The sequence below is a fragment of the Kibdelosporangium aridum genome, from assembly GCF_900176515.1.
Classification (GTDB): domain Bacteria; phylum Actinomycetota; class Actinomycetes; order Mycobacteriales; family Pseudonocardiaceae; genus Kibdelosporangium; species Kibdelosporangium aridum.
This window is the reverse complement of sequence record NZ_FWXV01000014.1, coordinates 1-57,671: the sequence shown is the minus strand read 5'-3', so window position 1 is coordinate 57,671 and position 57,671 is coordinate 1. Positions and strand designations below refer to the sequence as shown.

The following is a 57,671-nucleotide window of genomic DNA, read 5'->3' as shown; positions in this document are numbered from 1 at the left end:
CTTCCGTCGCCCGTCCTGTTCGCTCAGCGGCAGCCAGTAGTCCGCGACGCCCATGAGCCAGCCGATGTAGCGCCACAGGTGCATCACGGCGTCCCCCTGGGCGCGGGTAACGGGCATGCCAAGCATCCGCGCGCCGAGCAGGTAGTACGTACAGTGCAAGCCCAGCGTCGCGCCCTGGTCTGCCTGGTTGATCGGCAGACCATGCACGTCCTCGTCCCAGCCGCCGCGCGTACGGAAGCGGTGGTTGACCAACGCGTGCATGGCGCGCACGTGAACCGTGAGCTGCCAGCCCTGCCGGTCACGGTCAAGGCCGCCGTCCCGTACGCACTCGATGACCCACTTCATGGTCTCACCCAGCCGCCGCACGGGATCCTTGGTGAGACGCCCCGTGCGCGCGAGCAATTCGGCATCAGCGGAACTGCGGTACCCGCTGAGCAGGGCACCGTTGAGCACATCGACCAGGTTGGGGCCGAACTGGCGCATCACCCGCGCGCCCTCCTGTAGTCGCGCGTCGTCGACCCAGTCCGGCCGCTGCTCGACATGGCGGAAGAACTCCGCGAGCGGCGTGGGGATGTCCTCGTCGCTGTGCTGCTGAGCCAAAACCTGCCAAAACTGCGCGAAGGTGACCTCACCACGGCGTATCGCTTCGGCCAGGACTCGTCCTTGTTCGTCCTCGGCCCGCAGTCCCCGTGCGATTACCTCGAGTTCATCGCGAGTGGGCTCGCTCGTACCCCGGATGAACGGGGCAAGCGGTGCGGCCGCGGCCCGTGCCCACTTGGGGTCCGCGAGAAACCGCGACGGGGCCCCGGCAGCCGGACCAAAGGCAGAGCCGACGATCATGCCGTTCCTCTCGACGAATTTCTGAAGGTGACGTCATATTAGTACACATCTCCTCAGATCACCCGCCGAAGCCCGCTCATGTCATGCAGTCTCGCAGGTCAGAGCGGGCTTTTGGGCGCGCTTTAGGCGCGCGGCCGGAGGCCTTGGCGGCCGCTTCTTCGCGCCATCACTCGGCCGTCAGCTCCATGAGGGAGTAGCCACCACCCACCGGGTACGTCTTCGTCCGGCGCCATCCCGATGCCGCGAACAAGGCGTCGTACTCGTCGAGATCCCGCTCCATACCTTGCGTCACGGCCAGCATGTTCATGTCCACGCGGGTGGCGAAGTCCGGTTTGCCGATCTCCCCGATGACCATCTCGACAACCAGTGCGCGGCCGCCGTCTTGCACCGCCGCCCGGCAGTTACGCAGGATCGTGACGCACTGCTCGTCTGGCCAGTCATGCATGATCATCTTCAGCAGGTACAGGTCGGCGCTCGGTACCGCGACGAAGAAATCCCCTGCCACAGCGGTGAAGCGATCGGCCAGGCCGCGTCGTTCGGCTTCGTGCCGTGCACCGTCGATCGCGTGCGGCAGTTCGAGGACGACTCCCTTCATGCCGGAGTTCGCCGCCATCAGCCCGAGCACGAAGTCACCGTCCGCGCCACCGACATCGACCACTGTGGACACATCGGAGCTGTCGACCGCGGCGACCGCACCGTGGGTCACCAATCTGGACAAGTCGCCCATCGCTCGGGCGAACAACGCCGCCTCCGCTGCGTTCTCCGGCCGTGCGAAGTAATCGAACAGCCCGGCACCCAATGCCTGCACGCTCTGCGAACGGCCCTGCCGTACGGCCTCGGGAAAGAGTCCCCATGATTGCCAGTGCGCACGCTCGTTCTGGATCATGACAAGCGAACGCATTGAACCCGGGGTATCGCTGCGCAGCAACGTGCCGAGCTCAGTCAAGCCGAAGCGGTGCTCTCCCTCGTAACTGAGCACACCGAGCGACGATGCCGCGCGCATCAACCGGTACGTGGCCCGTGGATCGCTGCCAACACGCTCGGCGACATCCTCGGCGGTCACGGGACCGTCAGCGAGGTGATCAGGAATGTTCAACTCCGCCAACGCCCGGAGTGTCTGAGCCACCCATCCGCCAGTGAGCAGATGCAACATCGTGTCGGCGGCGTCGGTCATAGCGCGTCCTCTCGTCTCAACTTGGTCGGGCGTCAACGTATGAGGCGAATGCACGCCATTGCTTGAGCGAAAGCGCCACGTTGATTGGACTTCAGTGCCACCAGTGGGCCCACAATGGCGCATGGGTGATGGACCGCTTAGAAGACTGGTCGTGGACGTCACGGTGCCAGGTACTGCCCGTGACGGATTCGACATTCTTCGCAACGAATGGTGGACACAGGTCGGCACGGCGATTCCGCTGCCCCCATCCACCCCGGTTGGTTCCGGCGACTACCGGATCGCCATCGAGCACGCCAAAGTGGACGACACAGTCATCGAGAACATCTACAGCGGCTCGATCGTGGGCGGCACGGGCGGCGAGTTCAACCACCTCAACGACCGCGTCGTGATGCACGTGGTCGATCACGGCGAATGGTGTTTCACCGGCCAGCGCAGCCAGACCAAGGTACCGGGCGGCTGGTTCGTCGTGCGGCACAACGACCCCTCCTGGCAGTTCGAGATCGGTCCGCGGACCACGGCCAAGGTCCTGATCCTGCCGTCGGCGCCGTTGCGGCCATTGCTCAAAGACCGGCATGTGACTGGACCGTCCGATTCAGCCGAAGTCCGGCTGCTCATGGCCCACGCCCGGATGACCGAGGCGACGCTGGAGGACCTCACGCAGGCCGGTGCACACGCCGCCCGCTCCGCGTTGATCGAACTGGTCAAGGGCGTGCTGACGCAGGAAACCGACGGCAGTGAACCGTTGCTGGCCCCAGCGCTGGCACAGGCGGCACGCGACCTGGTGGACAGTCGCCTTGCCGAAAGCGACCTGGCGCCAGGCATGCTGGCGCGGGAACTGAACGTCTCGGTCCGGACACTGCACCGAGCGTTCGCCGCCACCGGCCAGCCGGTGATGGGATACATCCGCCGCAAGCGGTTGGAACACGCACGGCAGGAGCTCGCCGTACGCAGCGTCTCGGAAGTCGCGGCGCACTGGCAGTTCGCCGACAGCAGCCACTTCATCCGCGCGTTCAAGAAGGAATACGGCCAAACGCCCACGGAGTACATCCGCGCAACACGACCGACCCGGAGCTGACGAGGCGGCGAGACGGTCGTGTACGGCTCTTATTCGAACATCCGTCCTTCGGCCTTCTCATTTGCGCGAGGTTGTGACCATGCCTCTAGGCGGGAACATGCAGTGTCGTCGCGCCGGCCGAGAAGCCCATCCCGAATGTCACCAGTAGACTCTCGCCGGGAGGGAGTCCTCCCTGTGCGCCAACCATCAAAGGTACTGAGCTGCTCAAGGTGTTGCCGTAGTGCCGCAACACTTGGTACGCAATTGCGGTCTGCTCGCCATCAGTGGGAACCCCGAGCTCATCACACAGGACGTCAAGGATCCGCCTACTTCCCGTGTGCATTAGCAGTCGGGCAGCGTCCTGTGGACTGCTCAACGCACAGTCTTCACGCGCCAGCAGGTCGCGTACTGCCTTGGTGGCGTAATACAGTCCGCGAGCGGGGACGTCCCGAGTGCGCGTGACAGTCTTGCGCCCGTGAACGATCGGCGCGTCCGATCCTCCGTCCGGGATGGTGCCGAGTTCAGCGTCCTCTGGGCGCACGTTCGTCAAATGCGTGACTGGCCCGAACTGGGATCCATCGCCTTCTGCGGTCATCAGCATGGCCACCGCAGCGTCCCCGAACAGGAAGGCGTTGACGGCATCAACCGTGTCCTGTTGCGGGCCACCTTCGGAGAAATGCAGGCACATGGCCTCGAACGGCCGGTTGAGCGGCGTGTTCGAGTCCATGAACGACATCAGGACAGTCCTGTCCGGATTGCTTGTCAGGTACCAGCGAGCCGTCTCAACTGCTTTGGGCAGGGCAGAACAGCCCATATAGGCCAGATTCAAGGGAACTGCAGACCGTGGAATCTCGGGTAACGCCGTGAACAGGTCGTTTGCCAGTCCAGGCAGTAGGCGGCCGGGACTGGTCGACACACCCAGCACCAGTCCGATCGACCGCGTGGGCAGGTCCGACTTCTCAAGACACCCGCGGACCGCCTGTGCGGCAAGTCGAGTCCCGGTCACGGTGACTTCGGGATCGCTTCCTTTAGCCAGCACATCGGGAAAGTTGGCCAGCACCGAATGTCTGTTCTCGACCCCGAGGTTCGCGACCGATGTCGCGAAACGGTCCGACATTCGGTGCCGAGTCGCATCGAGGAGTTCCGCTGTGCTCCAACGATCTGTGGGGAAGGCGGACGCGATGGACGCGATATAGGGAGACAAGCAAATCCTTCAGTCGTAGAAGAGACGGCCAGCGCAGGGGCCTCGATACAGGCAGCCATAACGAAGACCGGCCAGATCCAGCGCGGAGATCCGAGCTGCGCCGTTGACCCCGCCCGTCACGGCGTCACCTGAAGCATGACCCGGCACCCGTACCGTTCGAACCTGGGAAACCCCGGGACCATCGGAACGGTCGCGCGTCTGATGGTCAGCTAATGACAACGGGAACTGCATCAGGCGCCACTCGTGTTGCTGCAGCACGGCGGTGGGTTTACTCCTCTGGACGGCGCGCCACAACAGGCCCTACGACGCCTCGGATTGTCGCTGCGGCGAACCAGAACCGCTGGCCGGCTCATGCACAGCGACCAGCAAATCGCGCGGCGAGGGTACTGAAGGTGCTGAGATTGGGCGGTCCGGGCTGACGGGTCGAACCGCCCAATCTCACAGGAGGCACGGAGTGCCCCGGATTTCCAGCTTTGAGGTCTGTGTCGCCGATGAGTGCGGGTGCACACTTACTAACGACTCGCGATACTGGGAAGTTGTGGAAGCAGCCCGCGGCGACGTCCTTCGACATCCAGTATCCAGCGTCGTCGGGTGGTGAGGTCGACCAAGTGCCGGAAGACCTCAGCGGTATACCGCTCAGCAGACGCCGCTGATGCCGCCCGGAGATCCAACGTCACTTCGATGTCGTCGACGTACGAGGCAACGTCATGCCGATGTCCTTGTGGCGACATGGCCACCTGCTCTACAGAACCCGAAGCATCAGGCGACTCTTCGTCGGGGCGCCGGTCTTGGCTGATCAGGTCCAGTGTCTTCTTCCACCGTATAGCCTCCTCGGCCAAGATCGGCACAAGCGAGAGCAGTGTGGCGTCGTCGAGTTCTTGGTACGTAGTTGTCCAGTCATTGCTGCTCGATCTGGCGTTGTCCATCCAGGAAGTACCCTCCGGGGCAATACGACTAGGTACGATGCGCGAGCGACTTGGCCGGGTGCGGGCCCGTCGATGGAAACAGACCTTTACTGTCAGTAAAATAGACTACAACCGGATTAGTGTAGGGCGTAAGAAGGTTGGCACGGTGCGGTCGTCGACCGGTAGAGATGGCGACAAGGCTGGCGCTGGTGTTGGTGGCCTCTCGCGAACTGGGGTTGTGGCCGCCGACTGACAACTGGCAATCATCTGCCAAGTCGATCATGATCCGGTGGCGTGCCGCTGGCGTAAGTCTCACTGGGTCGATCAGTGCCCAGTTCCTTTCTCCCAATGGAATGGAGTCAGCATGAGACTCTCGAGACTATGGCGGGCGGCCAGCATCGCCGTCACTCTGTTGCTAGTGGTGGCCGTACCTGCCGTTGCCGCGCCTCGGCTGTCGTGTCCTTCGCTGTGTGTCAGCGGGTGGCGACCGGGATGGAGCATGGGTACGGAGTTGCGGAGTATGCCGGTAAGGCCTATGTCGGTTATGGGAATGGCGAGCTGCGTAAGGTTGACCTCGCGACCGGATCGACCGCCGTACTGGCCAGTGGATTAGGGAATCTGCGTGGTGTAGCGGCCGATGCCACTGGCGTGTACGTCGCCGACTGGAACGGTCGGGTACTGCGGGTCGACGCTGCCAGCGGCGTCGCGCATGTCATCGCCTCTGGGTTGACCCATTTGCAGGGTATGACGAGACACAATGGTGTGACGTACACGGTTGGTGTGAACACACTGTGGCGTATCGATTCGAGTGCCCATGTTGTGGCTACCGGGTTTTGGTTGGCCATGGACGTGGTCATCGACGGCGGCCGCGCGTTGGTCGCGGACGTCAGTGGTCCGATCCGCCAGGTCGACCTCGCAACCGGTGCGGTGTCCACTCTGGTGTCTGGGTTTTATGAACCGACACACGTTGGTGTCACCGACAACGGCACGGTGTACTTCATGGAAGCCGCATCCATCTTGCACCGGATGGAGCCTGGTAGCACGCAGGAGCGCACAGTCGGGCAGCTGAGTGGCGTTTCGGCTACGGACTTCAGTCTCGATCGGTCCGGTCGGGCGCTGATTACTGACCACAGCGGTGGTGGCAATCTCTGGCAGATGACGGTGTCATAGCCGCCTGTGCGTAGGTATCGCCGACGGGCGATGTTGCCGCTCCCACCAGTTGGAGGTGACGACATCCGGCTGGCGGGAACGGCGCGCCGGATGCTGTGCTGACCGCTGCGGGCCCTCCTGCTCAGGGCTGACCATTCGACATTCTGGTTCCTCGCCGTGCGAACGTTGTGACCGACCGCCCACCGCGTGGTCCTGGGTTGTTCCACGTATCGAGCAGTGCGGCGGTCTCGTTCACCGGATCGACGGGCCGCCCGTCACGAATGGCGGTGAACGCGCGCCGGATGGCCTGAATGGTCACTTCCGTGAAACCGTGGCGGGTCATGCCTCGCCGGTTGATCTGGATGTGCCGGGCGGGGGATCCACTAACCACGCAGAACGGCAGCACGTCGTGCAGGACCGCAGTCATGCCACCGATTGCGGCGAGCTCGCCGATCCGCACCCACTGGTGAACCCCTGCCATACCGCCCACCGTGGCGCGGTTACCGATCCGCACATGACCTGCGATTCCGGAGCCATTACCGATCACCACGCCGTCGCCGATACGGCAGTCGTGCGCTACGTGCACCGAGCTCATCAGCATGCAGTCCGCGCCGATGCGAGTCGGGGTCGGACCGGTGGCGCGGTGCACCGTGGCGTGCTCGTGGATTACAGTGCCACGACCGATCTCGACCCGAGTCGGGGTCCGGCGGTCGAAACCAAGGTGCTGAGGATCACCGCCCAGGATCGTGTAAGCGCCGATCCGCGCTTCTCGTGCGATGGTTACGCCTCCGTGCACGACCGCGCCGATACCGACCACGACATCGTCGCCGATCTGTGCACCCGCCTCGACGACAGCAAAAGGTCCGATTTGGACACCGGATGCCAGATTCGCGCCGGGCGAGACCACTGCGGTGGGATGCACGATCGTCACGACAAACCTTCCATTAACGCGTAGGTGGCCCTTGATGTTCATGCGGCACGGAACACGACGCCGACGAGGTGACGGCCGCCGGTTCGACGAAGCGTAGACCGGAACCTCTACTACATCGAATGTGCGGCAGGCAAACGAAATTGACTCCGAGTAGGCAATCTGTATCCGAGGTCAGAAGCGACTGACCTATCGGGCACCGATCCTGAGCGGCCATTGACCACCCTCCGGCAGACCGAGTACCTCTTCTTTCGGTCCGACGGACCGTCCGGCATCGCGGGGGAGACGCCGCCAACCATCCACCTTGGTCTGGTGCCTGGCCCCTGCTGCCTGTTCCAAGCCTTCACCGAGGAGATCATTCATGACGCTGCAAAGCGCCGCCCTCCCAACGGCTCTGCTGACAACAGCGGCGGCCTCCCCGGCGCAGGCTGTGAACTTCTCGCTGGCTGCGATCACTGGTGTCGGTGTGCACAACGCATACCAAAAGGACACGTTTTCGTGGATGATCGATGCACTCGAATCCGGTGCTTCGATGTTGGAAATCGACCTGTGGCAGAACTTCCTCGGCATTGGCCGCTACTCGGTGAGCCACTGGCCCCTCTTCGGCTCGGGAAACAACTGCTCGTCGTCGACTACGTTCGACGGCTTGCGGTCCGGCGAGCGCAACCAGAACCTCGCCACCTGCCTGCGCAACATGCGGCTGTGGCACGACCGCACTCCGGAACACCCACCACTGGTCATCAAACTGGAAGCCAAGAATGGCTTCGACGGCACGGCCGGATTCGGCCCGGCGCAGTTGGACACCATCATCGCTGACGCGCTGGGAGCGGACAATGTCCTCAAACCCGCGGACGTCAAGGGCACGCACCCGACTCTCGATGCCGCTGTCCGAGCGGGCAACTGGCCGGACCGTGACAGCTTGCGCGGCAAGTTCGTGTTCCTGTTGCTTACTGGCGTCTTCGAGGAAAGCAACCCGCTCGACAGATATGACGCCCACCACGAGTACGCCGACCATCTGACAACGCTCGACACCAACCTGCACTCAGCGATGATGTTCCCCACGATCAACGGCGCTTCCGCCGCAGATCCCCGCATCGGTGATAACGGTGGCACGAGGGCGCAGTGGTACGTGACGTTCGACGGCGCGGCCAAAGACTGGTTCAGCATCGACAACCGGTTCTATGTGGACAACCATTACCTGGTCGTGATGTCCGCGATTCATGAGGTTCCACCGGCCATCGACGGGCGTGATCCAGCTGTGCCGGACGCGCACGCGAGGATACGGCAGGCTGCGGCCAAAGGCGCCACGATCGTGTCCAGCGACTGGTCGGCCCGCGAGGTCGTGAGCTTCACCATTCCGCGTGGACAGTCCTTGAGGGACCAAGGAAGCTTTTAACGACAGGAGATATCAGTGACCGTTTCCCACACGCAGGACTCCGTCGATCAGCGTGACGCCGAAGTCGGAGCAGCGCTACGCGCTCCTGCGGGGCGGCCAATCCTGCTCGCCGGTGGCACTGTGCTCACACTCGATCCGGCGGTCGGAAACCTGCTCGGCGACGTGTTGATCGACGACGGGAGGATCGCGGCCGTCGGCGTGGACCTGAAGGCACAGGCAGGTGAGCACGCCATCGTTGTCGATGCGCGCCACGCGATCGTCATGCCCGGTCTGATCGACTCTCACCTGCACGCCTGGCTTGGACAGTTGCGGGGCATCAGCCAGGGACTCGATTTTCCCGGCTACATGCAGCTGGTACACGGAGAAGTCGCCGCACACTACCGCCCGGAGGACATGTACATCGGCAACTTGATCGCAGCGCTGGTGGCGCTCGACGGGGGCGTCACTACCATTCTGGACAACTCGCACAACGCGCGATCATGGGACCACATGTCCGCCGCGGTGCAGGGCCTGGCTGACACCAAGATCCGAGCCGTGCACGCCACCGCCCCTCCAGTCGACGGATCGGTGCCTGTACCGGAGTGGCTGACCACTGTGGAGCGTCTACGGGAACGCCACTTCTCGTCCGAAGGCCAACTGCTCACGGTGCGGCTCATGGACCTCGCACCAACCGAACAGGTCTGGCGGTACGCGCGCGACCACGATCTATGGGTCACCACGGAGATGGGGGCGCACGTCACCAACCTCGGCGATCTCGCGGACGCCGGTCTGTTGACGGAAAAGCATACGTTCAACCACTGCGTTGCCTTGCCTGAGAATGACTGGAAGCGCATCGGCGACGCGGGAGCGGCGGTGAACCTGTGCACCCGATCGGATACCCATTTCGGCCTTGGCCAGGTGGTTCCTCCAGTCGACCAGGCGCTGGACGCGGGCATCACTCCGGGTTTGAGCACCGACAACGAGACGACGTACCTCTCGGACATGCTCGCCGAGATGCAGCATCTCATCACCGTGCACCGCGGACATACATTCGGCCGCGTGGCCGCAGGGGAGCAGGCAGTTCAGTTGACGCCCCGGCAGGTCCTCGAGTTCGGCACGCTGGGCGGCGCGGCCAATTGCGGCCTGAGCCACGTGACCGGATCGCTGACCCCTGGCAAACAGGCCGACGTGGTGCTCCTGCGCAAGACCGACGTCAACACATCGCTGGCCACCAACGCCTTCACCACCGTTGTGGGTTTCGCCAACCGCAGCAACATTGACACGGTCTTCGTGGCCGGTCGAATCCGTAAGTGGCGTGGCCGACTGGTCGGCCACGACTTGGCCTCAGTTCTCAAAAAGGCCGCAGACTCGCGCACGTACCTGATGGAACGAGCCGGCCTGATGGCTGACAGGTTTTGATTCAACAGCAAGCGAGGAGCATGCCGGAGCAGCACCAGTTCACACGTAGAACGGGGGAGGAACCTGTTCGGCCAGCATGACCGACTTCAGCTGCGTGTACATGTCCAGCGTCTCCTTGCAGACCTCACGGCCCAGCCCGCTGTCCTTGTAGCCGCCGAAGGGTGAGCCGTCCACCAGGTTCACGTACTGGTTCACCCACACCTGTCCGGCTTCCAGCCGGTCCGCCGTGCGCATTGCGTTGCGCAGGTTCGACGTGTAGATGCCGGACGCGAGACCGTAGACGACGTCGTTGGCCTCGTGGATCATCGTGTCGAAGTCCTTCCACCGGATCACCGACAGCACCGGCCCGAAGATCTCCTCCTGAGCGATCCTGGTGTTGTTGGTGGTCTCGAAGATGGTCGGTGCGACGAACCAGCCTGCCTCGTGGCCCGGCACCTCGACGCGTTGTCCGCCGGTGACCAGATTCGCCTCGTTCTTGCCGGTTTCGACGTACTGCATGACGCGCTCGCCCTGCTTCTCGGAGATCAGGCAACCGAGCCGCGTGGCCGGGTCGAGCGGTGAGCCGACTTGGATGCGCTGGAACGCATCGGTCAACTTGGCCATGAACTCCGGGTAGATCTCATCGTGTACGAACAACCGTGTACCGGCCAGACACGACTGCCCATTGCAGAACGTGGCGGCGAACGCGGTGTTGTCCACCACTGCGTCCATGTCTTCGATGTCCGGGAAGACGATGTTCGGGCTCTTGCCGCCCAACTCGAGCGACACGGGGACCAGCCGTGCGGCGCCCGCGTGTGCGATGATCCGGCCGACCTCGGACGATCCGGTGAAGGCGAGCTTCGCGACGTCCGGGTGTGCCGTCAGTGCGGCTCCGGCTTCCTCGCCGAAACCGGGCACGATGTTCACCACGCCGGGCGGGAAGATCTCCGCCAGATACTTGCCCAGTTCCATTGTCGACAGAGAGGCGTTCTCGTCCGGCTTGAGCACCACGGTGTTGCCCGCGGCCAACGCGGGAGCCAGCTTGAAGCTCACCATGATCGCTGGGACGTTCCACGGGATGATCTGCCCGACCACGCCGTACGGCTCGCGCTTGGCGATTGCCCAGCCGCCTGGAACGACGTTGTTCCAGCCATCGTGGGTGAGGATCGCAGCGGCGAAGAAGCGGTACTGGCCGATAGCCTGCCGGTAGTCCTGCGGCAGTTCGAAAACCGTGCGGCCGATGTCGCGTGCATCGATCTCGACGAGCCGTGCGGTGTTCTCCTCCAGCCAGTCGGCGACCTTCAGCAACAGCCTGGCGCGCTCGGCGGCCGGGGTCGCCGCCCACGACGGGAAAGCGGCCTTGGCCGCGGTGACGGCGGCGTCGATCTCAGCCTTGCCCGATCGGGTGATGGTGGCCAGTTGCTTGCCGGTGGCGGCTTCGGTGGCCGGGAACGTCTCGTCGGTGAACGCGGTGAACTCGCCGTTGATGAGTGGCAAGTAGTGCGACTCTGTGGTCATCGGAGTTTCGTCTCCTTGACGGAAGAAGGGGTTGGTTGACTGCGGCGCAGACCTTGAGCGCTGGTGGAATTCCGTTGGACGGGATCTCAGGGGATCAGGACTGGCTTGATCGCCTCTCCTGACTTCATCGCCTCGGCAGCGCGCTCGATCTCCTCGAGCGGAAAGGTCTTCACGAGCTCGCCGACCGGAAGCTTCCCCGATGCCACGAGTCCGGCCAGCTGCGGGAGGAACTCCGGCGGGTTCGTCTGTCCTTCCACAATGCCGACTACGCGCTTGCTGTCATTGACAATGTCGGCAACATCCACGGGAGCGGTCACACCAAACGGCGGGACACCCACCACACCAGCGGTTCCACCGCTGCCCAGGCTCCTGATCGCCTGCGCCAGCGCGGTCGGCACGCCGCTGCTCTCCACGACGAAGTCCGGACCACCGCTGGTGAGATCCTTCAGCGCTTCGACCGGATCAGCCGACCGGGAGTTCACGACCTTGGTCGCTCCGAGCCGCTTCGCGAGTTCGAGGCGGGAGTCCTGGATGTCCACGACGATCAGCTCGCGTATCGGCAGCAAAGCCGCTGCCATCACGGCGGCCAATCCGACCGCCCCGGCTCCAAACACGGCGACAGCACTGTCGGCTCCGGGCGTGAGCACGTTGAGGACCGAGCCAACTCCGGTCTGGATACCGCAACCAAGCGGCGCGAGTAGCTCCGGCGCCAAATCAACGGCCACATCAGGCACTGCGACGGTGTTGCGTTCGCGTGCCAGTGCGTAGGTGGCGAAAGAGGATTGTCCGAAGAAGTTGCCGTGGAGCTTCTGCCCGTCATGCCACAACGTCGGGCTGCCGTCCGGTCGGGCGCCGTTGGTGAAGTTGTGGGCCAGGAAGCTCCGGCACCGCGATGGCATGTTCGAGACGCAATTGACGCAGTGTCCGCAGGAGTCGAACGTCAGCATGACCCGATCGCCGACACGCAGGGATGTGACATCCGCGCCGACGCTCTCCACGATGCCCGAACCCTCGTGGCCGACTACTCCGGGCAGGGGGAACGGGAACTCTCCCGCACGTACGGCGAGATCGGAGTGGCACATACCGACCGCTTGGACACGGACTAGCACCTCGTCCGCCCTGGGATCGTCGATCACAACTTCGTTCCGCACGAACCGTGCTCCCGGTTCGGAGACGGTCATCGCGGTAACACGCCGCGTCATCATCGTTGTCCTTCGGTGTGTAGGCACCGGTCTCGGCTCGAACGGCCGCATTGTCAACCTATAGTCATCAAAAATTATAGTCAAGATTGATGACGAAATATTTGTGGCTTGTGCAGCGGCGTTCGGCGTTTGCTGATGCCCGGTGTTGTCGGGTTGCCCAACGAGTCACCTACGGCGAAAAGGGCAGCAAGGAACGGACGGACGGAAACCTCTAGTTATCGCATCGACAGCGCGCGGGAAACTGGGCTGCCTTAGTGGGGCGTCGTGTCGTTGGTGGAACTGAGGGCATTCATGGGCTTCCCACCTGCGGCAGGTGGATCTACGTCGAACGCGACGCGGTCAGTCATTGTCCGTGGGCCGTAGGCGCAGTGCGGCGGACGCGGCGTCGTCGGCGACCATCGGGCCGAGGATGTTGGATGGGTAGCGGTGATACTTGGCGCGGTAGGCGGCATCGATCGTTGACCTGACAGAGGGGTCGGCTACATCGAAGCTGACTGCGCGGTCAAGGCCGCCGGCGCGGATTCGGCCGGTAGGTCGAGCGATGGCGCGCCGGTACCAGGGGTTGGTCGCGCCGAATCCGGAGCGCACGTAGAGGTCGTCACCGACGCGAACGATCCAGATCGTCGTCGGACGGCTGAGCGTGTCGTCTTGGCGTCGGGTAATGATCTGGACCTCTTCGGAGGTTCCGATGGTGTCGAGGTCAGGTGCTGGCCATGTGCCCATCGTCGAACTCCCTTCATGTGAGGAGTGGGCAGTTCGTTGGGTTTCGTCGATGCGCTGTGGCCGTGGCGAGCTTCGAACAGCTCACCGCGGCAGGGTCGGTTCGTACGGGTGGGCGCGAGGGCGTCAGCCGGAACGGTTGCCTGGATCAGAAGTCAATCGCGGCGGCAGTTTCCTTCTGGGTGTCGAGTTCGCTGATGCGACTCGTGAGGGCGCTCCGCATGGCTTCGTAGGAGTCAGAGCCCAGGGCCAGGCGGCGCGGCGCGGGTTCGGTGTAGGCGGAGGCGATGATGGCGGCGGCGACCTTGTCCGGGTCGCCTGGAGCTTCCGCGGTCACGCTCTCAGTGGAGGCCAGGTACTGGTGCAGCTGACCGACGATGGTGCCTGCGTACTCGGGCATTGGCTCGGCGATGTTCAGATTGGCGCCGAACGTGGTACGGACGGCTCCGGGCTCGACCATCGTGATACCGACGCCGAACGTGGCAACTTCGGGGATCACGGATTCGAGGAAGCCTTCGACGCCCCACTTCGACGCGTGGTACATGCTCGCGCCAGGGGTGGTGATGTGGGCACCCATCGTCGAGGTCTGGATGAACCGGCCGCCGCCCTGAGCACGGAAGTGGGGGAGGACTGCCCGCAGCAACTGGATCGGCGCGGTCATGTTGAGCGCGATTTGTTCGTTGATTGCAGCGTCGGTCATTTCCTCGGCACCGCCGACAGCGCCGCGGCCGGCGTTGGAGAAGACCACGTCGACGCGGTACACTCCGTTATTAAATCAACTAGTTGGTTGGATCTGATGAGACAGTAGGACGGCCAGTTGCTGGATGTCAACCATCTAGTTGGTTTAAACTTGGAGGCATGAGCTACGACTCGGCTGCAACTCGCGCCAGGCTGCTGGACGCGGCCTGCGACGAGTTCGTCAAAGTTGGTCTGGCGGGCGGGCGGGTGGACCGGATCGCCGCCGCCGCTTCAGCCAACAAACAAGCGATCTATCAGTACTTCGGTTCCAAAGAGGCGCTGTTCGAAGCTGTTATGGCAGACCGGCTGCGTATCCTCGCCGACGAAGCGCCGTTGACCGCCGACAACTTGCCTGGCTACGCGGGGGCATTGTTCGATGCCCTGGTCGCGGACCCGGGGCTGCAACGGCTGAATCAGTGGCGCACGCTGGAGTTTCCCGACGCCTCGGAGGGCGAGATCGAGACGCACGTGTCCAAGGCGGCCGAGATCGCCGAGCAATACGGTGTCTCGCTCAACGCGGCCACCGACGTCATGATGATCGCGCTGGCCGCGGCGCTCGCCTGGAACAGCACCGCGGCCAGGATCCGCAACCCGCTTGGCGACGAGCCGACTCACCGGTTGGCTGAGTATCGAAGGGCTGTCGTCACGGCTGTGGCCGCGGTGACCGACGCCCTGCTCCGGAGTAACGCGAGCGCACAGCGCGTCGAGTGACGTCATCTGCGTAGGCTTCGGCAACCGATGTGGATGCTTACCAACCTGGCGTCGAACCAGGTCGACGCGGCTGCGGAGGGGGATCGGCCAACAAGCTCCTGGTGGCCGCAATGAAACGGATAGCCGCAAATTTATCGGATTGCTCAGTACTGATGAACATCAAGACTCCCATGAGACACAAAGGACAACTACAGTGCTGCGCCGTACCAGGATCCATCCGATCGCCATGCGGAGGAGCGACAGCAACAGACGCTCATCCGAGCTCTCGCGTCCGCGTCTCCTCCCTGGACTTGGCTAAAATCGGCACGAAGTCAGTACCCCCAGTGCCCTTCTTGGCATGGTCGCGACGCTCAAAACGCCCGATGTACTTCCCCGTCAAGCCAAGATGCTGGGACCGCAGTTCACGCATCGCGCGAACGCAAGCGGTGTAGGACTCTGTCAATTGTGGATGATCAAGTCGTCGTGCGACGAAGTCATACACCGACGGACCAGCTTCCAGATCTCTCACGAATCGCCGGTGCGCCAGCGGCATGTAGGCACGCATCCCGCGCAGGAACGGCCCAGTCAGCTTGTGCTCATGCCGTATCCCCAACCCGGCGTCGAAGGCCTGGATCAACGAGCTCTGCGCCGCATTGCCACCGGCGAACACCAATGGCTCGTCGTGGACGCCTTCGTAGATCACGCCGGGCTGCGGCCAGCCAGTGAGGTACCTGCGCACGCGGTGGTAGAAAACGTACGGATCACACCAGCGTTCGATGTCAAGGATCGCCCGGGTGGTCGCCCGGATCACCGGTTCGATCGCGAGCAGGTCGACCGCGAGTCGGTGTGTGTCGTCCGCGGCGACCGCGTGCTGGGCATCCACCAACAGTGGCAACGCCGGGGCACCGGCCAATTCGACGCCGACTGTGCCGAGATAGAACCACTTCTCATCCACTCCACCGAGAAAGGTCATCTGGGCGTCGATGTTGGTCGTGCTCAACGGTTCATCCGGTGTCAGCCTGCGCCAGTTGTTCAACACGATCGACGAGTGCGTGATGACCGGCGGCCGGTCAAGCAGTGCGGCGACGTGACACCATGGCACTGCGAGCACAGCCGGCACGCGCTGCTGCGGCTGCGGCTCAGCCCAGATGTAGGCGTTGCCCAGACAACACAGCAACAAGTACGCGCGTTCGAGCTCAGGCCCACAGAGCCCGCCAGGGGATAGTTCAGGCATCGCTTCGACTGCCGCACGCAAACGTCCGGTCATGATCAGCGGTGAGATATCCCTGGCCAGTCGCTCCCACGGCGCGAATCGCTCGTCCAAAGCCGACACCGGATCGGCTGCCGGCAGAAACCCAAGTTCCTTGTCCACCGCGTAATCCGTGAGACCAGACACCAGTGGCTGGCCGGCCATCGTGTCCGAGACAACCCTGCCGGGCCTCTCCGGTAACACCATGTGCGACTCCGTTCGTGACACTGGTGACGAGCCATCAGTGCCGTTCAAATGTCCGACCGAGTAAGGATCACCTCTCGAGGTGATGCGGGCAGAGGTGCACGCGCACAGCGTCGGGCAGTGCGCACGCGCGAATCTCACAGTGCCGCCGCCCATCTCGGGAAACCCGGTGAGCACTCATGGGTAGCATTTGCGCGCGGATGCCTGACAAGGAGACGACGTGCACCCGACCTCTGCCGACCTGGTCGACACGCTTGGCCGTGCGGTGCTGCGCATGGTCGTCGACAATGGGCAGCCAATCAGGAACGTGGCCATCTACGATCCCGCTGAGCCACCCATAGCGACGCAGGGAACTCTGCTGCTCGCTCCTGGAGTCGCTCCCGCGGAGCAACCGGCACTGCTACGCGGCCATTCCGCCGTGGTCTTCCGGGCGTCCGTACCTGTCAGCGAGACCCTGCTGCGGACCAGTGCGGAACACCAGGTGGCGGTGCTTGAACTCGCTGCCGGCGTGGAGTGGACCCGGATAGCCGACGACGCACGCGCGGTCATCGCCGCGTGGTCAACGGATCCCAGTACAGCCGATGGGCCGCCGGCCGGCGACCTGTTCTCCACATTGGACGCCGCCGCAGCACTGCTGGATGCGCCAGTTATCTTGGAGGACACCAGACTCGCCGTACTGGCATGGTCGGACCGGCAGGATGAGGCCGATGAAGAACGAGTAACCTCGATCCTGGACCGGCAGGCGCCCGGGTGGCTCGTCGACACTCTCGAAGCGCGCGGTGTGTTCGCCCGCCTCGCCGCATCAGACGAGCCGGCGTTCGTCGAACCCGCTTCCGCGCAGGCGAAACCGCGCATGGCCACCGCCGTTCGGGCAGGCGGGGACCTGCTCGGCTACCTCTGGGCGACGTCGGCAGAACCCTTCGATGCCCAGCGGTGCAATGACTTCGCCCGGATTGCCAAGGCAGTTGCCCGATTGCTCCGTACCGAGCCGGTGGCCCGCCGTGCCGACTTGGTGGCAGCCCTGCTCCACGGCCGTGACACCCGCCGCGCGGCTGCAATACTCGGGATCGCTGCACCTAGTCTCACCGTCTTGGCTGCCCGGTCGACGGGGCCTGGCGACGAGTTCAGGACTGACCGTCGCCGTATCCTGGATCCTCTCACCCTGCACCTGTCCATCAGTCATGCCCAGGCGGTTACGACGTTTCTCGAGGGAACCGCATATGCTCTCTTGCCGTGGCCGACCCCAGCGGACGCTCTAACCGGCACAAAACGGCTCGCTGAAGACTTTCTGCGGCGCGTGGGACATGGACATGAGTTCGTAGTCGCCGTGGGACTTGCCAATTCCCTCGACGAGGTCAGCACCGCGAAGGAAGAAGCGGATCTCGTACTGCGCGTACTCCTGGAGAACCCGAAGACGCCCACTGTGGCCGCATTCGCTGACGTGCAAAGTGCCTACATCTTGTCCGAACTCGCCCGCGTACTGCGGCACGCAGGCCGCCAGTTGGACGGACCGGTTGACCAACTCGCCGCTCACGACCTCGAACAGCACACCGATCTGTTGCCGACGCTCAGCGCCTATCTGGATTTCTTCGGTGACGTGAAACGTGCGGCCGACCGCCTGCACGTGCACCCCAACACGTTCCGGAACCGGTTGAACCGAATTCAGGAACTGACCGGCTTCCACGCAACCGACCCGGACGCCCGGTTCCTCGCTGAATTACAGCTTCGTCTTCGCGCGAGCAGCCAGAGTAACGACGCGGGTTAGGCCAAAGCCCCGCCCGAGACACGCTGGTGTCTACCGGCGTGCACACGTTCAGCGTCTTCTGAGACCGATGCGGCCACCGTCCTAATGGGACAACATAGGACGTTAGGTCAGTACCGCTTGTACGGAAGGGCTGATTTCCCCGGCTCGCACAAGGAAATCGCTAGCTTGACCGCATGAGAAGAACAGCAGCCGCGATCGCGGCGGTCATTGTGGCGTCACAGCTCGGTTCCATGCCTGCCCAGGCGCACGACGAAGTACCCGCATCCACTCTCGTGTGGACTGACTGTGGCGAGAGAATCCAGTGCGCTACCGCGCAAGTACCCTTGGACTACAGCAAACCACATGCCGAGACCATCGACCTCGCGGTGACACGGGTCCCCGCGACGGACCCGGCTCGGCGGATCGGGGCACTGGTCCTCAACCCCGGCGGCCCGGGTGCCCGGGGGGTCGAATTCGCCCAAGCCGCCGAGACGTTGTTCCCGGACTTACTGCGACGCTACGACATCGTCGGCTTCGACCCGCGCGGAGTCGCCCGAAGCGGGAAGGTGCGGTGCCTGACCCAGCCGGAGACACAAGCAGTGCACGACGCCGCCAAAGCCCGGCCGACGAGAGCCGACTTCGCGCGCACCGCCCGGCTGGCCCGGCAGTTCGGCCAGCGGTGCCTGGAGAACACTGGCGAGCGGCTGCTCGGCCATCTCGGTGCGGTCGACGTCGCGCGGGACATGGACCAATTGCGTCAGGCCCTGGGCGAGCGGAAGCTGAACTTCTACGGCCTGTCCTACGGCACGTACCTCGGCACGGTGTACGCCAACATGTTCCCGAACAAGGTCGGCCGGATGGTGCTGGACGGCGCCGTAGACCCACATCTATGGGTCAACGCGCCGCTGGAGTTCGACCGGCAGCAGGCGATCGTCCTCGATAAGGTCTTCAACCGGTTCTTCGACTGGTGCAAGGCAACCCCGGCCCAGTGCGCCTTCGGCGGCGGCGACCCGAAGCGGGCACTGGAGGAACTGGTCGACAAGCTGGAGGCGCACCCGCAGCAGGTCACCGAGAACGGCCGGACCCGGGTGGTGAACGGCTTCACTGTGCTCCTCGAAGCCATGGCCCTTCCGTTCAGCCGGGACCTGTGGCCGGCGGCCGCCGCTCGACTCGTCCGGGTCGCGAACGGAGAGGTAAGCCTGATTGGTGCAACCAGCGCGAACGAGCGCTTTACCGACTTCGACGCAGCAAGCGCCGCAATCGAGTGTGCCGACCGTCGCTATCCCAGCCTCGCCGCGGTCAAGGCGAACATCGAAAGAACTGCGGCGGAGGCACCGCTTTTCGGTCGCATGCTCGGCTACGCACCCGTGGCCACCATGGAGATCTCCAACGGTCCCGTCTGCGCGCAGTGGCCAGTGCGGCCCAAGGAGCGCTACACAGGGCCGTTCGACGCCGCCGGCGCGCCGCCGATCCTCGTGGTCGGTGCGACTCACGACCCGGCAACGCCATACCAGTGGGCCGTCAATTTGGCGAACACGTTGCAGAAGAGCCGGTTGTTGACCTCCGACAGTGAGAGCCACACGGCGTTCGGGTCGACGAACCCGTGCGCCGACGCGCACGTGTACGGCTGGATGGCGGATGGCGTGCTACCGCCCGTCGGCACCATCTGCACACCAACGGCCTAGGTTGAGTAGCCGGAGGGAATTACCCTCCGGCTCTCGCAGATCTGTGGCTGACAGTCGACCGGCGTACGGGGAGCGTTGTCTGTTCACTGGTTCTGGCGTAGGCGTGGGCGAACCACGTGGCAAGTCCGGCGGGGTCACTCAGCTCCATCAACTTGGCTTGGCGGGTGCGGTAGTCGGCCATAATGTCCTTCTCGGACATGTGCAGAGGAGTATTCACCAGTCGCAGCAACCAGTCTGAGAAGCCAACAGCACGGCGCACGTCCGTTAGGCGGTCGTCGGAGTAGGCGGCGAGGCGTTTACCGCCGTCGTGGGAGCTTGCGATGATGGCCGACGCCAACGTGTCGGCGTCCGCAATCGCCAGGTTCATTCCCTTGCCGCCAGTGGGCGGCAAGGCATGCGCCGCGTCACCGAGGAGATGAATCGGACCGTGCTGCATGGGCAGGTGGGTCCTGGTGCTCATCGCCAGGGTCGAGCGCTGCCGCACGCGCCCTGGTGCGATATCGGGCATTCGGTCGCGAAGGCGTTGCCAGATCTGCTCGTCGGTCCAGGCATGAGGGTCTTCGCCAGTGCCGTATTGCAGGTAGAACCGGGACTGGACTGGGTTGCGCGGCATCTCGCCGGCGAATCCGTCCGGATGCAGGACGTAGACCAGACGTGGTGAAGGTGTGGGAACATCGGCCAGTAGCGTCAGCCATCGGTACGGGTAGCGTCGTTGCTCTGGAGTTGTCGGCATGTGTTTATGCCCGATGCTGTGTGATCCATCGGCACAAGCCACCACATCGCAGCTGACGCGCCGAGGTCCGGCGGACAGCGTCACGGTCGCGGAGGTCTCGCCGTCGACCGTGATCGTTTCCGCGGTGGTCTCGAAGAGCAGTTCACCGCCACCGGCGAGGAACGCCTCGACGAGGTCACGGACCAGCAGATGCTGGGAATAGACCCGATGGCCGATGCCGCCGTTGAGCTGCGCGTAGGCAACGATCACGCGTTCAGAGCCCGCACGGAACTCGCACGTCTCCTGGATCTGCCCATGAGCCAGCAGGCCGGCCGCGAGGCCAAGCCGTTCCAGGATGAGCCTGCTGCAGTGGTCGGTGATGCCCGCGCGGACCTGCTGCTCGATGTGCGAGCGGCTGTGCCGTTCCACGATCAGGCAGCTCACACCGGCCTGGCGCAAGGCGTTGCCCAGCACCAGGCCAGCCGGACCGGCTCCGATGATCACCACACTCCGGTGCACGGTGTCAGACCGTGCCGACCATGACGGCGTTGGCACTGATACCGGGAACATCGACGCGCACGACTTGCGTGCACCCGGCCTGGGTCAACCACTGGGCATATTCGGCGCCCGTGTAATTCTGGCCGCGTTCGGTTTCCACCAGCATCAGCAGGTTGAACATCGCCGCGGGAACCGGGCCGGTCTTGTCGTCGTCCATCAGCAGTTCGCTGACGATGATCCGGCCGCCCGCAGGCAACGCGGCGTGGACCTTGCGCAGAATTCCCAGATTCTCCTCGGCACTCCAGTCATGCAAGACCGACGAGAGCAGCGCCGCATCGTGTCCTTCGGGCAGTGCCGCATCGTTGAAGAAGTCGCCGCCGACACACGTGATCCGGTCGCTCAACCCTACTTCGGCGATTCTGGCCGAGGTCTGCTCGCACACGAACGGAAGGTCGTAGACAGTCGCCGTCAACTGTGGGTACTGACGGCAGAGCTCAATGGTGTAGGCGCCGCCGCCCCCACCGACATCGAGCAGCTTGCGCACTGACGAGAAGTCGTACGCCTGAGCCAAAGCCTGTGCCGTGAACACCGACAACGAGTGCATGGCCCGCCAGAACAAGCGCACCATACCTGGGTCCCCAAGGTCAAAAATGGACGATCGGGCCCGGGGATCCCACGTGGTGGGCCGATTGTCGGTCACCGCGTTGGACAGTTTCATCCATCCGTCGTAGACACGTTCGTCCAGCATCAAGATGTAGTCGCCGAAGTAGTACCGGCCACGCGGGAGGAGATAGTGCTGCGACAACAGGGAATTGGTGTATCGAGAACCGTCCTTGACCAGTAACCCCAGGCTCGTGCAGCCGATGAGCAGCATCTCGGCCGGGCGGGGATGCAGGCCACGCTTGGCCGCGAACTCCTCGGCGGTCAGTCCGCCCTGCTCGGCGATCAGGGCGAACAGTTCCATCCGTACGGCCACCGACAGGGTCTTCGCCGCGAAGACTCCGGAACTGAGCTCCATCAACGGGAACGGGCCGGGAACCGCGGTCATGTGGTGGCCTCCCGGTACAGTCCGAGCCACGGTTCAGCGGTGATCCGGATGTCGCCCATCGCGGTGTCGGGCCCGAGCGGGTCCCGCCAGATGTTCCACACCGGCGACATGTCGATACCACCTATGTATTTGAGATTCGCTTTGGCCGCGTCGTCCTTGGCGTTCTCGGCCGCTTCGACAATGGCGGCGGTCGAGACCCGTCCTTCGGCGTCGGCGGCTTCCCGCACGTCCGTCAGTCCGGTGCTGATCCGCGTGAACGACTGCACTGGCCGCTCGCTGTGGCCGTCGTCGTGCACGAGTAGCTGGGACTTGCCGAAGTAGTCGTCCATCCCGATGTAGTCCCGGTACATCCGGCTGACCAACACCAGCATCCTGGAGTATGCCCTTCGGTAGGTGTAGTCGAAGAACGCCAGCGCCTCCTGCTCCGGCATGTCGTCACGCAGGATTGTGGCGATCGATGCCGCCCCGACCATCGCGCTGTACTGGGCGAGATGGACTCCAGTGGACAGCAGGGGATCGAGGAAGCACGCGGCGTCGCCGATCAGGATGTAGCCGGGGCCGCAGAAGCGCTCGGAAACGTAGGAGTATTCCTGCTCCGCACGCACTTTGCCCTCGAACTGGGCGCCTTTCAGCAAGTCCCGCAGGCTGTCCGGTGCGTGCACCATGTCCAGGTAGTACTCGTCGAGTGTGTCGAAGCGTTCGCGTGATTCGGTAAAGCGCTGCTTGTGCGTGACCAGTCCGACGCTCCACCGGTCGTCCGCGAGCGGGATGTGCCAGTACCAACCGTCGGGTGACGAGATGACGTTGATGGCACCTTCCGGGCTGTTGGGCAGCAACCGCGCACCCGTCCAGTAACCCCAGATCCCGACGTTCTGGAATAGTTCGTGCGGAGTGCGCATGTCGAAGTGCTTCTTGCCCAGCACACCGGTCCGCCCGGAAGCGTCCACGAGAAAGTCGAACGTCGTCGTCCGTATGACGTCACGTTCGTCCTGCTGTGTCCATTCGACGGCCATCGGGCGGTCGCCGTCGAAGATCACGTTGCGGACTGTCGCGCCTTCGGTGACTGTGGCGCCTTGCTTGGTGGCGTTGCGCAGCAGGATGTCGTCGTACGTCGCCCGATCGACCTGCCATGACCACGCGTCCTGATCGACCAGTCGCCGCCAGTCCAGCAACCACTCGTCCTGCTCCCACCGGAACACCGAGCCGCGCTTGACCGTGAACCCGGCTTCGGCGACCGCGTCGAACGCCCCAGACAACCTCAGTGTCGGCAGGCACGAAGCGAGCAGCGACTCGCCGATGTGATAGCGCGGGAACACCTCGCGCTCCAGCAAGAGCACGTTGAAACCGTTGCGGGCCAACATCGCGGCGGCTGTGGAGCCAGCCGGACCACCGCCGATGACCAGGATGTCCACGTCCTTGTCCGAGTCAGCCACCCTCACCGCTCCGCGTCCGCGAAAACCCGCTTAAGCCCCAGCCGAGGTGTCGTGACAAGCCGGTACTCGCTCGATTCTGCGTCCCGCAACGGGTTTTCCAGGACCGACGAGAAATCCGGCCTACCGTCTACAACGGACACCCTCTCCTGTACCTGGAACGCTTCGTCGACCAGCCGTTCGGTGAGCACGCGGGTCGAGGCGTCCTGTGCCTCCCGCATGTCCGACACGCCGGCGATGATCTCCACAAATGACAGGGATTTCGCTCGTTCGCCCGTGCCCGAGGTGTCCACCAGCCGGTCGGAGGTATGGAAGAAACCGTCCTTGCCCAGATAGCGCTCATACATGACGCTTACCAGTGCCAGCAGGCGTGTGTAGGCGCGCCGGTAAGCGAATTCGAAGTAGGTCAACGCTTCGGTTTCGGAAACCTCGCCACGGCTCACCGAAGCGATACTGGCTGCCGCGTTGAACGCACTGTAGAGGGCGAGGTGCACGCCGGACGACAGGAGCGGGTCAAGGAAGCACGCCGCGTCACCGACGATCATGTAGCCGGGACCGCCGAACCGGCCACCCACATAGGAATAGTCCGTCTCGACCCGAGCGGTGCCGAGGTACTCGGCGTCAGCGACCAGGTCCCGGACCGCGGGGGAATTCTTGACCAGCGACAGGAAGATGTCGTCGAGCGTGTCGTGTCCGCGCCTGAGCTCGGCGAACGTGTCCTTGCCTGTCACGAAACCGACACTGGTCCGCCCACCGGAAAGCGGGATGATCCAGAACCACCCCTCCGGCGTGGAGATGATGTTGATGCCTCCGGTGGGTGTGTCCGGCAGCACTTTGGCGCCACGCCAGTAGCCCCAGATCGCTACGTTACGCAGGTTGACGTGCGGGTGCCGGTCCTTGAAGTGCTGGGCGCTGAGCAAGCCGTTGCGACCGGTGGCGTCGATGAGGAAGTCGAAGTCGTCGACGGTGAACGAATTGCCGTCCTGGTCGTCGCACTGCACAGACGTCGGTCGATCGCCTGCGAACACGACCTTTTTGGCGGTCACTCCCATTGTGACCGCGACGCCGTTGTCCCGTGCGTGGTTCGCCAGCAACAGGTCGAACTCCGCGCGATCCACCTGCCATGACCGAGAACCGATCTGTGCGCCCCAGTCAAAGACCCAACTGTCGTCGTCCCACCGGAACGCTCCGCCATGCTTGATGACGAATCCGTGCGCGTCCAGCTTCTTCGCCACCCCGATCTGCTCGAGGATCGTGCGGCAGGAAGGCGTGAGCGACTCGCCTATGTGGTAACGGGGAAACTGTGCGCTCTCGATCAGCTGGACCGCGATTCCCTGCTGTGCCAAGGCGGTGGCCGCGACCGATCCGGCCGGCCCGCCGCCCAGCACCAGAACTCTGGTGTGTTGTGTCACTTCGATCCTTTACCCCATTGAATGCGTCCCCCATCGAGTGTTCACGATCCACGCCGGCATGGGGCCGGATACAAGTAAAGGTGACTGACTGTTGCCAACCCTGCTGTCCCGCTCTCGTTGCGCGACAGCAGGGTTCAGCATCGTGGACCCAACGTACCAGTTGCGTGAGATGTCTTCAGTTGCAAAGAACTTGTCCGCAAATGGCAATTGAGGCGTCGATGACTGCGCCTACCGTGCTCACACACGAAGAAGTCTGTCGGCGGTCGCACGGCCGAAGTAGGACGAGCGCGCCCAGCACATCGGGTCGGAGCGGTCCCATCTCGACCGTTGGTGAGTCGTGCTGAACCCTGTCGAGCACGACTCACCGAGCTGATCGCAGGACAGGCCCGCGCACTACCGGTTCACTGAGTGGTTTGTCGGGTCAGTAAGGCCGGCGAGTGGCGTGCAGCGGATGCTGTCCAGCCCGAGACCGCTTTGCAGAGCTGTCACCGTCCGCAGGGACGGCGACAGCTCATTATTGGGACGGCTCAGCTGTACTCAGGACGAAGGCGGTAGCTCGCGACGCCCCACCCATCGAAGTCTCCCGAGTGGACGGCGCCTACGATTACATAGTATCCGCCGGTCTGACCCGGAAACCCCGTCGTGCAGTCAGGATTGAAGTAGATCTCGGCATTGACCGGTGCGATATTCACAACGGACTTGGGCCGCTGCGGCAGATTCACGCAGACGTTGGTGACCTTGTAGTCGACCGGAATCTCGGTCCCCGTGAGATTGCGTCCCATGTAGAACTTTACGAAGTATCCGGGATCGGACTGAGCGGCCGCCACGGCGGGCTGGGCCACGGCAACTGAGCTGAGTGCCGCGACGGCAGCCGCTGCGACGGCGAAAGATTTGCGACGAACGGACATAGTGATCTCCTACCTCCAAACAGTGGATGGGTGGTACTCCACGTCAAAGCGATAACCAAGTCGCCATAGCGATTTCGAACTTGTCCAGCTACGTCGACCGCGCGGCGAAGTCCGAGGAATGGCAGATCTTGTCAACTCGTGGAGAAGGTGAACCTTTTCGGTAAGGTTCACTCGTCGGCGACAGCACGGCTGTGGCCGTACACAATTCACGGCCTGCGACCGGGCGCCGTCGGCTCGAGGAGCGTGGTCAGTCGATCATGGGGACGACTCGGTAGCTCATCGCGGGGAAGGGGAAGTTCCCTGCGTGGAGGCTGCCGAGGATGAAGTAGATGTCCCCGGGCTGTCCCGGAAAGCCTTTCACGCAGTCGGCGTTGAAGTAGATTTCGAGGTTGACCGGTGCGATGTCGATACCAGATTTGACTGGCTGTGACAGGTTGACGCACTCGCCGGTGATTTCGAGGCTTATCGGCGTCTCGGTTCCGGTGAGGTCGGGTCCAGTGTAGAGCGATACGAAGTATTCGGGGTCGGACTGGGCGGTCGCGGCCGCTGGCTGTGCGACTGCGGCCGAGGTGAGTGCCGCGACAGTCGCTGCTGCGATGGCGAACGACTTGCGACGAACAGACATGGCGATTCTCTCTTTCAGAGAAGTGGATGAGTCTGGCTATCCGTCATGTCGACCGGACGAACTTATCTCCGATTATGTGACCTGGCACAGTGCGAGGTTGTGGGGATGGCGGATGTTTGCCATAGCGGGTCAAACGGTGAACCCGCCACGTCGATGTCACTTTCGATCTTTGTTGCTGCTTCTCGTGTGGAACCCCATGCAGTACATAGCCGTGCGGTAGTGGACCCCATTTGTCATGGTCGGGACTCTTCGCCACTGCGGTGAGCGCCGTCTACGCATGTGCATCGGACCGCCCGTCTTATCGACCACGTAATCGGCCGGTGAGACATGCTCCACGGTTAACGTGAACAGTTGATCCTGGTCACCGCCCGCGCGTCGGCATCCGGGTAGACCTGTGCCGGGATGCTTCTGGAGGGCAGGACATTTGGCCCAGCGGATCGGAAAGCGTGTGGATATCGGGTGTTCAGGCAGATAGGCGAGGCGGAGGGATTGCGCCCCGCCACGGCTGAACGGACCGTGAAATGGCCAGATGGAATATTCCACTTGGGTCTTCACTTCGCGGTAGGCGCGTCCCAAGATGTCTGCTGACGATGTGATCATGGGTCGTCAGTGGCAGAACGTCGTCTCTCGTCCCCCTGCAGTCGTTCCCGGAGCCGCCTGATGTCCGCTAGATTGTCCCGCCGTACCTTTCTGCTCGGCACGGGTATGGCCGCTGTTGGCACCGGTCTGTCCGGGTGTGGACTCCTTGACGGATCGTCGTCGAACGATGCGGCAAGTGCTACCCAACTTGGCGTGGTGCGGCTGGGGATGCAGGCCACGACCGTCGCCGCGTCCGCCAAGCTCGCGGAGCGCAAGGGATATTTCAGCAAGGAGGGCATCAAGGCCGAGTTCACCATTTTCGAGGCCGGTCCCAAGGCGGTGCCGAGTCTGCTGGGCGACGAAGTGGACATGTGTGTACTGAACTACGTGTCGCTGTTCCAGGGACTGGAGAAGAAGACGTTCGACTTGGTCGTCGTCGTGGACGCGAACGAGGCCACCCGCGAGTCCTGCCAACTGCTGGTCAGCAACGACATCAAGGCTCCGCAGGACCTGATCGGCAAGCAGATCGGCATCCACGCCTTCGGCAGTGTGAACGAACTCCTGGTCCGCGCGACCCTCGCCGACAACCAGATCGACCCGAACTCGGTCAAGTACGCCGCCGTGCAGTTCCCTGACGTCGGCCAGTCGATCGCGAACGGCCAGATCGCTGGCGGCGTTGTGATCGAGCCGTACCTGACCCAGGCACAGCAGAGACATGGGCTGAACTCGGTGATACCGATCGTGGCTGGATCGACCGCACAGTTCCCGTTGGCTGGCTGGGTGGCCAAACGCACGTGGGTGGAGAAGAACCCGGAGAAGGTCAAGGCCTTCCAGCGAGCCATGATTCCCGCCCAGACCGACGCGTCCAATCGCAACGAGCTCGCCGGCGTGCTGCCCGACCTGGTCAAGATCAACAAGGATCAGGTCATGCTGTTGCACCTGGATACGTTCCCCACAAGCAACTCCGCCACCCGGTTGCAGCGGGTACCGAATCTGATGAACGCGATGAAGGCGCTAGGCCAGCAGTTCGACGCGAAAACTCTGATCTTGCCGACGCCGTCGGTGGCCTGACCTCAATGCGATCGCCCATCCGCAGTGTGTTCGGTCTGGTCGTTCTCCTGGCCATCTGGGAAGGGCTCAGCGCGACCGGCGTACTCGACCGCGACGTCGTGCCGCCACCGTCCGAAGTGGCCACTCAGTTCGTGGTGCTGCTCGGTTCCGCTTCGTTCGCAGTCGCGGCGGTGTCCACATTGCTTTCCTGGTTGATCGCAATAACCCTGGCGGCACTGATAGCCATCCCGCTGGGACTCGTGCTGGGCACGGTCCGATCACTGCGCACGTTCACCGGAGTGGCGGTGGAATTCCTGCGCCCGTTGCCTGCCGTCGCATTGGTCCCACTCGTCACGTTGCTGGTTGGGAGCGGCGCGGCCACCAAGATCACGGTGGCTGCGTTCGCGGCGTTGTGGCCGATCATGCTCAACACCCGGCACGCGGTCGGCGAGATCGACCCTGCACGCCGGGACGTCGCCCGCGCGTTCGGCACGTCCAGGCGATGGATGCTGGCCGGTGTGGTCCTGCCCAGCATCGCGCCCTTCGTGCTGACCGGGATCCGGTTGTCGGCGGCCGTCGCTCTTGTCGTCGTGGTGAGCACGGAATACGTGGTGGGCGGCGGGATAGGCATCGGCCAACTGGTGGCGGTGTCCGGCCGCGGGGCGGGCCGGATGGACATTGTCCTGGCCGGAGCCGCCTTCACCGGCCTGGTCGGCCAACTCGCCAACGTGGGGATCATTGCCGCACAACGGAAATGGCTGCACTGGGCACCAGCGGGAGGATCGGTGTGATCATCACGATGTCATCTCCCGAGCAACCGTCTCGGCCGACCCGTCGCCGCGCCAGCACCAGTCAGCGAAGAGTCACCGCGATGAGTTGGCTGGCCGCGTTGGCAATGCTGGGCGTCTGGCAGGCGGTGACTGCCGCCATCCAACATCCGTACTTCCCCACGCCCGCGATGATCGCGGACACCGCATGGCACATCTGGTTCTCCGGTGCCGACGCGTGGCGTACCGACATCCTGCCCAGTGTCGGCCGACTGCTCACTGGCTGGCTGCTGGCTGCAATGGTCGGCGTGCCCGCGGGTCTCGCGCTGGGACGATCGCTCACGGCCACCGCCTATGCGTCGATGGTGCTGTTCCTCGCCAGAGCGACGCCGGCAACCCTGTTGCTGCCGGTCTTCCTGCTGATCTTCGGCATCGGGTCGGCGATGGAGACCGCGATCATCCTGTGGGGCTCGATCTGGCCGATCCTGTTGAACACGATCGACGGCGCGCGTGCCGTGGACGACGTGCAGACCGACACGGCACGTGCGTTCCGCGTCAGCCGTCTGCAGTGGGTTTTCCTGGTGGTGGTTCCTGCCGCTGGTCCCAGGGTCATGACCGGGCTGCGGATGAGCCTGGGACTGGCGATGATCCTGATGGTGGTGTCCGAGATGGTCGGCACCGGAAGCGGGATCGGGTTCCGCCTCACCACGGCGCAGAACCAGTTCGCCACCGTGGAGATGTGGGCGTGGATCGTGCTGATCAGCATCGTCGGCTACGTCCTGAACACCCTGCTGCGCCTGGTAGAGCGGCGGATTCTCGCGTGGCACCTCGGGTTCACGCGGCAGGCCGGACACTGAGATGCCAGCACTGACAGGGAAGAACGGAGCTGTGAACCTGACCGTCGTGGACGCTGTGCGCGAGCTGATGCGGGCATGGCAGTTGACCAAGGTGTTCGGCAATCCGGGGTCGACCGAAGTGCCTTTCCTCGCTGACTGGCCTGAAGACTTCGACTACGTGCTCGGGCTGCAGGAATCTGTGGTGGTGGCCATGGCCGATGGCTACGCGCAGGCGAGCGGCCTGCCAGTGGTGGTGAACCTGCATTCCGCGGGTGGCACCGGGCACGCGATGGGCAGCATCGTCACCGCCTACCACAATCGCACGCCGATGATCGTGCTCGCGGGCCAGCAAGCACGATCATTACTGCCGATCGACCCGTTCCTGAGCGCTTTGGAACCCACCCATCTACCACAGCCGTACGTCAAGTGGAGTGTGCAGCCCGCCAGGGCGCAGGACGTGCCAGCCGCGTTCGCCAGGGCGTATCACGTGGCGACTCAGCCGCCGTGTGGTCCGGTGCTGGTGTCTGTGCCGTCGGATGACTGGAACCAGCCAGCCGTCTCCATATCGCCGCGCCCGAGGATCGGTGGCGATTTCGCCGACACAGTCGCACTTGATGCCGTCGCGACCAAGATCGCAGCAAGCACGCAGCCCGTGGTCGTGGTCGGTGCTGCCATCGACGCTGACCACGCAGTATCTGACATGGTCCTGCTGGCCGAACGCATCCAGGCTCCGGTGTGGGCCGCACCGTTCTCGGCCCGTTGTTCCTTTCCCGAGGATCACTCGCTGTTCGCCGGATTCCTACCGGCGGCACGGCAACCGTTGGCCGAGACACTCGCCGGGCATGACCTTGTCGTCGTGATCGGCGCTCCGGCGTTCACCGAGCATGTGGTGACCGAAAAGGACGGTCCGGATCTGCCGCCGCTGATTCTGATCCATGACGACGAACAGGTTCTTGCCCGCGCTCCACATGCCATCGCGGTACGCGCGACGCCGGGTGCGGGGATCCGGCATCTGTTGTGCGGCGTCACCGAATCCGCATCACCTCGCCCGCCGATACGGCAACACACTGCGGCGCCAGAACCGCCTGCGGCAGGCGAACGAATGAGCGGCGCATACGTGCTGCACACCATCAGGCAGACGATGCCGACCAACACCCTGATCGTCGAGGAAGCGCCCAGTCACCGGCCCGCGATGCACCAACATTTGCCGATCACCTTGCGCCAGACCGGGTTCCTCACCGGAGCAAGCGGTGTGCTCGGATATGGTCTGCCAGCGGCGATCGGGGCCGCGATGGCCGCACCCGACCGATCCGTGGTCGCGATCATCGGCGACGGCTCGACCATGTACAGCGTCCAGGCACTGTGGACAGCGGCTCGTTACTCGGCGCCGCTTACGGTCGTGGTCATGGACAACGGCGAGTACGCCGCGGTGGCCAATCACAGCAACCGGCTTGGTGTGTCCGGCGTGCCCGGCATCCAACTCGGTGAGGTCGATTTCAGAGCGCTGGCCAATGGCCAGGGATGCCAAGGCGTGCTGGTGAGCGATCCGGTCGAGCTGGCCCGCGCGCTCACCGACGCGGTATGTGCCGACGAGCCGACTGTCCTACATGTGCTCGTCCAACAAGCTAGAGCAACCCTGCCGAGATAGTCGCGGCGACCGGGGCCGTCACTGTCGTCCTGAACGGGATTCCGTTCCCCGGCAAGCCTCACACCGCGCGGATTTTCCGAAGCCTAGTCGCCACGGGTCAAGGCCGAGCACATTCGCCACACGCACGACTTCGTCGAATTCGTGCAAACCGCGTTTCCCGCTTTCGATCTTGGACACTCGCCCCTGAGTGAATCCCAGCACGCCGCCGAGCTCGACTTGGTTCAGCCCGGTGTGCCGGCGAACCGCCCGGAAAACAACGCCGAAATCCCGGCGATTGAGTGCTGCGCAAATCATCTGCTGATCGAAAAAGTTCTCCGGCAGCAATTGACGAACCGTCAATACGTGTGCGCACGATCCGTCCTTGCGGTCGTCCCGCTGATTCGGTTGATGGCTTGGTGTCGGCATATCGAACTGGTGTGATGACGTCGGCGCGTCGGTTGGCTCACGCCGCCTACTGTTGTGGAAACCGAGGTCCTCGTCCGTCGGCACGCCCAGGACCAGCCGCAACGCCGACCGGACGTGCTGGTCCTTGGGCCAGTGGGTTTCACCACGTTCCAACCGCGAGACATGCCTGGTTGTGAACTTGGAATCGGAACCGAGACGGCGCAACTCTGCCCGCACTCGAGTGGCCAATTCACCCCTGGTCGGCGGTTGTCCTGGAAACAGCACGGATTCAATGCGTTCCCGCGCCTGAATGAACCGGACGTTCTTGACCGGACGGTGGAGCGACACGCCTGAATGCCCCCAGGGACCTCTGTTAGTCGACCTGATCGGCCACCACTCAAGTTGCCATCATTCTCAGGATCATAGCCCTGTTCGCGACCGATGAGAACAACTTCTGGCGATTTCTTGGCAGTCTTCGAGCGAGTCAGGCGGTGACGTCATGAACTACCCGCTGCGGACATGTCAAGTCGCGATGCGACGCCCCAGCATTTCGCCCCGTATGAATGCCGTTGAATCGTCAGCACTGCAGTTTTACGAGCATCCGGATGACATGTGCTTCGACTGAGCGCGAGGAGCAACGGCACGCCTCGGTTGCGATCGAGCAGGACGCCCAGCTGCGTATGGGCTCATGGGCCCCGTCGTGGATACGCGAAGGCGTCCTGCTCGACGAACGCCCGCCGGAGCGCCGCACTGGCCTCGATCGCAGCCCTTCTTAGTCCAGCGACACACAGGCGCTCACGCAACGCGTCCAACAGCGACACGGCGGTATCCACACCCAACTGTTCAACTTCACCAATGACTTCAAGTCCGATGTCCAGCCCGACCTCTTCCGTGCTGAGGCGCCACTCCGGAAGACCGACGGCGCGGAGGTCGCGCCATCAGCGGATGACGAACATGTTAGACACATCTGGTCAACATTGTCTATATCGACAATGTTACTGACGGTATGTCCAGGCTTGAGTGCGTCCGAACGCGTCGCGACCGTGCTGTATGACGACGTTGGGCAATCCCAAGCGCTGGCCACTGTAGCGGCGTTTCGTTGATACATCCCTCCCATGCGGCAGTCGGGTGCACCTCTCGGTCTGTCGTGACCGCGCCGGAACAGACTGTAGATAGCTGTGACAGTAGTTATGAGCCATTGACTACTGACAGGTTGGCGGCTTACCTTGAGGCCAAGGACGCCACGCAGGGTAGGGGTACGGCCGCGTCGTTCTAGGCGAGTGACGAGCTCGACAATGTGTACGACATGACCGCATGGCAGGCTTTCGCCTCTTGCTTAGCTTCGTCTCCGTTACCAGTAGGCGACTGGCAGATCATGTGGTGGTAGACGAGAGCGCGCCGACGTGGACAACTTCACGGCCCGCTCGGTAGACGTTCATCAAGGCGCGCAACGATGTTGCAGCAGCTAGTCATAGTCAGTGACAGTATTGACACATGACTATGCATCCGCTTTGCTCACTTGCCTCAGGAAGGAGTCGCCATGACTGGTCGAACAACGACAGCTGCCACGGTGTCAGGCGCTGGTCTGGATTTCGAGATCGCGGACATCGAGGTCGACGAACCACGAGGGACCGAGGTCCTCGTGCGAATCGAGGCGGTGAGCGTATGCCACACCGACATATCCGTACAGTCTGGGGTTTTTCCGTATGCGATGCCAGCGGTGCTCGGTCACGAAGGCGCTGGCGTGGTCGAGCAGGTGGGACCAGAGGTAACCCGATTGCGGCCTGGCCAAAGGGTTTCGATCAGTTTTGACTTCTGCGGACATTGTGACCGGTGTGTAGCTGGCCTACCTGGACAGTGTCGCGAGTATCTCGCCCGCAACTTCGGGCCAGGCAAGCGACCGGACGGGTCAGCAAACCTGTGGCGCGATGGCCAACCACTGGCGGGAAACTTCTTCGGACAGTCAACCTTTGCCGGCTACGCACTCGCCAACGAACGCAATGCTATCCCGGTCAACGAGGACCTCGATGTCTCTCCGGAGCTACTTGCCCCTCTGGGCTGCGGCGTCCAAACTGGATCGGGCGCCATCCTGAACGTCCTGCGACCTCACCCGGGTAGCACAGTCGTCGTCTTCGGCGCCGGTACGGTCGGCATGTCCGCCCTGATGGCTGCGGCACTACTTCCGGTGCGCCGCCTGATCGCCGTGGATGTCAATGCCCAACGTTTGGCCTTGGCCCGCGATCTCGGGGCCACTGATGTGGTTGATCCAACCGGCATCGATGTGGTCGCGGCTATCAAGGACCTGACCGGAGGTGGGGCCGACTACGCGCTGGAGGCGAGCGGCGTGGAAGGCGTGGCCTTGCAGGCTTTCAGCAGCCTCGGAACCGGCGGCACACTGGCAGTGGAAGGCTTGGCGTCGTTCACCTCCACCGCTGAGATTCCGCTGGCGGACCTGGTGAACTTCAGCAAGCACGTGGTCGGAGTCGTGGAAGGTGCGAGTAATCCGCCGATCTACTTGCCCTACCTGACCAGCCTGGTGGCGACCGGAAAGGTCCCGCTCGGGCGGATCACACGGACGGGCTACAAACTGTCGGACATCAACGCCGCAGTCGCGGACATGCACAACGGCGAAGTGATCAAGCCGGTGCTGACGCCCTGATCGATCTCCTGCAAGGGGAGCGGCGCCAGCGCCCCGCGGCTGGCCGTCGATGCCGGACGGATCCGATCACCACACGCTCAAACTAGATCAGAAGTGCGGCCGCCGGTCATGACCATGAGGCGGCCGCCTTTCTGAGCGTGTGGTGATCACGGAATCAGGTATGACCTGCCCGACAACCGACCCTGTGGCGCTAGGAACGCGACGATAAACCTCGTAGGTGAAGCTGGTGGAGTGACGTTCGGCCTATGCGTCAGGCTTGCCGCAGCCGGGCCACTCGACGGCGCTGGTATTCAGTGACGTCGGCCAGAGTGGCCTTGAACTCGATGAACTTCTCGCGGCTCATGCGACGGGCATGGCGCTCGTGGATAGCAGACATGATCTGGTCCGCGGCTCGCATCTGCGCGATGCCGCGTTCGGTGGGGCAGACCAGCTTCGCGCGGCGGTCGGCGGGATCAGGGCGCCGCTGCACGTAGCCGAGCTCCTCCAATTCGTCGACGAGCGTGCCGATCATCTGCTTGTGCTGCCCGGACAGGCGTGCCAGATCCGTGGCCCGAACGCCCGCGTCATCGAGGTAAGCCAGCACGGCGCCGTGCCGTGGCTTCAGGTCATCGAAGCCCTCGGCGGCCAGTTTCGCGAAGAATTCGCTGGTCACCGCGAACAGCAACCGCCCGGCGAGAACGCCGAAGTCGGGATTGGTGCTGTTGCGACTGGCCCGCGTTGCCACTTTTCCTCCTCACACGATACGGTCGACGTCGCCCGTACCGTTGCGGAGCCTATCTGGTGGGTGGGCATCGGGCGAGATGGCCGTGCACCGCGCCAGCTGGGCAGAAACGTTCACTTCTATCATCAACCTTGTCGCACAGCCCGAGCCCTCGGGTTGGGGACCGTGCGACACGCCAGTGATGTGCCGAGATCGTCGGATGAGCTGTTCGCCGTGCTGCACGCTCGCATCAGTACCGCGTTCCAGGACAAGTTGTTTGTCTTCTGCGTTTGAGTTCTACGACAGGCACACGAGTGTGAGTATCAGACGTGGCTGGTGATCCCGGCTTCTTTGAACGTGGTCATCTCGGCCAGCATGCGAGTCGCCATGGCCACCAGCGGAAGCGCGATCAGTGCGCCTGAGCCCTCGCCGTGCCGCATTTTCAGGTCCACCAGGGGCTTCAGCCCGAGTTGGGCGAGTGCTAACTGGTGGGACGGCTCGGTCGACCGGTGGCTTGCCAGCCACCACTGTCGTGCCCCGGGGGCCAGACGTTCCGCGACCAATGCGGCCGCGGTGGTGATCGCGCCGTCCAGGAGTACAGGTGTCCTGCGGACCGCGGCCTGGGCGAGGAACGCCGCCATCGCGGCGATGTCCGCACTTGCCGACGTCCGCAGTAGCGCCAGCGGATTCGCGCGGACCGCATGGGCTCGGCATAACGCATCCCGGACCACGGCGACCTTGCGTATCCATGTTTCGTTGTCGATGCCAGAGCCGCGGCCCACCACCGCGGTGGGTTCGGCACCGGTCAACGCGGCAACGAGTATCGCGGCGACAGTGGAGTTCCCGATGCCCAGATCACCGGCTATGAGCACATCAGTACCCGCGTCAACCTCCTGATCAGCGATTGCGCGGCCGGCCTCGACAGCGAGCCTGACCTCGTTGTCTGTCAGGGCATCCTCCTGGTCGACGGCCCCAGATCCGTGTCGTACCTTGAATCTCTTGACCTCGTCTGGAACGGGTGTCTCGGCGGCGACTGCCATGTCAACGATTCGCAGGGCTGCGCCATTTGCTGCGGCGAGTACGTTCACAGCGCCACCACCGGTTACAAACATGATCAAGGCCTGTGCGGTGGCCTCGGCCGGGTAAACAGAGATGCCCCTGGTCGCGACGCCATGGTCGCCGGCGAAGACCACGACACGCGGGCGAGTCAGGGGTCTTGGCGGGCAGACCCCCTGGCATGCTGCGATCCACGTGCCGACGTCCTCGAGATCGCCCAACGCCCCCGGCGATTTGACGAGCCTGTCCCATCGGTCCAATGCGGCTTGCTTGACTGACTCGTCCGGTGGACATACAGGGAGAAACATTTCCGAACCTCCAGAGGTGCAACGAGAAGTACTGAACGTGAATAACGGGACACCGCCACAATTTCGGACCGTTCGAGCCGGGAGGTCGATGAGCGTTCGTGAAAACGGCCTCTGGTCGAGGATGTGTCGAACGATTGCCCGGCATGGGGCGGCGATCTGCCGAGAACGGTGGCCGCAGCCTATCGGTTGAGGCAGTGTGTGTACCTTCTTTGTGTCGTATACACGTCACATCGGACGATGATCCGACAGCCGATTGTGGTTCGGACGACTCGCGCATGAGGTCGCCGAGCTGACCAACACTGCCGAATACGGTGTTATTGCGTCGAATCCATGCCTCAATCGGCCTCGATACGCGGTTCGACCTCACACGTGGCGAACTGATGCCATCTTGGGCCGGGACATCGCGAGATAGTAATGTATCTTGACTGTCACTCGTAATGACTGCTGTTCGTGGATTGATCTCTGTGGATCGATGTCTGACGAGATACCGGCCACGGAGTGCGGATCCGCGTCCACGGCATCCCTGATGCCCGCGCTACGCCAAGGACCGCATGCCCGGGAAGACTCACGGTACCTCACATCGATAGCCAGAAGTCGCGGTTTGCACTCACTTCGTTGTTCTCATGTGGAGCTCGCAAAGGAAGGACGAGAGATGATCAACCGTCGTGTATTCGGCAGTGCCGCCGCGTTCGGCGCGATGGCACTGGCTGCCGTTGAGACCGGGGCAGGGATCGCCGAGGCGACATCACGCAGCCCCTGGGTCCCGATGCCCGACCCGGCCACGACGCCGGTGCCCAACCCGCCGTTCGCGAAGGACCTCACGCGCGAGGAGCGCCGCAACCTGGAGAAGTTCGACGAGTTGGACTTCGAGATCTTCACCCACGAGAAGTGGAACCGAATCGGCGAGAGCCACGCCCGTAACATCCGTGTGCACTGGCCCGACGGCCACTACACCGACGGTGTCGACAAGCACATCGAAGATCTCAAGGCGCTGTTCGTGTGGGCGCCGGACACCCGGGTCCAGTCGCACTATCTGCGTGTCGCCCAGGGCGGGCTGACCGCTGTCGCCGGCGTCATGCAGGGCACCTTCACCCGGCCGATGCCCGACGGCAAGGGTGGTTTCATTCAGCCGACCGGCAAGAAGTACGCGATCAACATGGCCACCATCGGCTTGTGGAACAAGCGCGGCACGATGGACGAGGAGTTCCTGTTCTGGGACAACCAGAACTTCTTCCAGCAGCTCGGGCTGGGTTGAGCCACACCGAAGCCGCCCCTGGATGTTCGCTCAGCGTTCGTCCAGGGGCGGCTTTGATCAGACATGTTGTCGTTGGTCGCTGACGGCCGGCCCGCGACTGCGACGACACTTGAGCGATTCCAGCGGTTTGACGCGATACCGTGCCGGACGTGACGACCGCGCGACATCGCGGCTGAGGATTCATTGCGCACCCGTTTCATCGGGCAAGGTCGCGCCTGCCGGGACTGCACTCCCGTCGACACGTGTCACAAGTCCCGGGGTTTCCCGGGTTCGAACGCCACGGGTGTCAGGTCATTCTGCCGTGGTGCGTGGACCAACCGAACGGCCGGGAAGGTCTTCCGGTCACCACGCACCTGAACGTCGCGCCCTGGCCATCGCCCGGCCAACCAACCCGAGGCAGGAGAGCCATCGAACCGCACTAGCCGATGACCAGAACAGTGCGGCGGCTCGCACCAGACTGGCGTTCACAGCTTCACGGGCCACTCTGGAAAGACTCGAACGGGACAATGCCGGAACAACGGCGGAACGAACACTGAATGGGCTGGAAAACGAACGGTCAGCGGCGGCACGATTCCGGCAAGGACGCCGGGACACATGCGGACGTGATCGGCGCGAGCGACGCCGGACTGCTTGTTGCGATCGCGCTCAGCGATGTCTTCCCGGACCAAGTCGGCCCTGTCGTTGCCGCGGACACAGCAGCCGGCGTGGCCTTCCTGGGGGCATCAACTGGTTGGACAGGCCTGGGCGCATGCTGACCCTCGCGTTCGCATCCCACAGTTCACGCGGTCGCCGGCCACGTCTGCGTGCCGCGGTGAGTACGGCTGGGTTCGAGCGATGCGTCCTTGGGAGTCGAGACGGTCGCGATCAGTAGACAGTGGACAGTCTGATTAGTACGGGGGAGGCATCGGTGGCGCGCGTGCCGAACACGCATCCGTATCCGGATCGAGAGTCGGCAACCTTGCAGGCGCAATGAGCCGCGCAGTTCCTCCAGGCCCTCAACCGGAAGACGGACGGTTCTGATGTGGTTGGACGCACTCCCAGCAGTAGCATCAGAAATTAGTCATGTATCGTGACTATATAAGCTCGTGACTGTTATCGAGGAGGTCTGATGTCCCCCAACCCGTTCCACGAACCACTCACTCCGGACAACGCAGCTGTCCTGATTGTCGACCACCAGGTGGGCCTGTACACCGGCATCAGGGACATCTCCTTGCTCGAGTTGAAGCACAACATCGTCGGCCTCGCCAAGGCGGCAACGGCGCTCGGCCTGCCGATGGTCGTCACCACCACGGCTGCCGACAGCATGTGGGGACCAACCATCCCCGAGCTGGTAGCCGCTCTGCCCGACGGCAAGCAGATCATCGATCGCTCGACCGTCAACGCGTGGCACGACGACCGGGTCAAAGCAGCCGTTGCGGCCACCGGCCGCAAGAAGCTCATCATCACCGGCATCTCACTGGAAGTATGCGCCGCCTTCCCGGCAATCGCCGCGCTCGCCGACGGCTACCAACCCTTCGTCCCGGTCGACGCGTCGGGGACCTTCTCGGCGACCAAACGAGAGGCTGGCATCGCACGCATGCAGCAAGCCGGTGTCATCCTCAGCGACTACGCCACGCTCATGGTCGAAATCCTTGCTGACAACGACAATCCCGCGGCTGGTGAGGTCTACGCCGCTCTCGACATGCCCTTCGCCACCCTCGTCGGCCAGGTCGCCCAGGCGTTCCGCAAGTAAGGACGAACCGATGCAGATCACAATCCCCACCGGCCGCTACACCGTGGACGCTGCCCACTCGTCAGTCACCTTCACTACACGGTTCGTGATCGCCCGCGTCAAAGGCACTTTCACCGACGTGTCCGGCACCGTGGAAGTCGCCGAGGACCCGGCCAAGTCCACTGTGTCCGCCGAGATCGCCGTCAATTCTGTACACACCGCCGTCGAGGCCCGTGACGAACACCTGCGATCCGCGGACTTCTTCGACGTCGCCAACCACCCTACAGCCCGATTCACATCCACCGAGCTCGTGCCGGACGGCGAACGCTACACATTGCGCGGCGACCTCACCATCCGCGGGACCACTCGGCCTGTCGAATTCGACCTCTACGCCCTCGGCTCAGGCACGGACCACACCGGCGCCTTCCGCATTGGATTCCGCGCCTCCACGAGGGTCTCCCGCAACGCATTCGGTGTGAACGGCAACATCTCGGCACCAGGCGGCCCCGCACTCATCGGCGACGCCACCGACCTGACCCTGGAAATTCAGGCGATCCTTGCCTCCTGAGGGGTCGGGTGGTCGGCGGCGGAACTGGGTGTTTCGTGTCCTGAGTGGAATATGTCGCCGTTGCCTCTCCGATCAGCCGGATGCGGCGACATCCGGCTGATCGGAGAGGAAGAACGTCGCCTTGTTCAGATCCGGGTCGCCTCGATGGCGCTCATGGCGCCAGAGCCATTCACGATCCGGTCCAGAGCGAAGCCGCCTTTGGCGAGCAGCTCGCGCCACTCGGATTCACTGCGCTCTCGCCCCGTCAACATCGCCAACATGACCAGATCCAGGAGCTTGCTGAAGTGTGGCTGGCCATCCTCTGGCACCACCGCCTCAATGAGGACCAACCGAGTTCCCGGCGTCGCCGAGGCCGCGATGTTGTTCAGGATCCGGACGCAGGAGTCATCGTCCCAGTCGTGCAGGACGACCGACATCACGTAGACATCGGCCGCAGGTACCGAGTCGAAGAAGTCACCACCAACGACATCGACCCGGTCAGCGAGACCAGCTGCGGACAGGCGGACCGGGGCATCGCTGACGACAGCGGGCAGGTCGAAGAGAACGCCCCGGCGTTGCGGCCGGTCGGCGAGAAGTTCGGCGAGCAGGCTGCCGTCAGCCCCGCCGATGTCGGCGACGACCTCGCCATCCGGAAGTTCATAGCGTTCCAGGAGGTCGCCCCTGGCCACCTTGCCGCCACCGCTCATGGCCGAGTTCTGCAACTGGGTAAGGCGTGCGGACTCGTTCACCCAGTCGAACATCGGTTTGCCGAGGTAGTGTGTCGCGGCGGTCTCGCCGGTGCGCGCGGTGTGCACCAAGTCGCTGAAGGGTTGATAGTGCGTCTCCATCCAGTAGCGGGCAAGCCGCGTACTGATCCTGGGACGCCGTCGGCAAGTGTCCTGCCCAGATCGGTGACCTCAACGCGGTCGCCACGGAGCCGGAACACGTCATACGAGGTCAGGTAACGGATGATCCGCCGGAGTGCACCGCTGTCAGCGTTCGACTCAGCGGCCAGCTGCTCAACGGACCGGGGCCCGTCAAGCAGCGCGGTGGAAATGTTCAGTTCGGCTACGACATAGAGGGCCTGTGCTAGCCCAAAACCGAACAGCATCTCCTGCATCCGCACCTGCGGCGGTAAGACGGGGACTGTGTTGTTCACGGACATCTTTCCCGGTACTTCCTGGTTCTGTTTGTGGTGGACATGGGTGCCGCTATGAGGTCGGTGATGGCGCAGCCAGCAGGCAAACTATCGGTCTCACGGCTCAAACTGCCTCCGCGAGCGCCTCGTTCGTCCGAGACCGGCCCGAATTCGCCGAGACGGTGGCAAGCCAGCGGTTGCCGAGCAGCATCCGGGTAGGCGTGCCGAGTCGATCCACTGTGTCTCTTCGATGAGGGCGAACTGCACTGCGACCAGTTGGTCACCAAACTTGACAGTACAGTATGTCGCATAAGCAACGTCTTCGCGTCATGTCGTCCGAGGTTGCCCGAAACTCCTCGGATCGCTTCCCTTGTGACGATCGATATTCTCGTCGGCGGTCACCAAACGCATACTGGTTACCCATAGCTTCAAACGAAAGGTAACGACCCTGAGAAGGGCTAGTAACCGGGCGCACTGTAGTGTTCGGACACCCAGAACCGCTGGTAGCCTGGCGCTTTGGCTTGTTGGGCGAACTGGACCGTATCCTGCAACGTCTGCGTGTGGCTGTTCCCGGCTCGATCGCACGAGCCGTCCATAATGGACCGGTTGGTCGGTATCACACTGTGTTCAACGACCGCCGCGACGAGCATTCCCGAACGTCACACAACGCCACTCGGGAAGCGCAAGCCAGGCGGACCGGCAACTTGGTGCCGCGGTGAACCTCGCTCCGGCGCCTTTCGTGTTCCCGTTCGAATTCCCGATCGTGGCTGCCTTCGGAGTTTGTTCGTCGGCAGGTAACGACCCATCCGGAGGACAGTTGATGAGTACGGACAGTGTGCCGAAGTGGCGTCGGATCACGACAAGGGTGATCACTGCGCTGGCGTTCCTCTTCGTTCTATTCGCTTTGGTCGCGCCGAACGAGCTCAGCAAGCTGAGCCCGTGGTCCATCCTGCAGATTCCGCTCGAGGGCCTCGTCGGCGTCGTGCTTGTGCTCGTGCTGCCGCCGAAACCGCGGCGGATCGCCGCCGTCGTCCTCGGGTCGCTGCTGGGCATCCTGTTGATCTGGAAGCTCTTCGACATGGGCTTCTACACCACGTTGGCCCGGCCGTTCGACCCCGTGTTCGACTGGAGTTTCCTCGGCCCGGGCTTCGATTTCCTCGCAGACGCGATCGGGCAGGGTGGCGCGGTCGCCGCCGCGGTCGGCGTCTCCATCCTGGCCGTTGCGCTCGTTGTGCTGACGGCGTTGTCGGCGATGCGGTTGTCGCGCGTCGTAGCGGGGCGTCCGACGGCATCAACGCGAGCACTTGCTCTGTTGGGCATTGTGTGGGTCGGTGCCGCCGCGTTTGGGCAGCCGTTCGCGAGTTACAGTGCGGTGGCGTTGGCCTACGACCACGGGCGTCAGGTCGGTGCGAGCCTGCAGGATTCCAACGCGTACAACGCGGAAGCGTCCGTTGACGCGTTCCGCGACGTGCCCGGCACGCAGTTGCTGACCGGGCTGCGCGGCAAGGACGTGATCATCGCGTTCGTCGAGAGCTACGGGCAGGTCGCCATCCAGGATCCGGTCATCGCCCCGGCAGTCGATGCCGTCCTTGACGCGGGCACCAGCAAGTTGCGGGCCGCCGGGTTCGAGTCCAAGAGTGCGTTCATCACCTCGTCGACCTCGGGCGGCGGCAGCTGGCTCGCGCACTCCACGCTGCAGTCCGGTGTGCTGATCAACAACCAGAAGCGTTACGACACCTTTGTGGCCAGTGACCGGTTCACGCTCAGCCAGGCCTTCAAGCGGGCCGGGTGGAAGACCGTCGGAGTCGTCCCGCAGCACATGAAGCCGTGGCCGGAAGGCAAGGTTTACGGCTTCGACTCGTACTACGACTCCCACACCTCAGGGTACAAGGGCAAGAACTTCTTCTACGCCCAGATGCCCGACCAGTACACGCTTTCGGCGTTCCAGCGCAACGAACGGGCCAAGCAGGACCGCAAGCCGGTGATGGCCGAGATCGACCTGGTCTCCAGCCACACCCCGTTCGTCCCGCTGCCCAAGATGATCGACTGGAACGCCGTCGGCGACGGGTCGATTTTCACCGAGCAGGCCGAGAAGGGCACCAAGCCCGAGGACGTTTGGAACGACGCGGCCAAGACGCTCGCCGCGTACGGCGAGTCCATTCAGTACTCGCTGAACTCGTTGATCTCCTATGTGCAGACCTACGGCGACAACAACCTGGTGCTTGTGTTCCTCGGTGACCACCAGCCACAGCCGGCGATCGCGGGGGATCGCGCGACCAAGAACGTACCGGTGTCGATCGTGGCGAAAGACCCGGCGGTGCTTGAGCGGACCGCGAGCTGGGGCTGGCACGACGGCCTCAACCCCGGCCAAGAGGCCCCGGTCTGGCCGATGCAGGACTTCCGCGACCGGTTCCTGACCACCTTCGGCCCGCACCCGCCGACCCGGTAGTTGACGTCAACCTTGGCCCAGACCAACCCTGGCGACCATGCGGGGTCTGAGCGGGAGTGTCTGCGATCGACAGTTTTGTGGCCGTCCAAGGGACCGCTCGCGCTGGCACATTGCAGCCACGTTGTGAAGGTTGTTCCGTAGCCCCAACGGTTTATAGTTAGTAATATATCCTGACTAACTGCGATCACGGTGATCGTCAATCTTGTCTAACTTCTCTGATCTGCGAAAGGTCATGACATGAATCGCCGGCTCCTGAGGCCTCTTCCTGCCCTGTTGGTGGGTGTCGCGTTGATGGTCATGCCGACTGCGGCACCTGGTGCACTGGCGCAACAACATCGTGCCCCGCAGTTGTCCGCCGGTCCGGAGTACGCCGCGGCGCACGTGTTCGTCCAGCCAGGTACGCTCGAAGCGTTCATCGCCAGCTGGGAGGCGACTTTCGGCGGCACCCACACGCCGCCGGCCACAGTGGACATCCTGCCGACACCGAGCAAGGTCATCAACTCGGTGATCAAATCCCCGGTGGGACTGTTGTCCATTGTGGAGCCCGTTGACCGGGTTCCTTACCCGTATGGCTTGGAACGCGCGTCCTGGGCTGTGACAGATGTAGATGAGGCCCGGCGCGTCGCCGTCTCCAAAGGGGCTGTGACGGTCGTTGCGCCGTACAGCAACAGCGTCAGTCGCAACACAGTTGTCCAGTTTCCCGGCGGTGTCAATCTTGGTGCGTGGCGACAGTTCACCATGCCGGTAAATCCCAAACTCAGTACGATTCCGGAGAACCGTGTCTACATCCCAGCCGAGGCAGCGGATGCGTTCCTCAGGTCCTACCTTGGCTACACGAGCGGCCGGGTGATCTCTGACAACAGGCACGCTGACGGCGCCCAGATCGGCACACCCGGCCGGACCTTTCGTCGCATCAGCATGACCTCGCCGTTCATCAACACGGTCGTGATCGTGTCCGACGGACACCTGCCGTACCCGTTCGGATGGGATCAAGAGGGGTACACAGTGACCGATCTGAACCGGACCCTGGCGAAAGCCAGGACCGCCGGCGCCACGGTGCTGTGGGGCCCGTACGCGGGCCGGGATCGGTCGAGTGCCATCGTGAAGTTCCCTGGCGGCCACATCGTCGAGATTCACGACGGTCGTCTGACCTGACGGTATCTAGGCCCCGGATTCCGCTGCTGGTCGACCACTGCGGCTGTGAGACCAAGGACCAGGATTCAACGCCGACATACCGGAACATACTGTCCGCCGGATCTCCGGCGGACAGTTGTCGCTCACCCTGGAACGCAGTGGAAATCTGTATAAGCACGACAGCGATGACGCTTCTCCGTGCGATCCGCAGCACGTCGCCTTCGAGCTGGCGCGGTTACTGGTCCCGGCCATCGGAAGGCATACGTCCGAGAATCGGCGCACACCCAGGACACCCGATCGACTTCCGCCTCGCCGTCGCCGCGACCTGTCGCGTTGTGGCCGGCCGCATCTCTTGGAGACAACACGATGGCTGTTGTGCCAGCCTCCACCTTCGCCCGGCTCAGCAACCCGTCCCGCTCCACCACACCGTCGATGGTGCTCGGCACCGCGACGGTACTCGGCGGCAGCGTGGCGGGTTTGCTGGCAGCACGCGTGCTCTCCGATCACGCCGCCTCGGTACTGATCATTGAAAGAGACGAACCAGACGCGGGTGACGACCAGCGGAACGGCGTCCCGCAAGGCTTCCAGATCCACGCGCTGCTACCAGGAGGCCTGTCGCTGCTGGAGCGGTGGTTCCCAGGGTTTACCGAGCAGGTCATCGCCGCAGGGGCTTGTGCCGCTCCGGCCACCGCCCGCCGGACCTACATAGATGGTGTCCGCAAGGTCATCGGTTCGGCCGCCACGATGCTGACGGGCAGCCGGGCCTTCCTGGAGGGCCAGATCCGCGAGCGCGTGCTCGCATTGCCCAACGTCAAGGCGATCACCGCGCGCGTTACTGACGTGGTCTTCGACGGCGACGCGGTCAGCGGCGTCAGCTACGAGTCCTCTGGAATGTCGTCGGTAGAGCGTTCCGACCTCGTGATCGACGCCATGGGCAAGTCGAGCAGAATGGCCGAATGGCTGGAGAAGAAGGGCTGGGAGCGCCCCCCACTCCGCCGGATGGTCGTCGACCTCAACTACGCCACCGCCGTACTGCGGCGAGAGGAAGGTGATCCTGCGGGCAACATCCATCTCGCCCTCAAGTCAGGGAAGACCAGCGGGGACGCGTCCGGTGCGATGTTCTGCCGGATCGAGGGGGACAGGTGGCTGATGATGATGGCTGGGTACCAGGACCGCAAACCCGGGCGCACCGCCGAAGATCTGCTGCGCGTCGCAAGGCAGGAGTTCCCGCCGGAATTCGAACTCGTCGCCGACAACGAGCTCGTGGAGGAGATCCGTACCTATCGACACGCGGACAGCAGGCGTCGTGACTACCACTTGGTGTCCAAGTTGCCCGCCCGGCTGGTCGCCGTCGGCGACGCAGTTGCGGCGTTCAACCCGGTGTACGGGCAGGGAATGTCCTCTGCCGCTCTGCATGCGTCGTGCCTGTCGGAGTACCTGTGCTCCGAACCGGAATTGGCTAAGCCCGCTCGGGCGTTCTTCGCACTGCAAAGGGTCGTGGTTGACGCGGCGTGGGACATCTCCACCGGCGCCGATCTCGCGCTGCCCCATGTTGACGGCCCTTACCCACGCGGCTACCCGGTCCTGCGCTGGGTAAGGAACCAGATTTCCGCAGCTTCGGTATACGACCGGGAGATCGGACGTCGGTTCGACGAAGTTACCTACATGATCCAGCATCCGAGTTCGCTCGCGAGGCCGGGCGTGCTGGCGCGAGCGATCGCAGTCAACTTGTGGAGCAAGTTCCGCAGCCGCCCGTGATCTCGTACGTGCCTTGTGCCTGCCGGAAACGTCATCCGTGTTGGTCAGGCGGCGTGGCGGTACTCGTTTGAGGTAGCGCCCGAACGTGGGCGGCGACGGATGTCTTTCATGCGATGACTGGATCGGACGTTGCCGTTCAATGCGCCCACACTCCAGGAGAATGCATTGGTAAACAAGTGCGCGGTCGAGTATCGTGTGGAATTTCACGACGATCCGCTTCGCTTTTATGGTGTCCATGCCGACGAGCTGACAGCGGTTTGTGTCGATGCTTTCAGTCGTACGGCTGATGCGCTGCGGGATGGATTCGCCGAACGTTGTGCAAGGACGAATTTACTGCAAGTTATTCGGAGTGATGACCGGATTGTCGGGTTCGGGCTTTACGCTTTCGTTGAAGCCGGAGCCATCGAAATGTTATCTATAGAAGGGCATGCCATTGCGTGCGAGCATCAGCGCCGTGGGCTTGGCGTCCGTGCACTGCAAGAGTGCTGAAGGTGACGGGTGCCTCGATGGTTGCAGCGGTGACTCGTAGTCCTGCCATCTCGAAGCTCATGAAGCACGCCTTTCGTACCGTTCTTCCTGATCTTTCGGACCTCGATCCGTTCCATCTGCTCGAGCGTCACGGCATCCGCGCGGCGGCCGAGTGCTACGCCAGGTACGCGGGCGCCGATCCAGCTGATGTGCCTATTGTTTTCGACCGTTATGTCGGCGGATTATATGGTGGCCCGGACCCCGGACGTGGCATGCCGCTCGGTGAAGTCGCTGATAACCCGGCAAACGGGGTGATCGTGATAGCGGCGGACAGAAAGTCCAAGTGGTAATCAACGTTCGCTGGCCCGATTCAACCGCAGAAGAGGTGATGGTGGAGAACATGGGGACGGGCGCGCGGTTATTAGTTGACTTGCTCGTCGAGCACGGTGTCGAGGTAGTGTTCGGTGTGCCAGGAGGTCCGATCCTGTCGTTGCTGAACGAGATCGACCGCTGAGCGGAAATCGCGTTTGTTCTGGCAAAGCATGAAGAGGGTGCTGTTTTCATGGCGGAGGGTTATGCGCAAGCGAGTGGCAGGCTTGGCGTGGCTCTTGTAACGTCTGGTCCGGGTGCCACGCACGCTCTCACCGCGACTGCGAGCGCGAATAGTGACTCGATACCCGTTGTGGTTATCACCGGCCAGGTCTCCACCTCGTTGTTCGGCTGTGGCCCGTTGCAGGATTCGAGCGGTGGGGGCGTCGTGGACGTCGTCGAGGTTTTCCGGTCCGCGACGAAGTTGTCCGCAGCGGTCGCCGATGTACATCAGTTGCCGGTGATGCTCCGGCGGGCATTGCGTGCCGCAACGGCCAGTGTGCCCGGTGCGGTCCATCTGAACGTCCCGGTCAATGTCCTGACAGATGAAACGGCGGCACCGCCGAAGCAAGCCAAGGTCGCCGCGATCCCGAGAACGCATCTCCCTCCTGGGATCGTGACAACCATCGCCGACGCCCTGAGTCAGGTGCAACACCCCGTAGTCCTGGCCGGGCTAGGAGCGAAACTCAGTGGTGCCGGCGCAGCACTGACCGAACTGGCGGAACGGACCGGCGCACTGGTGGCGACCACGATCAAGGGAAAGGGCGTGTTCCCGGAAGATCACGCGCTCTCCGTGGGCTGTATCGGTCCCTTCGGCGGCACCCCGAAGGCCCACGCGACCGTCCTGTCGGAGCGCGTTGATTTTTTGCTTGTGCTGGGCAGCAGCATGGGAGAACTCGCGACTCTCGGGTGGGATCAGCGATTGGTCGCCAACCGGAGGGTCTGTCAGATCGACTTGAACCCGCTTCATATCGGCCGAACGCTTCCGGTTGATATCCCGGCTGTCGCGGACGTGCGGGCGGCCGTGGAGGATTTGGTCACGTGTCTTCCGGAACGGGTTCTCACACCGTGCGTCAACACGAGCTGGGTTGAGCGCAGGACAGACTGCTCAATGTTGTCGGGGTCGACTGTGGTTCGGCTGCTGAGCGAGATCTGTCCCGATGATGTTCTGCTGTACGTGGACAATGGCAACTGCCTGGGTTGGGTAGGGGAGCAGTACGTAGCCCGTCTATCCGGAAGTATTTACTGCTCGCTCAACACGGGATGTATAGGGTACGCGACACCAGCAGCCATCGGCGGCAAGTTCGCCAAGCCGGGCCGACCGGTCGTCGCGCTGACAGGAGATGCCGCTTTCGCCATGACCGGTATGGATATCCACACAGCGGTCGAGTATGAGCTGCCGATCACCTGGGTCGTGCTCAACAACGGGGGCAACGGCATGGTGTCCTGCATACAGAACATGTTGTTCGAACGTTCGTCCGGAGCGATGTACGACAACACGATCGACTTCGCCACCATCGCGCGCGGGCTGCGCGTCTCGTCGTCCACAGTCACCAGTGCTGACGAGTTCACAATAGCGCTGAAGACAGCGCTGATCGCAGGAAAGCCACATCTCATCGACGCATGGGTGGATCCCTGCGAAGTACCGTGGGGCCTGCGTGCCAGAGCGGACAGGTTGCGCGGACTCGACTCCGGCCTGCGAGCCGAACAGCAGGTGCGGTGACCATGTTCCAGAAAGGCATCGTGTCGGTGGAACTCGCCAGAGCCGTCAGCCTCGAGACGATGCAGCTCCGTTCGGCCGGACCTGTGGAAGTGGTCATGATGCACGTGACCGTGCCCCCAGGTGAGAGCATCGACTGGCACTACCACCCCGGCCCGGTGATCGTCATGGTCCACACTGGAACCCTCACCAGAGTCCTACCCGACGGCGAGGTCCGCACTTCGGTGGCAGGCGAGGCATTCGTGGAAGCCCCCGGCCGAGAATGGGCACACCAGGGCCACAACCGAGGTTCCGAACCGCTGGAGATGTACGCGGCTTTCCTCTTGCCACACGGACAACCACTGTCGATCGCCATCTGACCGTCGATGAGTGTGGCTGTCGCCGCGGGCGTCTTCAGTACGCGCGGAGGTGATCATGACGCTTCTAGTGATCTCGACCAGTCCGCGGATGACCTGTTGTGGGCGCCTGATGAGACGGCCGCCCAGCGGTTGCGAGCCGTGCGCCGCAGCCTGCCACGAATCGGTGAAGTTGGTGGCTCAGCCTTAGGTGAACGGCAGGCCGCGTATGGGTCTGCCGTTCACCTGCCATGGATCTGTCAACGTTGGGTCTGCGCGTTCAGTTCGTCCGTCCGGACGAACTTGGCGCTGAGCACGCGCGGGTCGTTGATTTCCAGGACATCCAGGCCTTTGCGCATGTCCGAGGAGTAGATGTGGCCGTTGTAGTAGTAAGCCGACCATGAACCACCGGTCATCAACTCTGTGGCGGACAGCGGTCCGCGTTCCCAGTAGCCGATTTCTTTGGGCTTGGCCGAGTTGGTGAAGTCCCAGACCGAGACGCCGCCCTGATACCAGGCTTGCACCATGATGTCGCGGCCCGCCACCGGGATCAGTGAGCCGTTGTGTGCCACACAGTTCTCGGTGTCCGCGTTCGGCCGGGGAATTTTGAAGTAGCTGCGGAACTCGAGCCTGCGGTTGTCGCCGCGGCCGACGATGTCGTAGATGGCGTCCGCGCCTCGATCCGGACCGGTCTGCGGGTTGCACATCGGACTGGGACCACCTCCCAGTTCGTCGGTGAACACCACTTTGGTGCCGTCGCTGTTGAACGTCGCCGAGTGCCAGAACGCGAAGTTCTCGTCCCGGGCACCGGTGATCACCCGTGGCTTCTCCCGGTCGGAGATGTCCAGCACACCGTCACCCATACATGCTCCAGCGGCCAGATCCATGGCCGGGAACACCGTGATGTCATGGCAGCCCTGAGTGCCTATTTTCGTATTACTTCCAGGGAAACCGCCGTCGGGGAACAGCAGCGGCTTGGCCACGACCGCTGCCGCTGCCGGGTTGTGGCCCGGCACCTTGACGATCGAGATGGAGTCGTGTGGTGGTGCACAGTCCGGGAACAACGGGCTGACACCCAGCGACGAGATGTAGAGGTAGACGTCCTTACTGCGATTGTCCGGTACCAGGGTGAGAGTATGCGACCCGCAGTCGGTTTCGACTGCGGTGACGTACCGCGGGGACCGCGGATCGCTGATGTCGAAGACCTTGATCCCCTCCCATGCCGTTTTCTCCGAGCGCGGCAGCGTGGAACTGGTGCACGAGGAGTCGGTGCGTGAGGAGTCGGTGCCCAGGAACAACAAGTTCCCCGACACCGAGACATCGTTGCCAGGGCCGGGACACAGCACCTGGCTGAGCACCTGCGGCGAGCGTGGGTTGCGGACGTCGTAGATCGTGAATCCATCGTAGTTGCCGACGATGACCTTGTCGCCAGTGAACGCCAAGTCGGTGTTGTGGCCGGTGAACGGCGCTTGCTTGGGCATGTTCGCGATCTGTCGGACGTTCCAACTGGACCGGATCTCGTCGACTCCGGGGATCGTCGCTGCCGCGGCAGGCGTAGCAGTGAGCAGCGAGAACGCCGTCACTGTGGCCGCCGCCAAGGCGACTGGTTTACCACCCGATTTCACGGGCGACCTCCTTTCTGTCAAGCAGTGGATTCGTGGAACGTGACATGCAACTGGGTAAGGCTGCGGGGGACCGCAGTCGGCTCGTAGCGCAGTTCGTGATCGTCCACAGTGAAATGTGGGACCTCCGCGCCAGTTCGGCGGACTCGATTTCTCCCTCCATGCGCGCGAGCGAGGCACCGAGGCATGTGTGTATCCCATGTCCGAAGCCCATATGCCGGTTGGGCGTGCGAGTGATGTCCAGCTCGTCAAGATAGAAAATCAGCCAGCCGGTAGACAGCTTCCGCGCACAGCAGATCGTCTAGTTCGACCGGGTCGTCGGAGTGCTTGACCGGCATACGCCGACCGTAGCGACTGTGGACTCGGACGCATACATATGTACCCTCGGCTGGCCTCTTTATGCCGCAGGACGAAGCGGGCGTTTCGCTTGTAGGCAAGCATCTATACAGTCAACAGTTGTGACTAATCGGCTGATCTCTGGGCCCAGCCTGAACTCGCCCATCGACCAGCGCCGCGCCCCAGCTTCAATCTCGTTTTCGACCTGGATTCCACGGACTCTGGACGGCTGACTGGCAGACTCTGCGGGCGAGTTCGGCGACCGGTCGTTAGCCATAACCGATGACCTCATGCTCAAGTACGCCGGGACTCACGCGTGGGCGATGCGACTTGCCGACGGCTTGATCGCGTCAGGGATACGTCCCGGCGATCATGTCGGGCTGATCGTGGCGAACCATCTCGAGTTCGTCCCGCTCAAGTTCGCGATCGCGGCCGCCGGCGCGATCGCGGTGCCGTTTGACTACGTGTACCGCCAGGACGGGCTCGCCTACGTCTTCGCCCAGTCGGGCTGTTCAGTGCTGATCACCATGACCAGCTTCGGCGACTTGGACTATCCGGCGATGCTGGATGCGATAGCGCTCGGGTGGGCGAACGGAAGCAGCGAGAAGCTGCCCAGCCTGCCCAGAGGACAGCCGGGTTGCTTTCTTCAAGGCCTGCGGGCTCCGCTCGTTGGTGCCCGGTAGCGACAAGGACCTCTTCGGCGCTGATCTAGAGACCATAGTGAGCGCGACAGCTTCCGGGGACTGAGCGAGTACAGGGGGAGAAGATCGTGATCTTGCACGATGCCGCCGAGTTGGACGAGGCCGACGACTCCCGGGACCAATCCCCCGTCCGCGGGTGCAGCGTAGCTGGTGTCGGCGGAGCGGGATCATTCCGTCGAGTGCGGCGATGGGCCTCTGGGGCCGGGTGGCTTCGGGTGTTGTGAGCAGCGCGACGATGGAAGACCCTTAACTCGAACCACCGACTCACGCATCACGAGCAGGAATTCGCCCGATCGGTGGGGCCCGCTAGCGGTGCCGAACCGGGGCGAAATCACGATGCCACGACCAGATCTGGCGGGTTGCAGCGAACGACAAGGTCATCCGCCTGCTCGGCCGTACGACAAGGAAGGCGCCGTACTAACAGGACTGTGGGCGGCGACCACGGGCGAGTGTCTGACTGCCGTCGCGCCCGCCACGACCTACAACATCCCCCTCGACACCGCCCTTCTCGTGAGCGCCTTCTTTGCTTGGCATTGCAATAGAAACTGGTGACTCCGTAGGCGGATTTAACCAAGACCCACCGGTCCATCTCGACGCGAGAACGTCCAAAGCAGACCCTGCGCACCGCGGAGGAGAGGTTGTCTTAGCGGATGTCGTCGGCGGGAACACCGCCCAGTTCCGTGAACGCGGCGACATGACCGGCGAAGAACGCCTTCTGGCTCTGAGAGGAGTAGACGCGGTGAAATGCCTTGCCAGACAACGATATTCGCAGCGTGAAGAGAAACACTTAGTGTCCACTCCGCCGACGTTGACTCAGACCTCGGCGAAGTCGACCCCGGTGTCGTGGGCCCGGAAGATGTGTCTGCGGAACAAACCCGTCCATCACGCCCGCCCGGTTTCTGGTTTCCAGCAGGATCTCCAGGCGCCGGGCCGCGACGTACTTCGACACCGTTGGATAGGCGATCGTCGCGCCCGTGCTCGTCGACCAGCCGCTGCCAGACCCGGTGCGGGGTACGCCGCTGCTTGGTTGGCGCGTCCAGATCCGTCCGCACCATCTCGTCCATCGCCCCGCGCCGCGGACCTGTCACCGACGAGGGCCGGGCTGGCGCCTTCCGCGGCGGCGGCACCGCCGAACCCAGCGCCTGACGCACCGGCCGGCCATGCACCCATACCGATCAGCCAGCGCCCGGACCGAGAGCCCTCCACCCGCGCATTCCGCCGGTGGCCACAACCCGCCATAAGGAACTTCATTTCTCGTGGTCCGGGTCGTTCTTCGGAGGAGATCGCGGCTGGCGCACTTCTGTCATCGGGAAGAAATGCGCCTATTTGTTGGATAGCGTCCATTGCCGTGCCGCCCGGTCGTCGGGACCGGCGGCGAGTGAGGGGAAATGAACATCCGATGAACCGAATGATCACCCGGGCTGGCTTGGCCGTGGGGATTGCCGCCGCTCTGCTGCTTGCCGTTGTGTCCCCCGCCTCGGCGGCCACGTTCGGCGTCTGGTCGCTGCAAAGCCACAAGTGCATGGACGTCCCGAACGGCTCTACCTCGAACAACACCCCCATCATCCAGTGGACCTGCCATGGCGGCGCAAACCAGCAATGGGATTTCAACTGGACCGGCAATGGATATCAAGTCGTCAACAGGAATAGCGGAAAATGTCTCGACGTCAGGAACGGCAGCACAGCTGACGTCGTGGACTTGATCCAGTACACCTGCACCGGTGCGAGTAACCAGCTCTGGGATACGAGGCTGTACGCCTCAAATTACTACCAACTCGTCGCCAAGCACAGCAACAAATGCGCGGATGTCGAAAACGGCCGCACCCACGACGGCGCAAACATAATCCAGTACACCTGCACCGGCACGAACAACCAACTCTGGCTGCTGCTTTCCTGAACCACCCGCCGCATCCCGGCCCGCCCGCGCGGGCCGGGATGCGGTCGAACGCCCCGATGACGAATGCGCCAACCAGAACGACGGCACCGCCCAGGGCAGCCACCAGCAGTTTCGTCGGCCTCTTGCCGAGCATTTTTGAGCCCCTCTCCACCTGTCCTGACAACGCCTTGGTCAGGTCGTTGCCGAACTGCGGATCTCGCCGAATCTCCTCAGCTAGGTGCACGCGCAGAGCTTCATGTTCGACTGCCGATGCAGGCCGCTCACTGAATCGCGCCAGCAGCTCACCCTGAAAAGGGTCCGACATTTTCACACCGAGCGGGCTGTACACGTTTTCAGGTTCGCGGCGTACGCGGCACCGCCGACCTCGGCCTTCGAGATCTACCCACCGAGCAGGCGACTGTCCCAGGATGGTGCCTTGCGCCACATGACCGCGGGCAGCGCCTGGATGTCCGATGAGGAATCGGATAAAGGCAATATTGCGCCAGGTCAGTTGGCTGACCTCGCGGTATTGTCACAGGACTACCTCAGTGTCCATGAAGTACTGATCCCGGAGACGACCTCGGTGCTCACCCTCGTCGGCGGCAAGGTCGTGCACGCCGAGGCCGAGCACTGTGCCCTCAATCCGCCGGTCCTACCCGGCTATTCGCCGCTGGCTGTCGGGACCGACACCCTCTGACCGAACTCAGGAAAGACACAACAAGTTGATGACTTTTCGATCCCGAAGAATTGTCGTGCTCGCAGCCGTGTTGGCGCTCAGCGCGGTGGCCTTGCCCGCGGTCGCCGCTCCCCCCGAGCAGGTCGAAGCCAGTCGGCGGGCACGTGTGACCCCGTTGCCCGGTGCGCAGGTCTTCCCGGAGAGCATCGCGATCGACCCGAGGACCGGCGTGTACTACGTGGGCTCGGTCAAGGAGGGCACGATCTTCCGCGGCAAGGTGGGCAGCGGTCAGGTTGAGGTCTTCTCACCGGCGGGCGCGGACGGGCGTGACATCGCCAACGGGCTCGCGTTGCGTGGTGACACACTCGTCGTGCTGTCCCGGCAGAGTGGCGTGATCCGTAGCTACGACACGCGCTCCGGCACACTGCTTTCCACGGTGGATAACGGCCTTGGCTCGTCCGGCACGTTCCTCAACGACCTCACGATCGCGCCGGACGGTTCGGCCTACGTCACCGATTCGATCAACCCGTGGCTGTACCGGATCACGTGGCACGGCAGGCAGATGAGGCTGGAGAAGTTCATGGACTTCACCGGCACACCGGTGGTGTACGTCCGCGCACCCGGCGCGGCGGGCATCAACCTGAACGGCATCGTGTCCAGTGCCGACGGCAGGTACCTCGTGGTCTCCAAGCGCAATGAGAACGCGCTGTACCGGATCACCCTGCCGGGCAAGCAAGTCAGCCGGGTCACCGTGCCCGCGGGCGTACTGGAGACCCAGGACGGTCTGTTCTTGAGAGGGCAGACGCTCTACGCGGCGCAGAATCTGCCGGAGAACGTGGTCGCGCTGCGGTTGACCTATGACTTCTCCGCGGCGACACCGGTTCACACCTACACGGACCCGAATTACATGTTCCCCACCGCGGTCGCGGTGCACGGCCGCTGGATGCTTGTGATCTCGTCTCAATTCGACTCGCTGGGCAGCCCAGCCGCCGTCAGCGGCACCGAGCCCCCAGAACTGCCGTTCAGGGTGACGACCACCGGTGCGGGAGGCCCCGGCAAGGCGAGAAATCCTACGTCAGGGCCTTGAAGGACCAGATCCTCGATCGAGACCAGTTCTCGCCCGAAGTCGGAGAAGTCCAGGCACCTGTCCTGGTCGAAAGTCGGTTACCGGTTCTGGCCTGGACTTTCACGCAGCAGGTCGGTACTCGTTGAGTAGTCCGCTACATCACCGTGTCCGGTAGCGGCTCAAATGGCAGGGGACTGAAGTCAGTCGCTCGGTCTACCGGTGGAGTGTACGGACTCGTTTGTGTCGAACGTGGACGTCGCTCGCGGTGGCCGAGATTATTGAGTTTCAAGTTTTGCGGACGGCTCCGGTGAATCCGGCGATGAACAGGGTGGCGAAGGCCCAGGCGAGTAGGCGCAGTGTCCATCCGATGATGGTGAGGGTGTGGCCGGGGCCGGTGTTGGTGGTGTCGCATCGGGTGCGGGTGCCGGTGGTGAGCAGTGGTGTGCCCAGGTCGAGGCCGACGCCGACGTGTTCGAGCCAGGTACAGGGCACAGGTGTGGCGGGTGGTGGAGTGCGGATTTGGGTGAGCGCTCCGTAGGCGCCGCCGAGGACAACGGCGGCCAGGACGGCGGCGGTGAGGACGGCGGCGAGGGCGATGAGGGCGCGCCAGGGTTTGTAGCCGTATCCGAGGAGCAGGCCGGTGAGGCGTGCCCAGGTGCGTGCAGTGCGTCCGGTGAGGGCTCGTCGGCGGATTTGGTCTTGGCGTTGGGCGATGAGGACTTGGCGGGCTTCGTGGTCGTGGCCGGCGGCGCGGTGGGCGGCGGCGAGGTGTTGGTAGGGCTGGGCGGCGTAGTCGATGGTGTCGTGTCGCAGCAGCGCTAGCCATTGGTCGGGTGTGACTTCCCGTGGGAGGCCGGTGTAGGTCAGGCCGTCGAGGCGGAGTTTGTGGTGTGGGTGGGTGCGGTGCTGCAAGCTGTTCGGGTTCAGGACCAGGACGCCGCCGATATGTGTGCTGCTGAGATCGAGCACAACATCGTCGCCGGACGCGGTGGCCTGAAAGTCGCCGCCGAGAAACAGGTCGTGGTCGACGTGCAGGCGTTCGGCGTACAGGGCGGGGCCGGAGTCGTTGTCCAACCGCGCGCCATCGCATTCCAGCCCGCCGAGGTGCGCACCGAACAGCCGGACCGCGCCTTCAGCAGCGTGTGCGTCGATGATGGTGCGATCGAGGAAGACTGCGGTCGTGCTCAGGCGGGTGCCATCTAGAGGTGGTTCGGTGGGGTGGTTGAGTTGGCTCCCGCTCAGAACAAGGCCCTTGAGGTCAGCGTCGCGAGCGTTGACGCCCAGCTCGAGGAAGCAGTCCGTGAGTTCGAGCCACATGCTGCTGGTGATGTTTTCCAGGTCGAGCCGGCCGTCGATGCGGGCGCCGCGCAGCCGCAATCCGCGGGGGTCGGGGTCTGTGACGTGTCGGCCGCGCAGGATGTCACGGATCACGCTGGCGGAGACCGTGCGTGTGTCGATATCCAGGTGAGGTCAGTGTGCGTGGCGTCGACCTGAGAAGGCAACCACGCGCAGGCGCTCGATGGCGGCGGCCTCGTGCCCACGATGCCTGCGGCCGCAGAGCGGGCCGATCCAGTCAGAGGTATCGCCTTAATAAACTTGGTTTGATGGCCCACCGACTCCGGCGATACCTGGCTCGATCGCCAGCGCGCCAATGGAAACAAACCGGATCCGGCCTCGTGTTCGGATCAGCATAGTCCGGATCCGAACTCCGACTTTTGCTTCCGACGATCAGCGATGCCCACGTCTGCTTCACCGTGGTCGTCGTGGTCATGTTCGGCGCGGCCACCGAGTTGGTGAACGAGGTGGGCGGGCACCAGTTCCCCGGTCCCGAGCACACATTCCACCGATCGCAGGTTTCCGGCGGGCCGAGACCTCCTAGTGGCCCGCTGTCTTGATCCCGATCGGATGGAAGTGACCCTCGTGGTGGAGGTCTCTTTCGAGGATCGCGCTTTGTGCTCGACGATAGGCCTATGTACCCCGAGATCGAGCCTCAGGCGTCAGGTCATCTGGACACCGGTGACGGCAACCTCGTGTACTGGGAGGAGTGCGGGAATCCTTCCGGCAAGCCGGTCGTCTTCCTGCACGGCGGCCCCGGTGGCGGATGTTCGCCGTC

52 protein-coding genes and 3 pseudogenes (1 of these 55 running past the window's edge) are annotated in these 57,671 nt (G+C 63.5%); 30 read left to right on the top strand and 25 right to left on the bottom strand.

From position 1 onward, the window contains the following. Positions 1-840, bottom strand: partial view of an oxygenase MpaB family protein gene (locus B9C43_RS48795; RefSeq protein WP_084434125.1) — the 5' portion only. The gene continues 378 nt to the left of window position 1, outside the view; 840 of the gene's 1,218 nt are visible here — the first part of the coding sequence; it begins with the start codon at positions 838-840; its stop codon lies off the left edge, out of view. Between the two features lie 166 nt (positions 841-1,006). Further along, positions 1,007-2,014, bottom strand: a complete 1,008-nt coding sequence (locus tag B9C43_RS48790; protein ID WP_084434124.1) for a methyltransferase — start codon at positions 2,012-2,014, stop codon at positions 1,007-1,009. Between the two features lie 151 nt (positions 2,015-2,165). Here B9C43_RS48790 and B9C43_RS48785 point away from each other — a divergent pair, with 151 nt between their 5' ends. Continuing rightward, complete coding sequence (locus tag B9C43_RS48785) at positions 2,166-3,089, top strand: AraC family transcriptional regulator (protein ID WP_160097276.1); 924 nt, start codon at positions 2,166-2,168, stop codon at positions 3,087-3,089. Between the two features lie 85 nt (positions 3,090-3,174). On the opposite strand, the gene B9C43_RS48780 is transcribed toward B9C43_RS48785, so the two are convergent. Further along, positions 3,175-4,128, bottom strand: coding sequence for a 3-oxoacyl-[acyl-carrier-protein] synthase III C-terminal domain-containing protein (locus tag B9C43_RS48780; RefSeq protein ID WP_235039278.1), 954 nt, complete (start codon positions 4,126-4,128; stop codon positions 3,175-3,177). Positions 4,129-4,784: 656 nt separating this feature from the next. Beyond that, the gene (locus B9C43_RS48775) at positions 4,785-5,198 is read right to left on the bottom strand and encodes a hypothetical protein (RefSeq protein ID WP_084434121.1); all 414 of its coding nucleotides are present in this window, start codon (positions 5,196-5,198) and stop codon (positions 4,785-4,787) included. A gap of 360 nt (positions 5,199-5,558) precedes the next feature. On the opposite strand from B9C43_RS48775, the gene B9C43_RS56280 reads away from it, so the two are divergent. Further along, entirely contained in the window at positions 5,559-6,347 is a 789-nt protein-coding gene (locus tag B9C43_RS56280) for an NHL repeat-containing protein (protein ID WP_143447132.1), read from the top strand. Positions 6,348-6,468: 121 nt separating this feature from the next. On the opposite strand, the gene lpxA is transcribed toward B9C43_RS56280, so the two are convergent. Further along, positions 6,469-7,257: an acyl-ACP--UDP-N-acetylglucosamine O-acyltransferase gene (gene lpxA, locus B9C43_RS48765; protein ID WP_160097274.1), complete on the bottom strand. Its 789-nt coding sequence runs from the start codon at positions 7,255-7,257 to the stop codon at positions 6,469-6,471. A 358-nt stretch (positions 7,258-7,615) separates the two neighbouring features. Here lpxA and B9C43_RS48760 point away from each other — a divergent pair, with 358 nt between their 5' ends. Beyond that, a complete protein-coding gene (locus tag B9C43_RS48760) occupies positions 7,616-8,650 on the top strand; it encodes a Ca2+-dependent phosphoinositide-specific phospholipase C (protein WP_084434118.1) in 1,035 nt (344 codons plus the stop codon). Between the two features lie 15 nt (positions 8,651-8,665). Continuing rightward, positions 8,666-10,048, top strand: a complete 1,383-nt coding sequence (locus B9C43_RS48755; RefSeq protein ID WP_084434117.1) for an amidohydrolase family protein — start codon at positions 8,666-8,668, stop codon at positions 10,046-10,048. Positions 10,049-10,087: 39 nt separating this feature from the next. Here the strand turns inward: B9C43_RS48755 and B9C43_RS48750 are convergent, their stop codons facing one another. From B9C43_RS48750 to B9C43_RS48735, 4 genes are all read right to left on the bottom strand, one after another. Continuing rightward, positions 10,088-11,545 carry an aldehyde dehydrogenase family protein gene (locus tag B9C43_RS48750; RefSeq protein WP_084434116.1) on the bottom strand — a complete coding sequence of 486 codons (1,458 nt, stop codon included), beginning with the start codon at positions 11,543-11,545 and terminating at the stop codon, positions 10,088-10,090. Positions 11,546-11,631: 86 nt separating this feature from the next. Next, positions 11,632-12,747, bottom strand: coding sequence for an NAD(P)-dependent alcohol dehydrogenase (locus B9C43_RS48745; protein ID WP_235039277.1), 1,116 nt, complete (start codon positions 12,745-12,747; stop codon positions 11,632-11,634). A gap of 339 nt (positions 12,748-13,086) precedes the next feature. Beyond that, on the bottom strand, positions 13,087-13,470 hold the full coding sequence (locus B9C43_RS48740; protein WP_084434114.1) for a DUF2255 family protein: 384 nt from the start codon (positions 13,468-13,470) through the stop codon (positions 13,087-13,089). Positions 13,471-13,615: 145 nt separating this feature from the next. Next, positions 13,616-14,230 (bottom strand): SDR family NAD(P)-dependent oxidoreductase, encoded by a 615-nt coding sequence (locus B9C43_RS48735; protein ID WP_084434113.1) that lies wholly within the window; start codon positions 14,228-14,230, stop codon positions 13,616-13,618. A 95-nt stretch (positions 14,231-14,325) separates the two neighbouring features. Between B9C43_RS48735 and B9C43_RS48730 the strand changes: the two genes are divergently transcribed. Continuing rightward, complete coding sequence (locus tag B9C43_RS48730) at positions 14,326-14,916, top strand: TetR/AcrR family transcriptional regulator (protein WP_084434112.1); 591 nt, start codon at positions 14,326-14,328, stop codon at positions 14,914-14,916. Positions 14,917-15,169: 253 nt separating this feature from the next. On the opposite strand, the gene B9C43_RS48725 is transcribed toward B9C43_RS48730, so the two are convergent. Beyond that, a complete protein-coding gene (locus tag B9C43_RS48725) occupies positions 15,170-16,351 on the bottom strand; it encodes an indoleamine 2,3-dioxygenase (RefSeq protein ID WP_160097272.1) in 1,182 nt (393 codons plus the stop codon). 217 nt (positions 16,352-16,568) lie between these two features. Here B9C43_RS48725 and B9C43_RS48720 point away from each other — a divergent pair, with 217 nt between their 5' ends. Beyond that, entirely contained in the window at positions 16,569-18,113 is a 1,545-nt protein-coding gene (locus B9C43_RS48720) for a PucR family transcriptional regulator (RefSeq protein WP_084434110.1), read from the top strand. Between the two features lie 173 nt (positions 18,114-18,286). Further along, positions 18,287-19,777, top strand: a complete 1,491-nt coding sequence (locus tag B9C43_RS48715) for an alpha/beta hydrolase (protein ID WP_084434109.1) — start codon at positions 18,287-18,289, stop codon at positions 19,775-19,777. 19 nt (positions 19,778-19,796) lie between these two features. Here B9C43_RS48715 and B9C43_RS48710 read toward each other — a convergent pair whose 3' ends face one another. From B9C43_RS48710 to B9C43_RS48685, 6 genes are all read right to left on the bottom strand, one after another. After that, complete coding sequence (locus B9C43_RS48710; protein WP_160097270.1) at positions 19,797-21,008, bottom strand: FAD-dependent monooxygenase; 1,212 nt, start codon at positions 21,006-21,008, stop codon at positions 19,797-19,799. Positions 21,009-21,012: 4 nt separating this feature from the next. After that, complete coding sequence (locus B9C43_RS48705) at positions 21,013-22,035, bottom strand: methyltransferase (RefSeq protein ID WP_200826047.1); 1,023 nt, start codon at positions 22,033-22,035, stop codon at positions 21,013-21,015. Further along, on the bottom strand, positions 22,032-23,468 hold the full coding sequence (locus tag B9C43_RS48700; RefSeq protein ID WP_084434107.1) for an NAD(P)/FAD-dependent oxidoreductase: 1,437 nt from the start codon (positions 23,466-23,468) through the stop codon (positions 22,032-22,034). Before B9C43_RS48700 ends, B9C43_RS48705 begins: the two co-directional genes overlap by 4 nt. A gap of 2 nt (positions 23,469-23,470) precedes the next feature. Then, positions 23,471-24,877 (bottom strand): NAD(P)/FAD-dependent oxidoreductase, encoded by a 1,407-nt coding sequence (locus B9C43_RS48695; protein WP_160097268.1) that lies wholly within the window; start codon positions 24,875-24,877, stop codon positions 23,471-23,473. Positions 24,878-25,404: 527 nt separating this feature from the next. After that, complete coding sequence (locus B9C43_RS48690) at positions 25,405-25,785, bottom strand: hypothetical protein (protein WP_084434105.1); 381 nt, start codon at positions 25,783-25,785, stop codon at positions 25,405-25,407. A gap of 247 nt (positions 25,786-26,032) precedes the next feature. Next, positions 26,033-26,410 carry a hypothetical protein gene (locus B9C43_RS48685; RefSeq protein ID WP_084434104.1) on the bottom strand — a complete coding sequence of 126 codons (378 nt, stop codon included), beginning with the start codon at positions 26,408-26,410 and terminating at the stop codon, positions 26,033-26,035. Positions 26,411-27,070: 660 nt separating this feature from the next. Between B9C43_RS48685 and B9C43_RS48680 the strand changes: the two genes are divergently transcribed. From B9C43_RS48680 to mdlC, 4 genes are all read left to right on the top strand, one after another. Beyond that, positions 27,071-28,060, top strand: a complete 990-nt coding sequence (locus tag B9C43_RS48680) for an ABC transporter substrate-binding protein (RefSeq protein WP_084434103.1) — start codon at positions 27,071-27,073, stop codon at positions 28,058-28,060. Positions 28,061-28,065: 5 nt separating this feature from the next. Then, positions 28,066-28,830: an ABC transporter permease gene (locus B9C43_RS48675; RefSeq protein ID WP_084434102.1), complete on the top strand. Its 765-nt coding sequence runs from the start codon at positions 28,066-28,068 to the stop codon at positions 28,828-28,830. A gap of 80 nt (positions 28,831-28,910) precedes the next feature. Continuing rightward, complete coding sequence (locus B9C43_RS48670) at positions 28,911-29,663, top strand: ABC transporter permease (RefSeq protein WP_143447130.1); 753 nt, start codon at positions 28,911-28,913, stop codon at positions 29,661-29,663. 31 nt (positions 29,664-29,694) lie between these two features. Then, entirely contained in the window at positions 29,695-31,290 is a 1,596-nt protein-coding gene (gene mdlC, locus B9C43_RS48665; RefSeq protein WP_235039276.1) for a benzoylformate decarboxylase, read from the top strand. 18 nt (positions 31,291-31,308) lie between these two features. On the opposite strand, the gene B9C43_RS48660 is transcribed toward mdlC, so the two are convergent. Continuing rightward, positions 31,309-31,911, bottom strand: coding sequence for a helix-turn-helix domain-containing protein (locus B9C43_RS48660; RefSeq protein WP_143447129.1), 603 nt, complete (start codon positions 31,909-31,911; stop codon positions 31,309-31,311). A 368-nt stretch (positions 31,912-32,279) separates the two neighbouring features. Between B9C43_RS48660 and B9C43_RS57200 the strand changes: the two genes are divergently transcribed. Further along, on the top strand, positions 32,280-32,450 hold the full coding sequence (locus B9C43_RS57200; protein WP_160097266.1) for a hypothetical protein: 171 nt from the start codon (positions 32,280-32,282) through the stop codon (positions 32,448-32,450). On the opposite strand, the pseudogene B9C43_RS60000 reads toward B9C43_RS57200, so the two are convergent. Then, a pseudogene (locus B9C43_RS60000) lies at positions 32,416-32,552 on the bottom strand ((2Fe-2S)-binding protein); the annotation flags it as partial. The gene B9C43_RS57200 and the pseudogene B9C43_RS60000 overlap by 35 nt on opposite strands. Before the next feature lie 764 nt (positions 32,553-33,316). Between B9C43_RS60000 and B9C43_RS48650 the strand changes: the two are divergent. Further along, positions 33,317-34,333, top strand: coding sequence for an NAD(P)-dependent alcohol dehydrogenase (locus B9C43_RS48650; protein WP_200826046.1), 1,017 nt, complete (start codon positions 33,317-33,319; stop codon positions 34,331-34,333). Positions 34,334-34,583: 250 nt separating this feature from the next. Here B9C43_RS48650 and B9C43_RS48645 read toward each other — a convergent pair whose 3' ends face one another. Beyond that, the gene (locus B9C43_RS48645) at positions 34,584-35,057 is read right to left on the bottom strand and encodes a MarR family winged helix-turn-helix transcriptional regulator (protein WP_084434098.1); all 474 of its coding nucleotides are present in this window, start codon (positions 35,055-35,057) and stop codon (positions 34,584-34,586) included. 299 nt (positions 35,058-35,356) lie between these two features. Continuing rightward, positions 35,357-36,397 carry a nicotinate-nucleotide--dimethylbenzimidazole phosphoribosyltransferase gene (gene cobT, locus B9C43_RS48640; protein ID WP_084434097.1) on the bottom strand — a complete coding sequence of 347 codons (1,041 nt, stop codon included), beginning with the start codon at positions 36,395-36,397 and terminating at the stop codon, positions 35,357-35,359. 652 nt (positions 36,398-37,049) lie between these two features. On the opposite strand from cobT, the gene B9C43_RS48635 reads away from it, so the two are divergent. The 4 genes from B9C43_RS48635 (at position 37,050) to B9C43_RS48620 (ending at position 39,931) form a co-directional block, all read left to right on the top strand. Continuing rightward, positions 37,050-37,652 (top strand): ester cyclase, encoded by a 603-nt coding sequence (locus tag B9C43_RS48635; protein WP_084434096.1) that lies wholly within the window; start codon positions 37,050-37,052, stop codon positions 37,650-37,652. 536 nt (positions 37,653-38,188) lie between these two features. Next, positions 38,189-38,407, top strand: coding sequence for a hypothetical protein (locus tag B9C43_RS48630; RefSeq protein WP_084434095.1), 219 nt, complete (start codon positions 38,189-38,191; stop codon positions 38,405-38,407). A gap of 353 nt (positions 38,408-38,760) precedes the next feature. After that, positions 38,761-39,384: an isochorismatase family protein gene (locus B9C43_RS48625; RefSeq protein WP_084434094.1), complete on the top strand. Its 624-nt coding sequence runs from the start codon at positions 38,761-38,763 to the stop codon at positions 39,382-39,384. 10 nt (positions 39,385-39,394) lie between these two features. Continuing rightward, a complete protein-coding gene (locus B9C43_RS48620; protein ID WP_084434093.1) occupies positions 39,395-39,931 on the top strand; it encodes a YceI family protein in 537 nt (178 codons plus the stop codon). Between the two features lie 125 nt (positions 39,932-40,056). Here the strand turns inward: B9C43_RS48620 and B9C43_RS48615 are convergent, their stop codons facing one another. Both B9C43_RS48615 and B9C43_RS60475 read right to left on the bottom strand, forming a co-directional pair. Next, the gene (locus B9C43_RS48615) at positions 40,057-40,758 is read right to left on the bottom strand and encodes a methyltransferase (RefSeq protein WP_084434092.1); all 702 of its coding nucleotides are present in this window, start codon (positions 40,756-40,758) and stop codon (positions 40,057-40,059) included. Beyond that, positions 40,656-41,021 carry a methyltransferase family protein gene (locus B9C43_RS60475; RefSeq protein ID WP_456077602.1) on the bottom strand — a complete coding sequence of 122 codons (366 nt, stop codon included), beginning with the start codon at positions 41,019-41,021 and terminating at the stop codon, positions 40,656-40,658. Before B9C43_RS60475 ends, B9C43_RS48615 begins: the two co-directional genes overlap by 103 nt. Before the next feature lie 847 nt (positions 41,022-41,868). On the opposite strand from B9C43_RS60475, the gene B9C43_RS48605 reads away from it, so the two are divergent. From B9C43_RS48605 to B9C43_RS48575, 8 genes and pseudogenes are all read left to right on the top strand, one after another. Then, positions 41,869-43,497 (top strand): sulfatase-like hydrolase/transferase, encoded by a 1,629-nt coding sequence (locus B9C43_RS48605; RefSeq protein WP_084434234.1) that lies wholly within the window; start codon positions 41,869-41,871, stop codon positions 43,495-43,497. Between the two features lie 237 nt (positions 43,498-43,734). Next, positions 43,735-44,652, top strand: a complete 918-nt coding sequence (locus tag B9C43_RS48600) for a hypothetical protein (RefSeq protein WP_084434090.1) — start codon at positions 43,735-43,737, stop codon at positions 44,650-44,652. A gap of 354 nt (positions 44,653-45,006) precedes the next feature. Continuing rightward, positions 45,007-46,389 (top strand): FAD-dependent oxidoreductase, encoded by a 1,383-nt coding sequence (locus B9C43_RS48595; protein WP_200826045.1) that lies wholly within the window; start codon positions 45,007-45,009, stop codon positions 46,387-46,389. A 195-nt stretch (positions 46,390-46,584) separates the two neighbouring features. Next, positions 46,585-46,878, top strand: a complete 294-nt coding sequence (locus B9C43_RS56275; RefSeq protein ID WP_235039275.1) for a GNAT family N-acetyltransferase — start codon at positions 46,585-46,587, stop codon at positions 46,876-46,878. Next, positions 46,872-47,207, top strand: a complete 336-nt coding sequence (locus tag B9C43_RS48590; RefSeq protein WP_143447127.1) for a hypothetical protein — start codon at positions 46,872-46,874, stop codon at positions 47,205-47,207. Before B9C43_RS56275 ends, B9C43_RS48590 begins: the two co-directional genes overlap by 7 nt. 38 nt (positions 47,208-47,245) lie before the next feature. Continuing rightward, positions 47,246-47,581, top strand: a pseudogene (locus B9C43_RS59995) (thiamine pyrophosphate-binding protein); the annotation flags it as partial. Between the two features lie 108 nt (positions 47,582-47,689). Next, positions 47,690-48,949 carry a thiamine pyrophosphate-binding protein gene (locus tag B9C43_RS59990; RefSeq protein ID WP_327225208.1) on the top strand — a complete coding sequence of 420 codons (1,260 nt, stop codon included), beginning with the start codon at positions 47,690-47,692 and terminating at the stop codon, positions 48,947-48,949. Positions 48,950-48,951: 2 nt separating this feature from the next. Then, a complete protein-coding gene (locus tag B9C43_RS48575) occupies positions 48,952-49,305 on the top strand; it encodes a cupin domain-containing protein (protein WP_160097261.1) in 354 nt (117 codons plus the stop codon). 236 nt (positions 49,306-49,541) lie between these two features. Here the strand turns inward: B9C43_RS48575 and B9C43_RS48570 are convergent, their stop codons facing one another. After that, the gene (locus B9C43_RS48570; protein WP_084434084.1) at positions 49,542-50,906 is read right to left on the bottom strand and encodes an LVIVD repeat-containing protein; all 1,365 of its coding nucleotides are present in this window, start codon (positions 50,904-50,906) and stop codon (positions 49,542-49,544) included. Between the two features lie 566 nt (positions 50,907-51,472). Between B9C43_RS48570 and B9C43_RS48560 the strand changes: the two genes are divergently transcribed. After that, entirely contained in the window at positions 51,473-51,922 is a 450-nt protein-coding gene (locus B9C43_RS48560) for an AMP-binding protein (protein WP_268811631.1), read from the top strand. A gap of 661 nt (positions 51,923-52,583) precedes the next feature. Here the strand turns inward: B9C43_RS48560 and B9C43_RS57195 are convergent. Continuing rightward, positions 52,584-52,727 (bottom strand): hypothetical protein, encoded by a 144-nt coding sequence (locus B9C43_RS57195; RefSeq protein WP_160097259.1) that lies wholly within the window; start codon positions 52,725-52,727, stop codon positions 52,584-52,586. Between the two features lie 612 nt (positions 52,728-53,339). Between B9C43_RS57195 and B9C43_RS57190 the strand changes: the two genes are divergently transcribed. From B9C43_RS57190 to B9C43_RS48545, 3 genes are all read left to right on the top strand, one after another. After that, positions 53,340-53,837 carry an RICIN domain-containing protein gene (locus B9C43_RS57190; protein WP_160097257.1) on the top strand — a complete coding sequence of 166 codons (498 nt, stop codon included), beginning with the start codon at positions 53,340-53,342 and terminating at the stop codon, positions 53,835-53,837. Between the two features lie 235 nt (positions 53,838-54,072). Continuing rightward, positions 54,073-54,513, top strand: coding sequence for an amidohydrolase family protein (locus B9C43_RS59805; protein ID WP_268811630.1), 441 nt, complete (start codon positions 54,073-54,075; stop codon positions 54,511-54,513). A gap of 28 nt (positions 54,514-54,541) precedes the next feature. After that, on the top strand, positions 54,542-55,579 hold the full coding sequence (locus tag B9C43_RS48545) for an SMP-30/gluconolactonase/LRE family protein (protein WP_143447125.1): 1,038 nt from the start codon (positions 54,542-54,544) through the stop codon (positions 55,577-55,579). Positions 55,580-55,843: 264 nt separating this feature from the next. Here the strand turns inward: B9C43_RS48545 and B9C43_RS48540 are convergent, their stop codons facing one another. Then, complete coding sequence (locus tag B9C43_RS48540) at positions 55,844-56,989, bottom strand: hypothetical protein (RefSeq protein ID WP_084434079.1); 1,146 nt, start codon at positions 56,987-56,989, stop codon at positions 55,844-55,846. 539 nt (positions 56,990-57,528) lie between these two features. Between B9C43_RS48540 and B9C43_RS48535 the strand changes: the two are divergent. After that, positions 57,529-57,671 (top strand): annotated as a pseudogene (locus tag B9C43_RS48535) (prolyl aminopeptidase); the annotation flags it as partial.

Excerpts from the sequence above, each read along its gene's own strand:
- B9C43_RS60475 (WP_456077602.1), bottom strand. The coding sequence starts at position 41,021 with ATGCTGTTCGGTTTTGGGCTAGCACAGGCCCTCTATGTCGTAGCCGAA.
- B9C43_RS48790 (WP_084434124.1), bottom strand. The coding sequence starts at position 2,014 with ATGACCGACGCCGCCGACACGATGTTGCATCTGCTCACTGGCGGATGG.
- B9C43_RS48760 (WP_084434118.1), top strand. The coding sequence starts at position 7,616 with ATGACGCTGCAAAGCGCCGCCCTCCCAACGGCTCTGCTGACAACAGCG.
- B9C43_RS48545 (WP_143447125.1), top strand. The coding sequence starts at position 54,542 with ATGACTTTTCGATCCCGAAGAATTGTCGTGCTCGCAGCCGTGTTGGCG.
- B9C43_RS59805 (WP_268811630.1), top strand. The coding sequence starts at position 54,073 with ATGTTCGACTGCCGATGCAGGCCGCTCACTGAATCGCGCCAGCAGCTC.
- B9C43_RS48670 (WP_143447130.1), top strand. The coding sequence starts at position 28,911 with ATGAGTTGGCTGGCCGCGTTGGCAATGCTGGGCGTCTGGCAGGCGGTG.
- B9C43_RS48620 (WP_084434093.1), top strand. The coding sequence starts at position 39,395 with ATGCAGATCACAATCCCCACCGGCCGCTACACCGTGGACGCTGCCCAC.
- B9C43_RS48600 (WP_084434090.1), top strand. The coding sequence starts at position 43,735 with ATGAATCGCCGGCTCCTGAGGCCTCTTCCTGCCCTGTTGGTGGGTGTC.
- B9C43_RS48575 (WP_160097261.1), top strand. The coding sequence starts at position 48,952 with ATGTTCCAGAAAGGCATCGTGTCGGTGGAACTCGCCAGAGCCGTCAGC.
- B9C43_RS48675 (WP_084434102.1), top strand. The coding sequence starts at position 28,066 with ATGCGATCGCCCATCCGCAGTGTGTTCGGTCTGGTCGTTCTCCTGGCC.
- B9C43_RS48680 (WP_084434103.1), top strand. The coding sequence starts at position 27,071 with ATGTCCGCTAGATTGTCCCGCCGTACCTTTCTGCTCGGCACGGGTATG.
- B9C43_RS48775 (WP_084434121.1), bottom strand. The coding sequence starts at position 5,198 with ATGGACAACGCCAGATCGAGCAGCAATGACTGGACAACTACGTACCAA.
- B9C43_RS48705 (WP_200826047.1), bottom strand. The coding sequence starts at position 22,035 with ATGACCGCGGTTCCCGGCCCGTTCCCGTTGATGGAGCTCAGTTCCGGA.
- B9C43_RS48750 (WP_084434116.1), bottom strand. The coding sequence starts at position 11,545 with ATGACCACAGAGTCGCACTACTTGCCACTCATCAACGGCGAGTTCACC.
- B9C43_RS48690 (WP_084434105.1), bottom strand. The coding sequence starts at position 25,785 with ATGTCCGTTCGTCGCAAATCTTTCGCCGTCGCAGCGGCTGCCGTCGCG.
- B9C43_RS48725 (WP_160097272.1), bottom strand. The coding sequence starts at position 16,351 with ATGGTGTTACCGGAGAGGCCCGGCAGGGTTGTCTCGGACACGATGGCC.
- B9C43_RS48745 (WP_235039277.1), bottom strand. The coding sequence starts at position 12,747 with ATGACGCGGCGTGTTACCGCGATGACCGTCTCCGAACCGGGAGCACGG.
- B9C43_RS48635 (WP_084434096.1), top strand. The coding sequence starts at position 37,050 with ATGATCAACCGTCGTGTATTCGGCAGTGCCGCCGCGTTCGGCGCGATG.
- B9C43_RS48615 (WP_084434092.1), bottom strand. The coding sequence starts at position 40,758 with ATGGAGACGCACTATCAACCCTTCAGCGACTTGGTGCACACCGCGCGC.
- B9C43_RS57200 (WP_160097266.1), top strand. The coding sequence starts at position 32,280 with ATGACATGTGCTTCGACTGAGCGCGAGGAGCAACGGCACGCCTCGGTT.
- B9C43_RS48630 (WP_084434095.1), top strand. The coding sequence starts at position 38,189 with ATGGGCTGGAAAACGAACGGTCAGCGGCGGCACGATTCCGGCAAGGAC.
- B9C43_RS48605 (WP_084434234.1), top strand. The coding sequence starts at position 41,869 with ATGAGTACGGACAGTGTGCCGAAGTGGCGTCGGATCACGACAAGGGTG.
- cobT (WP_084434097.1), bottom strand. The coding sequence starts at position 36,397 with ATGTTTCTCCCTGTATGTCCACCGGACGAGTCAGTCAAGCAAGCCGCA.
- B9C43_RS56280 (WP_143447132.1), top strand. The coding sequence starts at position 5,559 with ATGGCGGGCGGCCAGCATCGCCGTCACTCTGTTGCTAGTGGTGGCCGT.
- B9C43_RS57190 (WP_160097257.1), top strand. The coding sequence starts at position 53,340 with ATGAACCGAATGATCACCCGGGCTGGCTTGGCCGTGGGGATTGCCGCC.
- B9C43_RS48740 (WP_084434114.1), bottom strand. The coding sequence starts at position 13,470 with ATGGGCACATGGCCAGCACCTGACCTCGACACCATCGGAACCTCCGAA.
- B9C43_RS48685 (WP_084434104.1), bottom strand. The coding sequence starts at position 26,410 with ATGTCTGTTCGTCGCAAGTCGTTCGCCATCGCAGCAGCGACTGTCGCG.
- B9C43_RS48625 (WP_084434094.1), top strand. The coding sequence starts at position 38,761 with ATGTCCCCCAACCCGTTCCACGAACCACTCACTCCGGACAACGCAGCT.
- B9C43_RS48730 (WP_084434112.1), top strand. The coding sequence starts at position 14,326 with ATGAGCTACGACTCGGCTGCAACTCGCGCCAGGCTGCTGGACGCGGCC.
- B9C43_RS59990 (WP_327225208.1), top strand. The coding sequence starts at position 47,690 with ATGCTCCGGCGGGCATTGCGTGCCGCAACGGCCAGTGTGCCCGGTGCG.
- B9C43_RS48715 (WP_084434109.1), top strand. The coding sequence starts at position 18,287 with ATGAGAAGAACAGCAGCCGCGATCGCGGCGGTCATTGTGGCGTCACAG.